44 protein-coding genes and 1 rRNA gene are annotated in these 45,204 nt (G+C 40.0%); 20 read left to right on the plus strand and 25 right to left on the minus strand.

What is annotated here, in order from left to right; translation table 11 throughout:
• The 14 genes from LS48_RS14000 to LS48_RS14065 form a co-directional block, all read right to left on the minus strand.
• On the minus strand, nucleotides 1-2,234 hold a 2,234-nt coding region (locus LS48_RS14000; protein ID WP_062623120.1), incomplete at its 3' end, for a choice-of-anchor J domain-containing protein.
• A gap of 152 nt (nucleotides 2,235-2,386) precedes the next feature.
• Nucleotides 2,387-3,205: an enoyl-ACP reductase FabI gene (locus LS48_RS14005; RefSeq protein ID WP_062623121.1), complete on the minus strand. Its 819-nt coding sequence runs from the start codon at nucleotides 3,203-3,205 to the stop codon at nucleotides 2,387-2,389.
• Between the two features lie 69 nt (nucleotides 3,206-3,274).
• The gene (gene recN, locus LS48_RS14010; protein WP_062623122.1) at nucleotides 3,275-4,927 is read right to left on the minus strand and encodes a DNA repair protein RecN; all 1,653 of its coding nucleotides are present in this window, start codon (nucleotides 4,925-4,927) and stop codon (nucleotides 3,275-3,277) included.
• 111 nt (nucleotides 4,928-5,038) lie between these two features.
• On the minus strand, nucleotides 5,039-5,929 hold the full coding sequence (porD, locus tag LS48_RS14015; protein ID WP_062623123.1) for a type IX secretion system protein PorD: 891 nt from the start codon (nucleotides 5,927-5,929) through the stop codon (nucleotides 5,039-5,041).
• Nucleotides 5,922-7,145 (minus strand): bifunctional phosphopantothenoylcysteine decarboxylase/phosphopantothenate--cysteine ligase CoaBC, encoded by a 1,224-nt coding sequence (gene coaBC / locus LS48_RS14020; protein ID WP_062623124.1) that lies wholly within the window; start codon nucleotides 7,143-7,145, stop codon nucleotides 5,922-5,924. The genes porD and coaBC overlap by 8 nt, the downstream gene beginning before the upstream one ends.
• Before the next feature lie 35 nt (nucleotides 7,146-7,180).
• Nucleotides 7,181-7,510, minus strand: a complete 330-nt coding sequence (locus LS48_RS14025) for a DNA-directed RNA polymerase subunit omega (protein ID WP_193392803.1) — start codon at nucleotides 7,508-7,510, stop codon at nucleotides 7,181-7,183.
• Nucleotides 7,511-7,522: 12 nt separating this feature from the next.
• Nucleotides 7,523-8,332 carry an outer membrane protein assembly factor BamD gene (locus tag LS48_RS14030; RefSeq protein ID WP_078056446.1) on the minus strand — a complete coding sequence of 270 codons (810 nt, stop codon included), beginning with the start codon at nucleotides 8,330-8,332 and terminating at the stop codon, nucleotides 7,523-7,525.
• A gap of 138 nt (nucleotides 8,333-8,470) precedes the next feature.
• Nucleotides 8,471-9,346 carry a 4-hydroxy-tetrahydrodipicolinate synthase gene (gene dapA, locus LS48_RS14035; protein ID WP_062623127.1) on the minus strand — a complete coding sequence of 292 codons (876 nt, stop codon included), beginning with the start codon at nucleotides 9,344-9,346 and terminating at the stop codon, nucleotides 8,471-8,473.
• A gap of 1 nt (nucleotide 9,347) precedes the next feature.
• Nucleotides 9,348-9,866, minus strand: a complete 519-nt coding sequence (locus tag LS48_RS14040; protein ID WP_062623128.1) for a DUF6913 domain-containing protein — start codon at nucleotides 9,864-9,866, stop codon at nucleotides 9,348-9,350.
• A gap of 58 nt (nucleotides 9,867-9,924) precedes the next feature.
• Nucleotides 9,925-11,919, minus strand: coding sequence for an NAD-dependent DNA ligase LigA (gene ligA, locus LS48_RS14045; protein ID WP_062623129.1), 1,995 nt, complete (start codon nucleotides 11,917-11,919; stop codon nucleotides 9,925-9,927).
• A gap of 83 nt (nucleotides 11,920-12,002) precedes the next feature.
• The gene (aqpZ, locus tag LS48_RS14050; protein ID WP_062623130.1) at nucleotides 12,003-12,707 is read right to left on the minus strand and encodes an aquaporin Z; all 705 of its coding nucleotides are present in this window, start codon (nucleotides 12,705-12,707) and stop codon (nucleotides 12,003-12,005) included.
• Nucleotides 12,708-12,803: 96 nt separating this feature from the next.
• The gene (locus LS48_RS14055) at nucleotides 12,804-13,394 is read right to left on the minus strand and encodes an LOG family protein (RefSeq protein WP_062623131.1); all 591 of its coding nucleotides are present in this window, start codon (nucleotides 13,392-13,394) and stop codon (nucleotides 12,804-12,806) included.
• Complete coding sequence (gene prmC / locus LS48_RS14060) at nucleotides 13,378-14,250, minus strand: peptide chain release factor N(5)-glutamine methyltransferase (protein WP_062623132.1); 873 nt, start codon at nucleotides 14,248-14,250, stop codon at nucleotides 13,378-13,380. Before prmC ends, LS48_RS14055 begins: the two co-directional genes overlap by 17 nt.
• Before the next feature lie 2 nt (nucleotides 14,251-14,252).
• Entirely contained in the window at nucleotides 14,253-14,738 is a 486-nt protein-coding gene (locus LS48_RS14065; protein WP_062623133.1) for a GNAT family N-acetyltransferase, read from the minus strand.
• Nucleotides 14,739-14,766: 28 nt separating this feature from the next.
• Between LS48_RS14065 and ribD the strand changes: the two genes are divergently transcribed.
• Genes ribD through LS48_RS14080 form a run of 3 tightly spaced genes read left to right on the plus strand, consistent with a single transcriptional unit; the run spans nucleotide 14,767 to nucleotide 17,342 of the window.
• Nucleotides 14,767-15,816 carry a bifunctional diaminohydroxyphosphoribosylaminopyrimidine deaminase/5-amino-6-(5-phosphoribosylamino)uracil reductase RibD gene (ribD, locus tag LS48_RS14070; protein ID WP_193392804.1) on the plus strand — a complete coding sequence of 350 codons (1,050 nt, stop codon included), beginning with the start codon at nucleotides 14,767-14,769 and terminating at the stop codon, nucleotides 15,814-15,816.
• On the plus strand, nucleotides 15,813-16,685 hold the full coding sequence (locus tag LS48_RS14075) for an EamA family transporter (protein WP_045079728.1): 873 nt from the start codon (nucleotides 15,813-15,815) through the stop codon (nucleotides 16,683-16,685). The genes ribD and LS48_RS14075 overlap by 4 nt, the downstream gene beginning before the upstream one ends.
• Before the next feature lie 39 nt (nucleotides 16,686-16,724).
• On the plus strand, nucleotides 16,725-17,342 hold the full coding sequence (locus tag LS48_RS14080) for an IMPACT family protein (protein WP_062623134.1): 618 nt from the start codon (nucleotides 16,725-16,727) through the stop codon (nucleotides 17,340-17,342).
• Here the strand turns inward: LS48_RS14080 and LS48_RS14085 are convergent, their stop codons facing one another.
• Nucleotides 17,343-17,744 (minus strand): acyl-CoA thioesterase, encoded by a 402-nt coding sequence (locus tag LS48_RS14085; RefSeq protein ID WP_076692488.1) that lies wholly within the window; start codon nucleotides 17,742-17,744, stop codon nucleotides 17,343-17,345.
• Between the two features lie 205 nt (nucleotides 17,745-17,949).
• Here LS48_RS14085 and dnaA point away from each other — a divergent pair, with 205 nt between their 5' ends.
• The 4 genes from dnaA to LS48_RS14105 all read left to right on the plus strand — a co-directional run bounded on the left by dnaA (nucleotide 17,950) and on the right by LS48_RS14105 (nucleotide 22,066).
• Nucleotides 17,950-19,377 carry a chromosomal replication initiator protein DnaA gene (gene dnaA / locus LS48_RS14090; RefSeq protein WP_062623135.1) on the plus strand — a complete coding sequence of 476 codons (1,428 nt, stop codon included), beginning with the start codon at nucleotides 17,950-17,952 and terminating at the stop codon, nucleotides 19,375-19,377.
• A 104-nt stretch (nucleotides 19,378-19,481) separates the two neighbouring features.
• A complete protein-coding gene (locus LS48_RS14095; protein ID WP_062623160.1) occupies nucleotides 19,482-19,916 on the plus strand; it encodes a low molecular weight protein-tyrosine-phosphatase in 435 nt (144 codons plus the stop codon).
• Nucleotides 19,917-19,969: 53 nt separating this feature from the next.
• Nucleotides 19,970-21,349, plus strand: a complete 1,380-nt coding sequence (locus LS48_RS14100) for a PQQ-dependent sugar dehydrogenase (RefSeq protein WP_062623136.1) — start codon at nucleotides 19,970-19,972, stop codon at nucleotides 21,347-21,349.
• A gap of 3 nt (nucleotides 21,350-21,352) precedes the next feature.
• Nucleotides 21,353-22,066, plus strand: a complete 714-nt coding sequence (locus tag LS48_RS14105) for an SAM-dependent methyltransferase (protein ID WP_062623137.1) — start codon at nucleotides 21,353-21,355, stop codon at nucleotides 22,064-22,066.
• 3 nt (nucleotides 22,067-22,069) lie between these two features.
• Here the strand turns inward: LS48_RS14105 and LS48_RS14110 are convergent, their stop codons facing one another.
• The 5 genes from LS48_RS14110 to dapF form a co-directional block, all read right to left on the minus strand.
• Nucleotides 22,070-22,717 carry a hypothetical protein gene (locus tag LS48_RS14110; protein WP_062623138.1) on the minus strand — a complete coding sequence of 216 codons (648 nt, stop codon included), beginning with the start codon at nucleotides 22,715-22,717 and terminating at the stop codon, nucleotides 22,070-22,072.
• A 139-nt stretch (nucleotides 22,718-22,856) separates the two neighbouring features.
• Complete coding sequence (locus LS48_RS14115; protein WP_062623139.1) at nucleotides 22,857-23,498, minus strand: hypothetical protein; 642 nt, start codon at nucleotides 23,496-23,498, stop codon at nucleotides 22,857-22,859.
• A 275-nt stretch (nucleotides 23,499-23,773) separates the two neighbouring features.
• A complete protein-coding gene (mltG, locus tag LS48_RS14120; RefSeq protein WP_062623140.1) occupies nucleotides 23,774-24,817 on the minus strand; it encodes an endolytic transglycosylase MltG in 1,044 nt (347 codons plus the stop codon).
• Nucleotides 24,818-24,833: 16 nt separating this feature from the next.
• Nucleotides 24,834-25,361, minus strand: coding sequence for a GNAT family N-acetyltransferase (locus tag LS48_RS14125; protein ID WP_062623141.1), 528 nt, complete (start codon nucleotides 25,359-25,361; stop codon nucleotides 24,834-24,836).
• Nucleotides 25,358-26,131, minus strand: a complete 774-nt coding sequence (dapF, locus tag LS48_RS14130; RefSeq protein ID WP_062623142.1) for a diaminopimelate epimerase — start codon at nucleotides 26,129-26,131, stop codon at nucleotides 25,358-25,360. Before dapF ends, LS48_RS14125 begins: the two co-directional genes overlap by 4 nt.
• A 258-nt stretch (nucleotides 26,132-26,389) precedes the next feature.
• On the opposite strand from dapF, the gene LS48_RS14135 reads away from it, so the two are divergent.
• Both LS48_RS14135 and LS48_RS14140 read left to right on the plus strand, forming a co-directional pair.
• Nucleotides 26,390-27,778 (plus strand): trypsin-like peptidase domain-containing protein, encoded by a 1,389-nt coding sequence (locus LS48_RS14135; protein ID WP_062623143.1) that lies wholly within the window; start codon nucleotides 26,390-26,392, stop codon nucleotides 27,776-27,778.
• 180 nt (nucleotides 27,779-27,958) lie between these two features.
• Nucleotides 27,959-29,407 carry a glyceraldehyde-3-phosphate dehydrogenase gene (locus LS48_RS14140; RefSeq protein WP_062623144.1) on the plus strand — a complete coding sequence of 483 codons (1,449 nt, stop codon included), beginning with the start codon at nucleotides 27,959-27,961 and terminating at the stop codon, nucleotides 29,405-29,407.
• A gap of 162 nt (nucleotides 29,408-29,569) precedes the next feature.
• Here LS48_RS14140 and LS48_RS14145 read toward each other — a convergent pair whose 3' ends face one another.
• The 4 genes from LS48_RS14145 to LS48_RS14160 all read right to left on the minus strand — a co-directional run bounded on the left by LS48_RS14145 (nucleotide 29,570) and on the right by LS48_RS14160 (nucleotide 32,087).
• Complete coding sequence (locus LS48_RS14145; RefSeq protein ID WP_062623145.1) at nucleotides 29,570-30,037, minus strand: DinB family protein; 468 nt, start codon at nucleotides 30,035-30,037, stop codon at nucleotides 29,570-29,572.
• A 180-nt stretch (nucleotides 30,038-30,217) separates the two neighbouring features.
• Entirely contained in the window at nucleotides 30,218-30,805 is a 588-nt protein-coding gene (locus LS48_RS14150; RefSeq protein WP_062623146.1) for a hypothetical protein, read from the minus strand.
• A 115-nt stretch (nucleotides 30,806-30,920) separates the two neighbouring features.
• The gene (locus LS48_RS14155; RefSeq protein WP_131807736.1) at nucleotides 30,921-31,283 is read right to left on the minus strand and encodes a coiled-coil domain-containing protein; all 363 of its coding nucleotides are present in this window, start codon (nucleotides 31,281-31,283) and stop codon (nucleotides 30,921-30,923) included.
• A 315-nt stretch (nucleotides 31,284-31,598) separates the two neighbouring features.
• Nucleotides 31,599-32,087: a hypothetical protein gene (locus LS48_RS14160; protein ID WP_062623148.1), complete on the minus strand. Its 489-nt coding sequence runs from the start codon at nucleotides 32,085-32,087 to the stop codon at nucleotides 31,599-31,601.
• Between the two features lie 213 nt (nucleotides 32,088-32,300).
• On the opposite strand from LS48_RS14160, the gene LS48_RS14165 reads away from it, so the two are divergent.
• From LS48_RS14165 to LS48_RS14215, 11 genes are all read left to right on the plus strand, one after another.
• A complete protein-coding gene (locus LS48_RS14165; protein WP_062623149.1) occupies nucleotides 32,301-33,476 on the plus strand; it encodes a DUF748 domain-containing protein in 1,176 nt (391 codons plus the stop codon).
• Between the two features lie 45 nt (nucleotides 33,477-33,521).
• Nucleotides 33,522-34,016 carry a tetratricopeptide repeat protein gene (locus tag LS48_RS14170; protein WP_076692489.1) on the plus strand — a complete coding sequence of 165 codons (495 nt, stop codon included), beginning with the start codon at nucleotides 33,522-33,524 and terminating at the stop codon, nucleotides 34,014-34,016.
• A complete protein-coding gene (gene trmD / locus LS48_RS14175) occupies nucleotides 34,016-34,690 on the plus strand; it encodes a tRNA (guanosine(37)-N1)-methyltransferase TrmD (RefSeq protein ID WP_062623151.1) in 675 nt (224 codons plus the stop codon). The genes LS48_RS14170 and trmD overlap by 1 nt, the downstream gene beginning before the upstream one ends.
• Before the next feature lie 151 nt (nucleotides 34,691-34,841).
• Nucleotides 34,842-35,096: an autorepressor SdpR family transcription factor gene (locus LS48_RS14180; protein WP_062623152.1), complete on the plus strand. Its 255-nt coding sequence runs from the start codon at nucleotides 34,842-34,844 to the stop codon at nucleotides 35,094-35,096.
• Between the two features lie 91 nt (nucleotides 35,097-35,187).
• Nucleotides 35,188-36,909: an alpha/beta fold hydrolase gene (locus LS48_RS15135; RefSeq protein ID WP_078056445.1), complete on the plus strand. Its 1,722-nt coding sequence runs from the start codon at nucleotides 35,188-35,190 to the stop codon at nucleotides 36,907-36,909.
• Nucleotides 36,910-37,049: 140 nt separating this feature from the next.
• Nucleotides 37,050-37,400 (plus strand): 50S ribosomal protein L19, encoded by a 351-nt coding sequence (rplS, locus tag LS48_RS14190; RefSeq protein WP_062623153.1) that lies wholly within the window; start codon nucleotides 37,050-37,052, stop codon nucleotides 37,398-37,400.
• Nucleotides 37,401-38,328: 928 nt separating this feature from the next.
• Nucleotides 38,329-40,557 (plus strand): NADP-dependent isocitrate dehydrogenase, encoded by a 2,229-nt coding sequence (locus LS48_RS14195; RefSeq protein ID WP_062623162.1) that lies wholly within the window; start codon nucleotides 38,329-38,331, stop codon nucleotides 40,555-40,557.
• 61 nt (nucleotides 40,558-40,618) lie between these two features.
• The gene (locus LS48_RS14200) at nucleotides 40,619-42,985 is read left to right on the plus strand and encodes a TonB-dependent receptor (RefSeq protein WP_062623154.1); all 2,367 of its coding nucleotides are present in this window, start codon (nucleotides 40,619-40,621) and stop codon (nucleotides 42,983-42,985) included.
• A 3-nt stretch (nucleotides 42,986-42,988) separates the two neighbouring features.
• Nucleotides 42,989-43,789 (plus strand): DUF4249 domain-containing protein, encoded by an 801-nt coding sequence (locus LS48_RS14205; protein WP_062623155.1) that lies wholly within the window; start codon nucleotides 42,989-42,991, stop codon nucleotides 43,787-43,789.
• A 50-nt stretch (nucleotides 43,790-43,839) separates the two neighbouring features.
• Nucleotides 43,840-44,655, plus strand: coding sequence for an N-acetylmuramic acid 6-phosphate etherase (murQ, locus tag LS48_RS14210; protein WP_062623156.1), 816 nt, complete (start codon nucleotides 43,840-43,842; stop codon nucleotides 44,653-44,655).
• Nucleotides 44,648-44,872, plus strand: a complete 225-nt coding sequence (locus tag LS48_RS14215; RefSeq protein ID WP_062623157.1) for a DUF6095 family protein — start codon at nucleotides 44,648-44,650, stop codon at nucleotides 44,870-44,872. Before murQ ends, LS48_RS14215 begins: the two co-directional genes overlap by 8 nt.
• 88 nt (nucleotides 44,873-44,960) lie before the next feature.
• Here the strand turns inward: LS48_RS14215 and rrf are convergent.
• Nucleotides 44,961-45,070, minus strand: a 5S ribosomal RNA gene (gene rrf, locus LS48_RS14220).
• Nucleotides 45,071-45,204: the final 134 nt, after the last annotated feature.

Below are 45,204 nucleotides of genomic sequence, written 5' to 3' on the forward strand. Positions count from 1 at the left end.
GAGGTGATCGCGGGACCGCAGACAGGAGCACCGGAATCTACCGTGGCGCCCACGGTGGTGCCCGTTACCGAATCCCCACAGCTTACCGCTATCGCGCCACCGCAGTCGTCGTTCGGCAATGGCTCGGTACAGGTAACGTCCAAACTGAAGTTACCGGAGTTGCTACCAAAGCCCTCCACCATAATATAATAGGTAGAAGTACCATCGGAGACAAAGGTAACCTCACTCTGAAGACCACAGGAATCATCGTTGAAGGCAAGCTCGTTGGCAAGGTTGCAATCGTCAAAGACGCGAAGCACGGAGTCATAGTCGGTACCCCCACCGCAGAGCGAGATGGTCACCAACTGGGCAGAACCCGTGCCAGTGAACTTGTAGAACACATCAGGGGCTGCGTTCCCGCCAGAATCCGTCGCCGTCAGAGTCTCTCCAACTACACTGTCGCCACAAGCTAAGGCGTATGCATTAGCACAATCATCATTTGTGATAACAGGAGGTACACATATAGACATTGAAAATTGAAGGACTTGCCCGGTGTCTCCACCTGCATCATCACAAACCTTCAAATTCCAGTCACCCATTATTTCTTCACCTGCAAAAGCAGCTGCAAAGGTTCCTCCCATTGGCTCATAAGGCCCCACACCGAATGGAGCAGTAGCCAGGGTAATATCTGCACCGCCATCTTCAAACATAGTTCCATTATAACCATCATCTGTTCCACCGCCAAGATCATTGGCAAGCAATAATTCCGTTCCGTTTGGAGAAACCAAATAAAGATCGAGATCTGCAGTAAAAGTATGTGCAATATCAATTGTTATGTTCTCTAGGATTGCTCCAGAACCAATTGTTCCCATATCCGAAACAGTCACGGGAATTAGGTTAGGGGCATTGGCACAATCTGATGTACTGTTTCCGGCACCATCTATATCAAATGGAACAGCAGTACTGTCATATACTGTACTAGTACAAGCAGGTCCACCACTATCGCAGCTATATGTTCTAAAGGTATAGTCAAAAGTCGGGAATGGGTTATAGCCAGCATTTGCAAATACATTACCATCAGGATAAGGGTCATTTGTAGATCCTGAAATACAAGGCAATGCAGTATCTCCATCAATTACTATATAATATGTATTACCCACGGTAACGTTTACCACCGGATCCCAATAAACATCGGCCCAGTTGGTACCATCAGTTTGGGTAGTTCCGCTTGCCAGCATAGTTCCTCCAGCGTTTGGAAGACCATCCCAAAGCGATAGGTCAACATTCAAGCCCGTGGATGGATCTCTGAACTTAATACCTGCTCCTGCAGATTCAGCCTCTAGCGGAATATAGGATTGCGCCAAACCTGTTTGCGAGATGTTTGCCATACAGGTATCATCCACATCTTGGTTGATTTCCAAAATAGGGCTACCGCAAACTCCGCCGCCGCCGCCAGCTCCTTCTTCTATGGTCAAGGTATCTATTCCTATATAATCTGAATTGTTACCTGCTGGTCCAGCATCGGTCACCCAATATCTAAAGGCTATCCTTGTATTGGTGGCTCCCGAAAGACCGGAAACGGTAACAGTAAATTCTGTCCAAACTTGAGGATACCCCCCTTGAGTCAAGTTAGGGTTTATTTCCAAAAGTAGTTCTGTGTATGAGCCTACATCTGCTGGTCCAGAAGGATCTGTGTTGGCTCCTGTTGGGTCAAGCCGTACTTCCAATCTATCTGGGAAAGTACTTGCATCTGGAGATCTTGTCCAAAAAGTTATAACATCCCCATTCTCTAATTCGAGCACAGGGGTTATCATAAAATTATTGATTACGCTACCGGCAGTGTTGTTGAAATTTGCTCCAATATATGCCGTAGGAGCACCCGAATGGGCTGGAAAAACACCATCGTTTCCTTGAAACCAATCTGTTAATCCTAGTGCGTCGCTAACATTCACAAAACTGTAACCAGCACCTGGCAATGTTGTAATATCATCAAAGCCTTCATCAAGCAAAGTTGCTTGTGGGTTTCTATTATTTACAACAAAACTCTGTGATTGTAAATTTGCAGGTTTGTTTGGATTGTACGTTGCCGAACTCTCTATACTTTTAAGCTGTTCAGTAGGCTCAATTGATTGTGGTTTGTTCTCAACACCTAAGCTTCTAGATCCATAGATCGAAGAATTTGGCTGGAGAAATTGTGCCTCTATGGTACTTACCATAGAAATTAAGGCAAAAATTAGCATTGTAATTCTTTTCATAATTAAATATTAGTTTAGTTAATAAGTGACTAAATGTACCTAAAATTATGTTAATCACAAATATTTACCACAACTAGTTTGCCCGTAAAAATAAAAAAATCCCGTCCTCGTGAGTTAGGACAGGATTCAATAAAATCATTGCAAGAAAAGCCTTACTTACCTTCTACAAAAGCTTCCATCACGGCATCACTAACCCCCATGTTAGAGAACCCGCCATCATTGTATAAATTTTGAAGTGTTACCCGTTTTGTCAAATCGCTAAACATAGCTACTGTGTAATTAGCACAATCTAAGGCAGTTGCGTTGCCCAAAGGAGACATTTTATCTGCGTAACTGATAAAACCATCAAATCCTTTTACACCCTGGCCTGCTGTAGTTGGGGTGGGTGATTGCGAAATAGTATTAACGCGAACCTTTTTATCTCTTCCGAAGAAATATCCAAAACTGCGCGCAATGCTTTCCAAATAGGCCTTGTTGTCTGCCATATCGTTATAATCTGGAAAAACACGCTGTGCGGCCATATAGGTCAATGCTATAATACTCCCCCACTCATTCATGGCGTCTTTTTGGTAAAGTACTTGCATGGTCTTATGAAATGAGCCTGCGGAAATATCCCAACCTTTATGGGTAAAGTCATAGTTCTGGCTGGTATAGTGATTACCTTTGCGTACATTTACAGACATTCCAATAGAGTGCAATACAAAATCCAATTTGCCGCCTAAGATTTCGGTAGCTTTTGTTACTAAATTCTCCAAATCTTCTAAACTTGTAGCATCTGCAGGAATAACTTCAGAATTAGTTTTCTCGGCCAGTGCATTAATTTGTCCCATTCGCAACGCGATGGGCGCATTGGTAAGTACAAACTTTCCGCCTTCTTCGTGAACGCGCTCTGCGGTTTTCCAAGCTATTGAATTCTCGTCCAACGCTCCAAAAATGATTCCACGTTTTCCTTTAAGTAGATTATAAGACATGTTTTAATTTATTTTATGGTTGAATAGATTTTCTCTTTAAAATTTTCCTTTGAAAAGTAAAGATACGTTTTAATTCAATAATTCCTTTGCATTGGCTATAGCCGCTTCAGAAAGATTTTTTCCGCCTAGCATTTTTGCTATCTCTACAATACGATCATCCTCATTCAAATGTTTAAGGTATGTGGCCGTAACCTCATTAGCATCTTCTTTATAAACTTTTATATGGTTCTCGCCCTTGGCGGCAATTTGCGGTAAATGAGTAATGCTCAACAACTGCATTTTTTTGCTCATTTGGTACATAATATCTGCCATTTTATTGGCTATTTCCCCCGAAACCCCTGTGTCTATTTCATCAAAAACGATGGTGGGCAGTTTTTTATACTCGGCCAGAACAGCTTTTATTGCAAGCATAATTCTGCTCATTTCGCCTCCAGAGGCAACTTTTTTTAATGGTCCGAAAGCTAAGCCTTTGTTTGCCGTGAACAATAATTGCAATGTATCGGTTCCATTATTTTTAAATTCTTTCGAAGAGATAAGTTCAAACTGAAATTGCGCATTGGGCAATCCCAAAGGAAATAGCATTTCTTCAAGTTTTTTCTTAAGAATAGGAATTGCCTCCATTCTTTTTTTATGAAGCTCTTCAGCTGTTTTTAAGGTACTTTCCCGCAACTGGGATTTTTGCTTTTCAAAATTGCCAATCTGTTCGTCCAGTCCCAGCGTAATGTTTACCTTTTCCTCCAGTGCTTCTTCTATTTTAATTAATTCTTCCACAGAAGAAACCGCATGTTTTTGTTGCAATTTGTAAAGCATTTGTAGCTTTTCATTAACCTGAAAAAGCATTTCGGGATCGGCTTCAATGTTTTCGGCGTTGATGTTGATTTCCGCAGCAATGTCTTCCATTTCAATAATGGTACTGTTCAAACGTTGCCATAAACCTTCAAATTTTTTTGAAAACTCTTTGATTCTTCCCAATAAAACTCGCGCTTCCTTGGCGGTTTGCAAGCTGCCTATCTGCTCTTCATCCAAAAGCTGGTTTGCATTGGCAAGCGCTTCTTGAATTGCTTCGGCATTATTAAGGGTCTCGTAGGTTTCTTCCAATTCTTGCTGGCTCAGCTTTTTCAAGTTGGCCTGTTGCAGTTCATTATAAAGAAAAGTGTTGTAATCCAGCTCTTTGGAAGCAGTATCTTTTTGTAGTTTTAATTTTGAAAGGGCTTCGGAAGTTTTTTTGAAATCTTCAAATTGCGACTTATATACTTTTAAAAGTTCGCTATTGCCTGCCAAAGCATCAATCACTTCCATCTGAAAAGTTTCAGAAACGATCTCCAAAGTCTCATGCTGGCTATGAACATCTACCAAATAAGGAGCCAATGCCTGTAATTGTGTCAAGGAAACCGGGGTATCATTTACAAAGGCGCGGGATTTACCACCGGGCAGTATTTCGCGACGTATGATGGTATTGTGTTCGTAATCAAGATCATTCTCTTGGAAAATATTTTGAAGATCATAATTCTTGATTGAAAAATGTCCTTCAATAATACATTTTTTCAAAGGGTCTTTCACGCTACTTAAATCTGCGCGCTTTCCCAAAACAAGTGCCAAAGCCCCTAGGATGATTGATTTACCAGCACCTGTTTCACCAGTAATAATCGTAAGGCCTTCATTTAAATCAACACGAATATCTTCGATAAGCGCGTAGTTTTTTATGGCGAGGCTGGTTATCACAATGAAATTTTAGATTATGGATATTCGTATCTTCAAAATTCAAAGCTTGAATTTCGAATCTATAAATTTAAAAGAAAGTAATTAACTGGTCTAAACTTGTTGAAAGAAAAATTAAAACTTGATTTCAGTCCAGTTGCTTCGTTTTGTGGGCGCCAATCTGTTTAGGTTTTCAACCAGTTGTGTAATGTCAACCTGCGGTCCGCCGCTAAAAATAGCCTGTATTTCGTCACTCTTGGCATCAAAGAATGTACGTACCAAATATGAATTGGGGCGACGGTCATTTATACCTTTCAATATATTAATGGCATTGGCTATTTCTTGCTTCGCTTTTTTCTGGTCTGAAGCCATGATATCCAGCCCCTCGCGGTGGTATTGGTACATTACATTGTGAAATTCCTTATACACCGAGGATATTAATGCATCATTATATCGAAATCTGGACTGGTTCCCATCCGTGGCCTTCCATCCCGGAAAATTGCTTGAAGCGGCAGTATTTGTAATCTGTTTAGCAATTTCAAAATAGGGCGCTCCGCCATTAAGTGAAAAGGTATCAGCATCCAAACCAATAACGGTATATACATGGAATGCAATAACCGAGACGAGGTTTGAACCAAACGTATTTATATTGAAGTTTAACGGCTCATATTCCTTATAATTGAATCGCACCTGTTTGTCAAAATAATTATAAACGGGGCTGTCGTACGTTGATTCAAAAACGGGACGTGAGGATTGCACTTGAAGCGTTGCAGTAAACGAATCTCCATCGTACTCGCTTATTATCAAACTCATGTTGCAATCTATCCGCTCCTGGTTTTTGTATTCCTTATCAGTCCATTTTGTATTGTTAACAAATTCCCGCAATTGGGTTTCCAGCGTTCGGAAAATCTGCAAATTGGGTTGTCCGGTCTGTTCGGCATCTATGGAAACGGTGCAATTAAGTTCTTGGGCCTGTGCAGTAAACACAGCAATAGCACATAATAAGAAAAGTAAAATTTTACGCATTTGTCTGTTCTATAATATATTCTAAAATATCTTTTGCTACTTCTTTTTTAGGTTTAACAGGAAAAGGAAGTACTTTATTGTCTTTGGTTATCAAAGTAATTTTGTTGGTGTCGGCTTGGAACCCCGCGCCTTTGTCCCGAAGCGAATTTAACACAATTAAATCTAAATTCTTTTTTTTCAGTTTCAATTTTGCATTTTCTTCTTCGTTTTCGGTTTCCAAAGCAAAGCCAACCAAAAATTGCGACTTCTTTATTTCGCCCAATGAAGCAAGAATATCCTTTGTTTTTGTAAGCTGAAGTATTAAATCATCGGTTTTCTTTTTAATTTTTTCCGAAGCAACTTCTGAAGGACGATAATCGGCAACGGCTGCGCTTAAAATAGCGACATCACATGTATCAAAATATTCGTGCGCGGCATTGTACATTTCTTCTGCAGAAGTAACACGAATAAGTTTCACGAAGTCATTTTCAAGCCTTAATGCTGAAGGTCCCGAAATCAAAACAACCTCAGCACCAAGTGAGGCAGCAGCTTCGGCTATGGCATAACCCATTTTTCCACTGGAGTGGTTCCCGATGAAACGAACGGGGTCAATGGCTTCGTAAGTTGGGCCGGCGGTGATTAAAATCTGTTTGCCGCGAAGGGGAAGTTTTTTCAATAAATCATTTTCTAAAAAGGAAACAATCTCCTCGGGCTCCGCCATCCTGCCCTGCCCCACCAAACCGCTGGCCAATTCGCCAAAAGCGGCAGGGATTTGAATATTTCCGAAGCTTTCAAGCTTTTTAAAGGTTTCTTCCGTCGATGGATGTTGGTACATATCCAGATCCATTGCAGGCGCGTAATACACGGGACATTTCGCCGAAAGGTAGCACGCAAGCAAAAGGTTATCGCAGGCGCCATTTGCCATTTTGGAAAGTGTATTGGCAGTTGCGGGAGCAATCAAAAAGAAATCTGCCCACAAGGCCAATTCTACATGGTTGTTCCATTGGGGCTCTTTAAAGCTGTTCTCATCTTTTTCATCAGTGAAGGATGAAAAAACTTCATTCTTTGAAAGCGTTGCGAGGGTAAGTGGGGTTACAAATTCCTTTGCTGAATTTGTCATAACCACTTTTACGTTAGCTCCCTTTTTCACTAGAAGTCTAACCAAAAAAGCTGTTTTGTACGCGGCAATCCCGCCGGTAACGCCAAGCAAGATATTTTTCCCGTTCAAAACAGCCATTCTGTAAGTTTTTAAAAGTTATAAAATAACTTTTATTATTCTACTACTTCGTCTGCGGTGTTGCGGTAGTAGATTTTGTTTTCCAACCATTCCTGCACTGCCAAAGCGTGCGGTTTTGGAAGCCTTTCGTAAAATTTTGAAACCTCTATTTGCTCCTTGTTTTCGAAAATTTCTTCCAAACTGTCGTTGTAAGTGGCAAACTCGTCAAGTTTTTCCAAAAGTTCTTTTTTAATGTCACCGTTTATTTGTGCGGCACGTTTCGCAATAATGGAAATAGCCTCATAAATGTTGTTTGTAGGCTCGTCAATTTTATTCTTGTCAAGCGTAACGGTATTGATTGGTGCATCTGAATTTTTAATATCCATAATAAAAATTAATTAAATAGTGGGTTCTGTTTCTAAAGGCACAATTCTGCTCTCTATATCCTGATAAAATTCCATTGCTTCAGGAGCTAAATCTGTATCCTTATAATATTTTATAAAATTATTGTAATAAACTTTTGCATCGCGCAGACGTTCCTGCACCAAAACCGGAATACTGTTTATGGCCAATTTATATGCAGCTACAAATCTTCCGTAAAAGGCATCTTTTCTATAAATAGAGCCCGGATTATCTGTAATAAAATTATCAAAGGCGCCAATGGCAGCTTTGTAATCCTCAACGTGCAAATATTGTTTTGCAACCTCAAATTCTTTCTTTTCCAACTTATTTCGCAATTCCGCTACCAATGTATTTGCTTCGGCACGTTTGTCTGAATTTGGATATTGGTTTATAAATTCCTGAAGTTTTTCAAGTCCTTTATCGGTGTCTTTTTGATCCAAAGAATATCTGGGCGAAAGTTGGTAAAAACTTTTTGCAGATTTAAAAGCCGCTATTTCAACACTGTCGCTCTGTGGATAGGCTTGGGTAAACCTTTCAAATTGATACCCAGCCAAATAATAATCTTCAAGATTGTAATAGGTGTTGGCGTATATGAACATCAGCTTTTCGCCTTGTGGCTTCCCTCTGTATGCGGGCACCAACTGCTCCATTAATTTGAGGCCTTTTTTGTATTTCCCAATTCTATAAAGGGAATCGGCAAAAGCGTATTTTTTACCCATATCATCCTTTCGCAAAACCTGTTGGTATTGGCTACAGGACGAAAAAAGAATGGTTAAACAAAGTATTATAAAAAGTGGTAATCGCATGGGCTTAAAAAACATCGTGCAAAAATAGGGAATTAAACGTGATTGGACAAAACTTATTCTTCGGCTAAAATATTGCGCTGAAGTCTATTATTTGCAAGCCTTTTGAAATATTTAACTTCAAATGCAAAAAGGGAGCTTTTAGAATTTTTTGATGAAATCTTCTATTTTGGATCTCAAACCATCGCTAACTCCCACCAAAGGAAGCCTTACGGTATCACCGCAAATTCCCAATGATCTAAAAACTGCCTTTATTCCGGCAGGATTTCCTTCCGCAAAAATATAATCGATTGCCGGGGCAATTTTGTAATGTATTTTATAGGCTTCGTCAGCTTTTTTGTCGAGACCCAGTTTTACCATTTTTGAGAATTCCTTCGGAAATCCTTCGCCGATAACCGAAATCACTCCTGCCCCACCGGCAAGTATCATTGGCAAGGTAATCATATCATCGCCAGAAATAACAAGGAAATCTTTTGGGCAACCGGAAATCAATTTCATCGCTTGCACAATATCACCGGCGGCTTCTTTTATGGCAATAATTTTTTCAAAATCATTCGCCAATCGGATTACGGTTTCAGGAAGCATATTTGAAGCCGTCCTCCCCGGAACGTTGTATAAAATTATGGGTAGCGGAGCAGCCTTCGCAATTGCGGCAAAGTGCTGATAAATACCTTCCTGCGTAGGTTTATTATAAAAAGGTGAAACCGAAAGAATAGCGGTAAATGCAGAAATATCACGGGTTTTCATTTCTGAAATAACCTCCTGCGTATTGTTGCCACCAATGCCCAAAACCAAAGGCAACCGACCATTATTTGCAGAAATCACGGTGTCAATTACCAGCTGTTTTTCTTCTTTTGAAAGCGTGGCGCTTTCGGCAGTGGTTCCCAAAACTACCAAATAGTCAATTCCGTTTTCTATGTTGAAATTCACCACGTTTTTAAGTCCTTCCACATCTACGGAAAAGTCACTTTTAAACGGGGTTATCAATGCTACGCCAGTTCCAACTAATTCTTTCATATCAATCTATTTTCTTTAAGATTTTTAAATATTTTTTCACTTCACTTTTAAAAATTTCCGGTTTTTGCAGATCAACGTTTAAAAGCAAATCGAAAAGTCGCTCATCTGAATAATTAAAACCTATTTTGAATTTTGCTTGGCTCTGCGCCACCATTGCCCCCAAAAACTCATGTGTTCCCTTGTAATAACCTATTAGCACATCAAAAGGAAAATCGAGAAACTCCTGCGCATTTTGGTTGTGTATTTCGCCCCGCCATGTAAATTCCTTATTGGTTATTTGATTTTGTCGAAGCGAAGGAATTTTTCTCCTCGTTTCCACAAAAGTGAAAAGTTTTACGTCCTTACGCTGCAAACCAAGTTCTCTTCCAAATTCATAAAGCATTTCAAAATCGTCAAAAAAAGCTTCGTCAACCACAAAGCCCAAATATTTTAAAGGCTCGTTGCGCTTTGAAAAATCGCGCTCCGTCAGGTTTTTTTCAATGTGCTTTTTTAAGGAATGTCGCTTTACTTTTTTCAACATGGAATGCCCAATTCTTGTGTGGCAAAAATAGCTATTTTCAGCGCTTTTCTGCTTTCAATTAGGAAATCATTTGCAAAAAATCGTCTTCGGAAATGATGGCGACGCCCAAACTTTCGGCCTTGGTTTTCTTGCTCGGCCCCATATTGTCGCCTGCCACCACATAATTGGTTTTGGATGAAATGGAGCTGGAAACCTTGCCGCCGTTGTCCTCAATCAGTTTTTTGAGTTCGTCGCGTGAGACTTTTGTGAAAACGCCGGAAACAACGAATGTATTTCCTTTTAAAGTATCGGTTTGATTGGCAAGCTTTTCTGCGGAAATTTCCAATTGAACGCCATAACTTTTCAACCGTTCAATAATAGCGATATTTTCTTCGGAAGCGAAAAAGGAAACCACGCTTTGGGCGATGCGCCCGCCAATTTCGTCAACGGTCGTAAGCTCTTCTTCGGAGGCATTCCTTAAAGCGTCAATGGTTTTGTAGTGCTTTGCCAGTTTTTTGGCAACGGTTTCGCCCACGTACCGGATTCCCAGCGCGAAAAGCACCCTTTCAAAAGGAATCGCTTTGGAAGCCTCAATCCCTTTTATCATATTTTCGGCACTTTTTTGCGCCATTCTTTCCAAAGGAATAATCTGTTCTTCTTTTAAAAGATACAAATCGGCGTAATTATTAATCAAGCCGTTGTTTACCAAAAGCGCGACGGTCTCGCCACCCAAGCCTTCAATATCCATCGCCTTTCGGGAAATGAAATGCTGGATGCGCCCAATAATCTGTGGCGGGCACCCTTCGGTATTGGGGCAATAGTGCTGTGCTTCGCCATCATTTCGAACCAAGGTCGTTCCGCATTCGGGACAGTCGGTTATGTATTCCGTGGGACTGGAACTGGGGTCGCGCTGTGTAAAATCTACCCCGATTATCTTGGGAATTATTTCGCCGCCCTTTTCCACAAAAACCGTATCGCCCTCGCGGATGTCGAGCTTGGCAATCTGGTCCGCATTGTGCAGGGAAGCGCGTTTTACGATGGTGCCGGCCAATTCCACAGGCTCCAGATTTGCAACTGGTGTTATGGCACCCGTTCTGCCCACTTGATAGGTTATTTGGTTTAAAACCGTGGAAACCTGCTCTGCCTTAAATTTATAGGCCATCGCCCAGCGTGGCGATTTGGCGGTATAGCCCAGCTCTTCCTGCTGTTGCAGATTGTTCACCTTTACCACTACCCCATCGGTTTCGTAGGGCAGTTCGTGGCGGTGCACGTCCCAATAATTCACGAATTCCAAAACCTCATCCAGGTTTTTGGCGAGTTTGGCAGCTTCGGGAACTTTAAAACCCCATTGCCTTGCTTTTTCAAGGCTTTCGAATTGGGTTTTTACGGGAAGTTTTTCGCCTACAATACTGTATAGCAAGCAGTCCAACGGCCGTTTGGCAACTTCGGCGCTGTCCTGCAGTTTTAGGCTGCCGGAGGCTGTGTTTCTCGGGTTTCGGTACGGCTCTTCGCCTGCCTCTACCCTTTCGGCATTCATCTTTGCGAAACCTTCAAAAGGCAAAACTATTTCGCCGCGAATATCAAATAATGGCGGGTAATCGCCTTTCAATTGCAGCGGAATGGAGCGAATGGTTTTTACGTTTGCGGTAACGTCATCGCCCTGAAAACCATCTCCGCGTGTAACGGCTTTTTTCAGCTTGCCGTTTTCATAAGTTAAACTTATTGAAGCGCCGTCATATTTAAGCTCACAGGTGAATTCTACTTTGCCATCAACGGTTTTTTCGATTCGCTTTTCCCAATCCTCCAAATCTTCCTTTGAATAGGAATTGTCCAAGGAATACATTCTATAGGTATGCGGCACGGTCTCAAAATTCTTGGTGATTTCGCCCCCAACCCGAAGCGTGGGCGAATTGGCATCGTAAAACTCGGGATGTGCCTTTTCCAGCTCTTGAAGTTGCTTTAGTTTTTGGTCAAACTCAAAGTCGGAAATGGTGGGATTGTCGAGGACGTAATAGTTATAGTTATGCTCGCGGAGCTCGTTGCGGAGGGTTGTGATTTGCTGGTCAATGTTCATAAAACAAATATAAAATTTTAAACCTCACAGCTTTTTAAAAACTATGAGGTTTGTTACTGAAATTTTCAACAAATTATTAGCAATTAATCATCAATAAAAATTTTACGAACCAGAGCGGCACAAAGTCCGCCAGCAATTGGGGCTACAATAAATAACCATAATTGTTGTAAAGCCATACCGCCTGAAAAAAGCGCAGGGCCCAAACTACGGGCAGGGTTTACGGAGGTTCCCGTAATTGGAATAACAACCATATGTATCAACGCCAAAGAAATACCTATTGCAAGCCCCGCCATCATTGGCGCATTATGTCTTTCTGAAGTTGTACCGAAAATGACCATTAAAAAAAGGAAGGTAAAGACAAACTCAGCGATAAGCGCAGAAGTCATATTGTATTCGCCTCCATAACCAGCGCCCCATCCATTAGAACCTAAGCCCCATTCGGGCATTACAAATCCAGCGCTTCCTGTGGCGAGCAGGTATAAAAGTCCTGCGGCAGCAACAGCACCAATACATTGGGCAATTACATAACCCACCGTATCTTTGGCGGAAAGTTTTCCGGCAGCGAGCATAGCTATTGAAATGGCAGGATTAATATGGCATCCTGAAATTGGTCCTATAGTATAGACCATTACCAAAACAGCAAATCCAAAGGCTAGGGCAATTCCTAAAACACCAATACCAACTGGACCAGATTGGGTTACACTTGCAATTGTGGCGGCACCACAGCCAAATAATACTAAGGCGAATGTACCGAGTGCTTCAGCAAAATACTTTTTTGAGGAACTCATAATCAATTATTTAAGAGGTTAGACAACTTAAATTTAAGAAAATGAATTTACTATTTGGAAATTGTTAAAAAGGATAGCCTAATTGTTAACAAAGCACTATGCCCTGTCGGAATTTAGCCACTTGGGCAACTGTGGCGTCTTAAATTCCTCCATCTTTTTTAGAAGTTGGTCTGGATTGGAAGCAACCAAAAGCAGATTGTAGTTGTCCATGGAAAGGAAACCTTTGCGAACCATGGTTTCAAGCATTTTAATAAGATCGTTGTAAAAGCCATTGATATTTAAGAGGCCGATAGGTTTTTGGTGAAGGCCCAATTGAAGCCAGGTTATTATTTCAAAAAGTTCTTCCAAGGTTCCCATACCACCGGGAAGGGCAATAAAGCCATCGCTTGCTTCCTGCATTTTAAGCTTCCGCTCGTGCATGTTTTCAGTAGTAATTAGCTCGGTGAGGCCCAGATGCACTACTTCTTTTTTCTTCAAAAAATTGGGGATGATGCCAATAACTTTTCCGTTATTGTCCAAAACGCTTTTTGCAATGGTGCCCATAACGCCTATTTTGGCAGCGCCGTAAACCAAAGTAATATTTCGCTCGGCAAAGATTTCACCCAGTCTTTCAGCTGTATCGGTTATCGCGAGATCGTTGCCGTCGCTACTGCCGCAAAAAACGCATATTTTATTTAGCTGGTTCATTTAGGCTACATTTTATCATCCTATCCTTTCCAAAGATGTCCTTTTTTACTTGAATATTTTTAAATCCTTCGCCTTCTAAAAGCACGGTCAATTCATCAGCAAGGTACTCATTAATCTCGAAAAAGAGTTTTCCTTCGGGGTTTAAATGCTTTTTTGCCAAGTGCGAAATAGCACGATAAAACAGCAACGGGTCTTCATTGCTAACGTATAGCGCTGACTCCGGCTCGTGTTTTAAAACGTTCTGCTGCATCTGCTTTTTTTCAAGTTCGCGAACGTAGGGCGGGTTGGAAATTATGACGTCATATTTCTTCGGAAGGGTTTCCGCGGCTAAAATATCCTTTTGAAAAAAATCAATTTTCACCTTATTCATTTCAGCGTTTTGTTGTGCAATTTTTAAGGCTTCTTCTGAAATGTCCAATGCCGAAACTTTTGCATTGGAAAGATTTTTGGCAAGGGAAATGGCGATGCAGCCGGTGCCGGTGCCGATATCGAGAAATTGTTGATTGTTAATTGTTGATTGTTGATTGCTGAATTCAATATATATCCATTCCACCAATTCCTCTGTTTCCGGGCGGGGGATTAGGGTGTGTTCATTTACTTTAAATGGAAGGCCGTAAAATTCGGTTTCACCTATTATATATTGAACGGGTTCGTGGTTTTGTAGGCGAAGGATTGCTTTCTGAAATTTTTCGGCTTCCGTTTCGGAAACGGTTTTTTCAGGGTTTAAAGCAATTTCTATTCGGGAAAGGTTTAAGTATTTTTCAGAAAGAATGTTGAAAAACGATTGAATTTCTTCCGAAGGATATAAACCTTTGAGTGATTCCGCGAAGTGAGTTTTTAATTTTTTTAAAGTCAAAACTATAGTGTTTTCAACATATGCATCGGGCAGGAATAATGGCCCGTATTGCCCATCGCACATTCAATATTTTCAAAACCGGCCTGTTTATACAGCTTTTTGGCGTGGGTCATATATTCCATGGTTTCAAGGTAAATTTTTTCAAAACCGAACTCATGTGCCTTTGCCAAACAGAACTCCATCATCTGCGCGCCAACACCCCTTCCGTGGGCTTCGGGCAGGAAGTACATTTTTTGAAGCTCGCAGACGTTGCCTTCGTAGTTGTCTAGCTTCGCAACCCCTGCTCCGCCGATTATTTTGTTGTTTTCTTCCACCACAAAATAAGCGGCCTTCGGTTTTTGGTAGGTTTCAAACATACAATCCAATGATTTATCGGCATAGGCGGTACCTACTTTTGGCGCGTTGAAATCTTCCAAGACCGTACGTATTACCTTGGCTATTTGTGGATTGTCCTTCTTTTCAATAAGTCGGATTATTGGTGTGTCCATTCTAATTAAATCCTTGTATTTTTACGCGGTGAAGATACACGAAAAATATATGTTGCGCTGCATCCAACTGGCCAAAAACGGGCTGGGAACTACCTATCCAAATCCGTTGGTAGGCAGTGTAATTGTTCACAACGACCGAATTATTGGTGAAGGTTGGCACTACAGAGCCGGACAGCCTCATGCCGAGGTAAATGCCATCGTGAGCGTTAGCGAAGCGAACTTGCTGAAAGAGGCTACCATTTACGTGAGCTTGGAGCCCTGCAGCCATTTTGGGAAAACCCCACCCTGCGCCGATCTGATTATCGAAAGCGGAATAAAGAAAGTGGTGGTGGGCAGTTTAGACCCAAATCCGAAAGTGGCGGGGCGCGGCATCAAACGATTGATGGAGGCCGGTTGCGAAGTGATTGTAGGTGTTTTGCACACTGAATGTGATATTTTGAACAAACGATTTTTTACATTTCACCAAAAGAAAAGGCCGTATATTTTTCTGAAATGGGCGAAGACTGCCGACGGATTTATTGCGCCAAAGGATGAGACCCGTGACGAGACGAAACCCGTTTGGATCACCAATGAATTTTCGCGCCAAATAGTGCATAAAATGCGGGCGGAGGAACAGGCAATTTTAGTGGGCACCCGTACGGTTTTACATGACAACCCATCGCTAACGGTTCGGGAATGGGCGGGTGAAAATCCAACGCGGATTGTGATTGACCGAAATTTAAAGATTCCGGAGAATTTTTCGGTTTTTGATTCTTCTTCCAAAACGATAGTTTTCAATGAAACGGAAAGCAAAACTTCGAAAAACATAGATTTTGAATCGATAGACTTTTCCGAAGAAATTCCCCAGCAAATCTGCGCAGCGCTTTTCCGAAGGGATATTCAGTCGGTCATTATTGAAGGTGGCGCAAAGACCCTGCAAACCTTTATTAACGCAAATTTGTGGGACGAGGCATTTGTATTTCAGGGAAAAAATCGTTTTGATGAAGGTATTGAGGCGCCGGTTTTTAAAGGTGTGCACGTTTCCGAAGAAAAGATAAAAGACGATACCCTGCGAATCTTTAAAAACGAAAACTCTTGATTTCACTGGCGCTCAGCATTCTTTCATCCACCATGATCTTTGTGGTTTTTAAACTTTATTCGAGGTTTAAAATCAACACCATGCAAGCCATCGTAATGAATTACTTTACGGCTTGTTTCTGTGGGATTGTTTTTCAGGAAAGTGCAATAAATATTGCAGAAATACCACACTTTGGCTGGTTTCCCTTTGCACTGGGTTTAGGGGCTATGTTTATAACCGTTTTTAACCTGATGGCAATAACTACGCAGCGCAGCGGGCTTTCGGTTGTTTCGGTAGCTACCAAAATGAGCGTTGCTATTCCTATTCTCTTCGGGCTGTTATATTATAAAGAGAGTCTGGGAGTTTTTAAGATTATAGGAATTATTTTAGCCCTTGCTGCCGTGTACTTGGCTTCGATAAAAAAACAGGACGGCTTAAAAATCAAGCCGACCAACTTCATCTTTCCGGTTTTGGTTTTCTTGGGCAGCGGAATAATAGATACGACCATTAAATATTTGGAAGGCGAGTATATTGCCAAAAATGACACGCCTATTTTCTCGGCAACTATTTTTGCGATGGCAGCGGCCATTGGCGTTTTACATTTGAGCGCTCAGGCACTGCAGGGAAAATTCAAATTCCAGCTAAAAAATGTTTTGGGCGGCATTGCCTTGGGAATCCCCAACTATTTTTCAATTTATTTTTTGGTGCAGGCGCTACGGAGCGGTATCTTGGAAAGCTCGGGTATATTTACGGTAAACAATGTTGCTATTGTTATGATATCAACTTTACTGGGCATTTTGCTATTTAAGGAAAAATTATTGCTGAAGAATTGGATTGGGATTGGGCTGGCGATTCTTGGAATTTTGTTTATTGCTCTGGAAAAATGGTAGTCCCCCTCACCCCCAAAGGGGAAAAATGAAATTGTGAAATTGGAAACTGAAAAAGACACATACAAAACCATTTTAAAGGCTTCCGAAGAGGTGCTTTTTAAGGAAAGGGGCAGTAAATTCTTTGGCTATGCCTTTCCGGTGGTTTCGGAAGAGGAGGTAAAGGAACACATAGAAAATCTTAAAAAAACACATCATACCGCGCGTCATTTTTGCTATGCTTGGCAACTCGGCAAAAGTTATGAACACTATCGGGCCAATGATGACGGCGAACCATCAAACAGTGCGGGAATGCCTATTTACGGACAATTGCAGTCTTTTGATGTAACAAATGTTTTGGTAGTGGTGGTACGCTATTTTGGCGGAACCAAATTGGGCGTGGGCGGATTGATACAGGCCTACAAAACTGCTGCGCAAATGGCCTTGGAAACTTGTAAAATAGTAGAAAGAACCATTGATAAAACTTTCCTCCTAAAATTTGAATATCCTGAAATGAATACTGTAATGCGCATCCTTAAAGATGAAGACATCAATATTGTAGATCAAAAAATGGAGCTCAATTGTGAGTTTAAAATCGCCGTTCGGAAGAAAGATGCGGAACGGATTTTTGAGTTATTTGAAAACACTTACAAAGTGGCAATTAAACACTTGGAAAATTAATTATTCTTCTTTCAACTTTTCCATTAAATAATCCGGTGCTCTCATCAACTTTTTTGTAGTACTGTTCACAAAAACCAAAATTGTGGTTGCTGTAATCAAAAGTTGTTTGGACTCATTATAAATTTCATAGTAAAACTCAATTTTCACATTGGGCATTTGCTTCAAAGTAGTTTTTACGGTCAGCAAATCGTCATAAAAAGCAGGTTGCTTATAATCAATACTAAAATGGATAACAGGCAAGTGTACATTGTTGGCTTCCATCCATTTATAAGAAAAACCGAGTTCGCGTAACCATTCAGTCCTGCCCTGCTCTAAGTATTGTGCGTAATTGCCGTAGTAAACTACCCCCATTTGGTCTGTTTCGCCGTAGCGCACTCTAATATGTGTAAGTGTATTCTTCAAAATTTTGTGTCAATTAAAGAAAGTTTTTTTGTAGTTTTATCGAAAGGGAAGTATGGGAAAAAAAAACTAAAAATTCAACCCTAATGTAGTTTTTTTTATAACTTTTTTGTTCACATATTTGCACTGTTAGGAAATAGCTCGGAAACTCTCCATCCCCTATTTTTTGGCCACACCTTTTAAAAAACAAAAAACAGAATTTTTAACTATGAGCAAAACTGCGGAATCGGTTTGGAACAATTGTTTGGCTTTTATCGAAGATAACATCACTTCGCAGGCATACAAAACTTGGTTCGAACCCATTAAAGCGGTAAAGCTAACCGATAATGCATTAAGCATTCAGGTTCCCAGTAAGTTTTTTTACGAATGGCTTGAGGAACACTACGTTAAGATTTTGAAAGTTGCACTTACCAAGGAATTGGGAGCTACCGCCAAGTTAGTCTACATTATTAGAATGGAAAACACCTACGGCAACAAGCAGCCCTTTACTGAGAAAATTCCGAGTGCCAACCGAAGCAACCTTCAATCGCAAGAGATTGATGTTCCTTTAAAAAACAAAAGCCCGGAGCTTAAAAATCCTTTTGTTATTCCAGGGATTCGCAATGTGAAAATTGAATCGCAGCTTAACCCCAATTATAATTTTGAGAGTTTTCTTGAAGGTGAATCAAACCGTTTGGCCCGTTCCGCTGGTCTCGCGGTTGCAAACAAACCAGGAGGAACATCCTTCAACCCCTTGCTTATTTTTGGCGGTGTCGGGTTGGGAAAAACACACCTGGGCCACGCAATTGGTGTTGACATAAAGGATAAATATCCAGAAAAAACCGTTCTTTATATTTCTGCGGAAAAGTTTACGCAACAATACATTGAATCGGTAAAAAAGAATAACCGCAACGATTTTATTCACTTCTATCAAATTATAGATGTGCTAATTGTGGACGACATTCAATTGCTTTCCGGAAAGGCCGGCACGCAGGACGTTTTCTTCCACATATTCAATCATTTGCACCAAAACGGCAAGCAGGTTATTTTAACCAGCGACAAGGCGCCGGTGGATATGATTGATATAGAGCAACGCCTGCTTTCCCGTTTTAAATGGGGACTTTCAGCTGAGTTGAACCACCCAGATTACGACACGCGTGTTGCAATTATAAAAAACAAACTGTATCGCGATGGCGTGGAAATGCCGGAAGATATTATAGAATTTTTAGCAAACAACATTAAAACGAATATTCGTGAACTTGAAGGCGCCATCATTTCATTGATTGCCCATTCTTCCTTTAACAAAAAGGAAATCACGATTGATCTTGCCCGCAAGATTGTCGATAACTATGTAAAACATACCAAACGTGAAGTTTCCATAGACTACATTCAAAAAGTAGTGAGTGATTATTTCCAAATGGATGTTGACACTTTACAGTCAAAAACCCGAAAGCGACATATTGTGCAAGCTAGGCAATTGGCAATGTTTTTTGCAAAGAAGTTCACCAAAGCATCTTTAGCCTCCATTGGGTCACAGATTGGGCAGCGCGATCACGCAACCGTACTTCACGCCTGCAAAACCGTTGATAATCTTTCTAGCACAGACAAGCAGTTCCGCAAATATGTGGAAGACCTCAGCAAAAAGCTGACGCTTTAATTTAGTCTGCAAAATACCTTAATACTATACAGTAAATAAATCTTATGTATTTTTACTGAACATTTTAACTTACAAAAATCGTTTTGAAAAAATATAAAATTCTTATGGTCTGCCTTGGCAATATTTGTCGTTCGCCCTTAGCAGAAGGTATTTTAAAATCCAAAGTCGATGCTTCAAAAGTCTTTGTGGATTCCGCTGGCACGGGACATTGGCATGTGGGCGATGAACCCGACCAACGAAGCATTGCTGTTGCAAAAAGATATAATATAGACATTACCACTCAACGGGGGAGACAATTCAGCGCAAAGGATTTTGAGGATTTCGATTTGATTTATGTGATGGACAACAGTAATAAGGAAAACGTTTTGGCATTGGCCGAAAATGATTTTCAAAAAGAAAAAGTAAAATTGATTCTTGATGAAATTTTCCCTGGTGAAAACGTTGATGTGCCCGACCCGTATTTTGGCGGAAATGCAGGTTTTGAAAACGTTTTTAAAATGCTCGATGAAGCCTGTGAACAAATTGCACAGCGCCTTTAACGCAAATTAACAGTTGGTTTTCTTACATTTAGTAATTCACTAAATAAAAAACCATGAAAAATTTATTCTACTTCATTCCTTTTCTTCTTTTTTCAACCCTTCTTATTGCACAAGATGTATCCATCGAGTTCTTTAAAGGAAATTTTGATAGCCCTCTAAGTCTTCAACACACTGATGATGACCGTCTTTTTATTGTAGAAAAAGGAGGCGAAATTAAAATAATACAAGGAGATGGAACTGTTAACGCTACACCTTTTTTAAATATTTCAGGCATTATTTCAACAAACGGCGAACGGGGTTTATTGGGCATGGCATTTCATCCCGACTATAGTAATAATGGTTATTTTTATGTGTATTATACCAATACCAGCGGCAATACCCAGGTTTCGAGATTTTCAGTTGATAGCGGCAACCCCGATTTAGCAGATCCTTCTTCAGAATTATTTCTGCTGGATTATAACCAACCTGAAACAAACCACAACGGCGGCAATTTAGCATTTGGTCCCGATGGCTATCTTTACATTGCTTCTGGCGATGGTGGCGGCAGTGGCGATCCGAATGATAGAGGGCAGGATCTTGGTTATCTATTGGGAAAAATATTGCGGATAGATGTTGATAATCCTTCTGGGGGCAACAATTACGGTATCCCCTCAGACAATCCATTTGTGGGAGACCCGAATGCCCTTGATGAAATTTGGGCATACGGCCTGCGAAATCCTTGGCGGTTTTCATTTGATTTTACTGATAATAACATTTGGATAGCCGATGTGGGACAAACCAGCAGGGAAGAAATAAATCGCGCCAATGTGGGAGAAGCTGGATTGAATTATGGTTGGAGATGCTACGAAGGAACCCAACCGTTTAACACTCAGGGTTGCCCACAACAATCAGAGTTAACTTTTCCTTTAACTGAATATACACATGCAGGTGGCAATTGCTCCATTACTGGCGGTTATGTTTATAGAGGTTCAGTATATTCTGATATTCCAGGACTGTACTTTTTTGCAGATTTCTGTAGCGGGCTTATTGGTACGGTTGATAATTCTGGAAATTTGGTAGAGCACGGTAATTTCTCAGGAAGTTGGGTTTCTTTTGGTGAAGATGTCAATAAGGAACTTTACATCATAGATTTTGGCGGAGACATTTATCAAGTTAAAGGTGGTGAACTGGCCAATACAGAAGATTTTTCTTTTGAAAATACGCTTACAATGCTCCCAAATCCCACATCAGAGAATGTTACTTTTAGTTTTAAAAACGGTACCCATCAAACAATTAAGTTTTTTGATATAAGAGGAAGCTTGGTTTCTTTCGAAGAAAATATATCTAGCAATAATAAAATTATTGATGTTTCAAATTTGAACCCAGGAATTTATTTTGCCAAAATCACTTCCGAAAAAGAAAACACAATTGTAAAAAAATTGATCGTACAATAATTAATGAATTCAAAAAAAGGAAATTTATACCTCATCCCCTGCCCTATGGGCGATGTGCCTCCATTGGCAGTGCTTCCCATTTCAGTAAAGAAAGCGATTGAAAAAATAGATCACTACATCGTGGAGCATGAAAAAAATGCACGCCGATTTATAAAAAGTATTGTCCCCGAAAAGAAACAACCCACGCTGAAATTTCAAGAGATAAACAAATTTACCCACGCTGAAGAAATCCCCTCCATGCTCAATCCGTGCCTGGAGGGTTTTGATGTGGGCGTAATAAGCGACGCGGGTTGTCCCGGAATTGCGGACCCCGGGGCAAGAGCGGTACATCACGCACACGAACTGGGCATAAAGGTCGTGCCCCTCGTGGGACCATCGTCCATTTTACTGGCAATGATGGCCAGTGGATTTAACGGTCAAAATTTCGCTTTTAACGGGTATTTACCTATTGATAAAGGCGAAAGGAAAACAGAACTGAAAAGACTTGAAAAAATATCAAAGGATTTTGATCAATCCCAACTATTCATTGAAACTCCGTACCGTAACAATCAAATGCTGCAGAGCCTAATTGAAAATCTCAACCCCCAGACGAGAATTTGTGTGGCTTGCGATATTACTTTGCCATCAGAATACATAAAAACTGCTCCTGTAAGTTTATGGAAAAAAATAAAGGTGGATCTTCATAAAAGACCCACCTTATTTATCATTCAAGGGTAGAATTTAAATTACCCTCGGTTTTTTATTTGGTACAATATGCGAAGTATCATACCCTGAAAACTTTCGCAAATAATAACGAATGGAGGCGCCATTGGCATCCTCAAAACGGTTTTCGCCCGCGCTTCTCAAAAATTTCTTCACATTACCGGCACCTGCCAAATGAGCAGCGGCCAAAATTCCCGATTCGGTAACTTTCACACCGCCAATGGTTTTGCCTACGTAGCGCTTTATATCGTTCCGAAGCACCCACTTATTCAAAGAAGTGTATGCTAGGAAGGCAGCCTCCTGCTGGCGGGTATCGTATAAAAAATTATCGGTGTTCTTAAAACCAATCATTCGTAAAGTGGCGCGGGAAAACTGATATTTCCCCATATATCCATAATCGTTTACGATATGGTAATTTCCTCTGGATTCCTTAAAACCAAGAGCTTCTTTAAAACCCAAATAGGATTTTCCCAAAAACAAATAAAACTTTGGGGTCACAGGAGCAATAAATGGCATAAGCTCTGCTTCTGTGGGAACGGTGTAGTCTAACTCTAATCCTTCTGTACTAAAAGTAGAAAAATCGTAGCTATCTTTTGAAATGAAACCTGTCCCTACTGTTACGGTAACAACAAGTAATACTGCAATGAGATATATTCTTTTTTTCATTAAGGTTTAAAATTCCGATGTTATTACATCGTCGTTTCAGCGCGCAAAGATAAGGCTTTTTTTAAAAATCTGATTTTTAGGCTGTTAAATAAATATTAAATAAAAAAGCTAGGCTTGTCAACCTAGCTTTCTTCAATAATTATAATGTCGCCCTGGCATTGTTGTCTGGGAGTATTTCAGAGACATCGTAATCTACGAAGCGTTTCATATACCTAGTTATAGGCACGTGATTGGCATCTTTGAAAACGACTTCTCCATTGCTGTCCAGAAATTTCATAACATTTCCGGCACCTCCCAGATGCGCCGCGGCCAAAAGGCCCGATTCGGTTATCTTAACACCATTGATGGTTCGGCCATCAAACCTGTCAATATAATCCCGAAGTACCCATTTGTTTTTGGAAATCAAGGCCTCAAAGGCTTTTTCCTGTAACAAAGGGGAATTTAAAAATCGGGAGGTATTATGGATTCCGACCCAGTTAAGGGTGGAACGGCCAAACTGGTATTTGCCCAAATAACCCAATCTGTTCACGGCTCTGTAGTTGCCACTGCTTTCGCTAAAGCCGAGGTCGTAACAGAAACCCAGGAACGACTTCCCAAGAAAGGGAACACTGTCTTGGGAACTCATATTCACTTCATATTCGTAGGGCACATGGGCAACGTCCCCTACAATATTTGTAGCGAATATAGAACTGCTGTAATCTTCTCTTTTTGAAGAGAATGCCGTTGCAACAAATACCGCAACAGCCAGCAGCACAGACAATTTCATAAAACGTTTTGTCATGTTTTACTTAGTTTTTAAAAGTTATAATTATTGCGCCACCGCCTTATGCGGCGCGAAATAAATTCTTAAAAAGTAAACACACGCTATGGCAAACGCATGCTCGCCGCGCTATATGAAAAAATTGTGCCAAAGAACGATTGACAACCAAGTGCATTAGCTGATTATCAATTAATTAACAAAATAAAATTACAATAAACCTATCCGGATCCCGAAGGCTTAACAGACTTTAACCCGGATATTTGAAAGATTTTAACAGAAAAGAATTTCCTGAAGACTTACCTATTCAATCCTTGACTATTCACCCAGCGCACATACTCAATTTTGTTCACGTTGTGCTGTGCCAGGGTTTTTGCAAATTTGTGATACCCAAAATTGGTAACATCTGCTACAAAATAGTAATAATCGTGCTGCTCTGGGTTCAGCACCGCGTCTATGGATGAAATATCGGGCATCGTGATGGGGCCGGGCGGTACGCCGGCATATTTATATGTATTGTACGGAGAGTCCAATTCCAAATCTTTATAAAGCACCCTTTTTATTATTTGATTGTAATCCCCGCTTTCGCGTTTCAGGGCATAAATAACCGTCGGATCGGCTTGCAGCAACATTCCTACTTTTAACCTGTTTAAATAAACTCCCGCTACTCTCGGTCGTTCATCCACTTTAGCGGTTTCTTTTTGAACGATTGCGGCCAACGCCATTACTTGCTCTTTGGAAAGATTTATTTTTTTGGCCTTTTCAGTTCTCGATTCGTTCCAAAAGCGCTCGTATTCCGTTTTCATACGTTCGCGGAAGGTTTCCGCAGAACTGTTCCAATAAAACTCATAGGTATTCGGAATATACAATGAAAGGGCGGTTTCCTCATTCAAACCAACTTCCTTTAAAAATTGCGGATCGCGCATTGCGTTCAAGAGCGAAACACTATCGGCTTCAATCTGTTTTGAAATATGGCCGGCAAGGTCTTCCAAACGCTCTTGATTGTTGAACTTTACATTGATTGGAATATTTCGGCTTCGCAGTGTATTTACAATATCATTATTGCTCATTCCCTTTCTAATGATGAAATGTCCCGGTTTTATATTTGAAGTATACTTTTTTTGTTCCGCAATGGTAACGAATGAACCCGTGTCCCGCAAAAGCGGCTCAAGTTCTTCAACCACATCATTTATGGTTGCGTTGGTAGGAATATAAACGTGGGCCTCCTTATTATTGAAAGCCGTATTGCCCGAAAAAGCGGTGTCGTAAACGTACCAAGCAAAAGCTCCCATCCCAATGGCACCGAGCAAAACGACAGCTATCAATATTTTTTTTATATACATTTTTCTGATTTTGGGATTAGGGGTTTATTAGCTGGTAAAAATATTCACTTTTATAGTTTCCGTCTGAAAAAATCCAGTCCTTTTTTAAACCGCCTCTTTCAAAACCAGCCTTTTCAAATAGTTTGATGCTGCCCTGGTTCTGTTCGGAAATGCCCGCGAAAATTTGATGGACGTTCAGATGTTTAAAGGCATAATTGCAAGTAAGGCCCAATGCTTCGGATGCATACCCTTTTCTTTTATCCGCTTCGGAAAAAATTACGATACCCACCCCTACCCTGCTGTGTTTTGGATCAAAATCGTAAAGATCGATGAAGCCTACCAGCGCCTGGTCTTCCTTTTTGCAAATTGCCAAACGCAGCTGTTGTACATCGTAAATATCGCGGTGGCTGTTTTCAAGATATTGCAGTAAAATATATTTAGAATAGGGCGTCGTGGTGTTGCTCACTTCCCAAAGCGATTCGTCATTTTCCAAGGTATAGAGAAAATCGAGGTCTGAAAGCTCCAAGGCACGTAAAAAAATATGTTCTCCCTTTAACGTTTTCATTGCCAGATTCCTTTAAAGACTTGTGTTGCCGGCCCTTCCAAGTACACATTTCTGTAACCCCAATCGGTTTTTTCAAACCGAACCTGCAATTGGCCGCCCGGTGTTTTTAGCAGCACCTTATTTTCGGAAGTTTTACTAGTTTCAAACATAGCGATGGCAACGGCGGTCACGCCGGTTCCACAGGACAGGGTTTCATCTTCCACGCCGCGCTCGTAGGTTCGCACTGAAAAAATGGCAGGAGCTATTTGCTCCACGAAATTCACGTTAGAACCTTCTTTTCCGTAAATTTCATTTCGAATATTTCTTCCTTTTGTAAATACATCATAATTCTGTAATCCCGAAACCATTTCAACGTGATGTGGCGATCCGGTGTTCAAAAAAGTGAAATTTTCTGCAACATTAATCTTTTCCACATCGTTCATTTTTAGTGAAACCCAATCCTTGTCAACCCTTGCCTCGTGCATTCCGTCCACCGCTTCAAAGTTGGTTTTCTCCGAAATGATTCCCAGAAATTTTGCAAAATGCACAATGCATCTTCCGCCATTACCACACATGGTGCTTAGATTGCCATCACTATTATAATACACCATCTTAAAATCTGCGGTCGGGTGTTTTTCCAGCAAAAGCAGCCCATCAGCACCCACACCAAAGCGGCGGTCACAGATTTGGGCAACGAGTGCCGTATTCTCTTTTGGAAAAAATTCATCACGATTATCGATAATCACAAAATCGTTTCCCGTGCCCTGATATTTATAAAAGGTGAATTCCATACGCGCACAAAGATATAAAAAGCCACCCCAGCTTTCAGGAAAGTTATCACGTTAAATACAAGTTAAATACCCCTTCTTGGCATACTTTTTTCTAGTCATGGTTGTTAAATTTGTGGGAGTATTTAAATAATGTTTCTTCAAAAAAGTGTTTTTTCTTGATTTCTCAAGTATGAAAACACTTATAGCAATCTAAAATGCTAATCTTGAAAAAAGTGTTTTGCAACATAATTTTTTATTAATCATAAAATTCAATATAAAATGAAACAGACATTCCGTTTATTTCTGGTAGCGCTGTTTGCGGGCGCAGTTACACTTGGAGGTTATAAATTTTTTGAAAAAAAGGATTATATATCCTTCGAGCCCCAAAAAACTTCAAACTTTATCCCCACTAGCTTTTCTGCGGCAGCTGCCGAAATGAATACAGATTTTACCGATGCGGCGGAAAAAACAGTACACGCAGTAGTACACGTTAAAAATATGAGTGTGAGCACACAGCCCACCAATATATTTGAATACTTTCAAGGAGGCGGCCAGCCCCGGGCTCGCGTGGGTAGCGGAAGCGGCGTCATCATTTCGCCCGATGGTTATATTGTAACCAACAATCACGTAATAGCGAACGCCACAAACCTGGAGGTTACCTTAAATAACAACAAAACCTATACAGCCAAATTGATCGGTACCGACCCAAATACCGACATCGCCCTTGTAAAGATTGATGGTAATGAAGAGTTTCCTTTTATACCTTTTGGCGATTCAAACAATGTAAAAATTGGCGAATGGGTCTTGGCCGTTGGTAATCCTTTTAACTTAACCTCAACCGTAACCGCTGGAATTATAAGTGCAAAGGCGCGCGACTTAAACCAATTTGACGGCAATCCACAATCATTCATTCAAACCGATGCCGCGGTAAACCGTGGTAATAGTGGCGGCGCCTTGGTAAATACCCGTGGCGAATTGATTGGAATAAACACTGCGATCACCTCGGAAACCGGAAGTTATGTGGGCTACTCCTTCGCCGTTCCTTCCAATAACGCCCGAAAAGTGATTGAGGATATTTTGGAATACGGAAACGTTCAGCGTGGCATTTTAGGTATTCAAGTAGGAAATATAAACCCACAGATTGTGGAAAAATATGGAATTAACGACACCGAAGGCGTTTTTGTAGGCGGAATTGAAAAAGGTAGCGGCGCAGATAAGGCCGGAATAAAGGAGGGCGATATAATCAAGCAATTGGATGGCTATAAGGTTTCAAAATTTGCGGATCTTTCTGGTTATTTAGGCTCCAAAAGACCAAACGATGTGGTGGAAGTAACTATTCTTCGCAACGGCAAGGAAAGAAAAGTATCGGTAACTCTCGTAAAACTGGAAACTTTCTCCATTGACGATTTAGGGCTGGAAGTAAAAAACACCACTCCCGAAGAGCTAAGGGAGCGTGGCCTTAAAAACGGTGTAACTGTTACTCGCGCCCTCACACCAGAAATTGCACAATACAAACTTGAGGGAATTATCATCACCCAGATTAATGACGAAACCGTCAATGACATTGATGATGTTAAGCGAATTATGACACAACGAAACTATCGTTCCCCAATTAAAATGACTTTTATGGACACAGCCGGAAAAATCAATTCCTTTATTTTTAGGTAGTAGCTATGACGGAATCATTTTAAAACATACTTTAAGTTGAAATTTTTAAGCCACGAATCCACGAATTATTATTACCAATATTCGTTGATTCGTGGTTTTATTTTTTAGAATATATTTCATCAAAACGATGAAAAAGAGTACTTTTGCACCAAATTTTAAACCCTTTAAAAATCCTTCCATATGAGTTTTGATGACGTTTATGAAAAAGAACTTTCTTTTCAAACTGACCGCCGAAAAGCTTCAGTAGAGTTTATTAAAATCGTTAGTGATCTTTGGTACGATAAGTCCATTGAACTGGTACTTTTCCGCAACCAGCTTATAGATCGTAACGTAAGTGAAATTTTGAATCTTCACGAATATGCTGGCGAATTTGTTCAAAAGCCAATATCAATCTTTGACTCCGTTGAAATCGCGCAGGCCATCAAAACCTTGGATCTTCCACCCGCAAAATTGGATATCGGAAAACTAACCTATGAGTTCCATTTAGAGGACGATAAATATTCAAACGCCCTGTCATTTGTTTCAGACAAATTAAAGGATGCCAAGGAAAGCAAAAACATTGTTCCTAAAGACGTCGTTCTTTATGGTTTCGGAAGAATTGGTCGCTTGTTGGCTCGTGAGCTTATGACCCGCACCGGTCAAGGAAACCAGCTTCGCCTTCGTGCCATTGTAGTTCGTGGAAAAATGGATCAAACGGTGCTGGATAAAAGAGCAACTTTGCTTCAATATGATTCTGTACACGGCGATTTCCCCGGAACCGTGCGTACCGACCTTGAAAACAGCGCGTTGGTTATTAACGGGACTACCGTTCATATCATTTCAGCAAACAACCCTGAAGATATTGATTACACACAATACGGAATTGAAGACGCCTTGGTGATTGACAATACCGGAGCTTTCCGTGATGATGCAGCACTTAGCCGCCATCTAAAATCTAAAGGAACTTCAAAGGTTTTGCTTACCGCTCCAGGAAAAGGAGTGCCGAACATCGTTCACGGGGTGAACCAAAACGAATATGACCCGAATAAAGTAGATATCTTTTCGGCCGCATCTTGTACCACAAACGCCATCACTCCTATTTTAAAAGCAGTTGAGGATTCTTTTGGAGTGGTTCGTGGGCATTTGGAAACAATTCACGCCTATACAAACGACCAGAATTTGGTAGACAATATGCATAGTAAATACCGTCGTGGCCGTGCTGCGGCGCTGAATATGGTAATTACTGAAACTGGCGCTGGAAGTGCCGTTGCGAAAGCATTGCCTTCACTGGCTGGAAAACTTACCAGCAACGCAATTCGCGTTCCTGTTCCAAATGGTTCATTGGTTGTTTTGAATTTAGAAGTTGCAACCCCTACCACATTGGATGGAATTAATTCCACAATGAAAAAATACGCCCTGGAAGGCGATCTGGTTGAGCAGATAAAATATTCATTGAGCAATGAGCTTGTATCCAGTGATATTGTTGGCTCATCTGCCCCTGCTATTTATGACAGCAACGCAACTATCGTTACCGAAGATGGTAAAAATGTAGTACTTTATATTTGGTATGATAACGAGTATGGCTATAGTCATCAAGTAATCCGCTTGGCCAAGTATATTGCGCAGGTTAGGAGATATACATATTATTAATAGTAATAAGCTATATATAAAATCCCGCTATGTTTGTAGCGGGATTTTTTTTGCCTATTTACTACACATGTAAAAACAAAGCCGCTTAAAGCGGCTTATATTGTTTCAGTATTTAAAGGGGCTATGCAGCGGTTACCATTATTGGCAGTAATGTTTTTATTTTTAATCCCATATTTCAGGTCGATTAATTTTCATCGCTCTTAAATATGATAGAAATTGTCCCGCGTGAACAGATTCGTGATATCCAATTCGCAATAAATATTTTCCGAGGGTTTTCTTTTCTCCATTTCCTGGGTGAACGATTTCGGTTTGGGTTAATTCTATATCTGAAAATTGTCGAACACTTTCCAAAAATTTTTCTCTATATGGTTCGGCAAACTCAAGTTCACTGGCTACGCTAATTAAGGGGCGATTTTTCCAAGGTGTTTGGTAATTTGTCATATCTCCTTGGTTGATAATAATATTCCATCCATAATCGGCTTCTAATACGTGCCTAATCATTTCTATCGCAGACATCGCTTTTTCGTCAGGTTTCCAATTATAATAGTTTTTTGGTAGCCCATTCCATAATTTTATACTCTTTCTCCTTATTTCAATAAAATTTAAAATTATGAGGTCGGATTGGTTCATTTTCTTTGTTTAAAGATGTGGCTGCAGATTACTGCTAACGTTTAGTATAAAAGAAGTAGGCCTGTAAATAAGCAATTTCCTTCCAGATTATCCACAAGCCAAATCTTTTGCATTTATTTTATATTTTTTTTGAAGAACGGGATTAGTGCTTTTCATAGGAGCCATTGTTGTGTGTAGTGTTTATATTCGGTTGGTGTCTTCTCTCATTGCATCTACGAAATCAGTTTCTTTTATTTTCTTTAAAAATCGCTCGTTCATATCTTGATTTAATGTGTAAAATTGAACTTCGCCAGAGTAATGAACATAACCTAAAATATCTTGTTTTTTGTTCAAAAAGTGGTTGTGGAAAAATCCGCTATCACAATTCGTTAATATTACAAAATGTTTAAAAAACTCTTCAAGATCTACTTTGTCAACTTCTATAGCTCCGTTAAATTTTCCTGTCAGCTTGTGCTTATCAAAATATGAGACAGCATTAATTAATGTTTCGTAATCATTTTCTTGAGCGATGTGTTTTGCAATCCACCGCATATTGTGAGCACTTAAGAATATCAGTTGGTTTACTTCAAGTAATCCGAAAAGTTTTGATAATTCAGATGTAAGATTTTGTACAATTCTTTCATCATCTTCGTCTGTCAGTTTTACACAATAATATGAATAGACTTTTGGAAAATGTGAAAATTCAGTTTGAGTTTCGTCATCAACTTCCCATAGTGGAAAATTCCTGTATTTGATTATCGAAATGTCTCTTGGGATTTTCTTTATCATTTTATTTCAGGACGGGTCAACATTACACACAACATGTTTATATACGCATGTTTTTAAAATCTTATTGCTGCTATCCCGCACATGTGCGCCACAGCATGCCCCCCAAATATAAAGTTTATTTCCCAATCACCTGCATCAAGGTTTCCACCTTCGTTTTCAACACTTTGTTCTCCTCCTCCAGCGCGGCAATGCGCTGCTGTAAGGGCAGCGCGGGGTCTGGCGCGTTGGTGGTAAAGTGTGCCGGGAGCTGGGCGGCCAGGTCCATAAAAAAGTTGTGGTTTAACCCTAACGAGAGGTGCCATAGGGTTTTACATAAAGAATTGTCCTGTTTTTGGTACCTCATGATGCTGTTGGGGCTTTTGCCCATAATCTTACTGAGCGTAGCCTTGCGGGTACGATGCGCTTTAAAGTACGCTTTTAGCGCAATACCTAATGGGGGCATTGGGCAGTCTTGTAAGGTGTATTTCTTGTAGGCCATAAATGATGGTTTTTAATAATTAAATGATGGTTTATAGGTATTAAATGATGGTTTATAGATATTAAATGATGCTTTGTAGTAATTAAATGATGATTGATAGGAGTTTAACTTTGACAAATAGCAGTTAAATGACGATTTATAGCAGTTAAACATTTAATTTTATTAATTTAAGTATGGAATGTGGTAGATAAACTATGGTAGTTGCTATTTTAAGTACAGAAAACCATCATTAAACTTGCAAAAAGCATCTCTTTTTTGTTTGCACTATGCACAAAAAATACGGGCAAAGCCCGTACCTTTTCAGGGGTTCAAAAACTACGGGGTTTCCCCATCATCACTGGGCCTGCCTCCCTGCCCTTCAAAACGCACCTTGAGCCTGTTATAACTGTTCTGCGCGCCGGGCACGCCGGTGCGCGCCAAAACTTCTATCATGCCATAGGCTCCCGTGGCCATGCCATAGGTTTCATGCCCCGCCATGCGCTTTAAGTCCCGAACCCGCTGTAGAAGATCCATCAACCGGGTTTCAATGGTTTCTCCCTGTCCAAAAAGTTGCAGGTCGTTGGCCAGATAGTCTCTGTTGTAAGTCGCATTTACGGCGGCAATGGGGTTGGTGTCCATCTCGTTGAGCACCTCTTCGGCAAACACCTTGTTGTTCACGCTTATGGCGTTTAGGCTGCTGCGTTGTTCCGGCGTTAGGGTACTATCCGGCAGGGCGGCCTGTACCGTTGCAAGACTTTCCAGGATCGTTGTCATAACGTTTGCGTCAATTACCTGGTTCAGTAGGTTTTGGTTTGTGTTACTCATAGCTTAAAAATTTTAAAAGATTAATACTTTCAATTTTCGGAAAAAAACAAAAACCAGTCAACGGGGGAAATCCCCCTTTTTTCTGTATGTGTTTTCCTACTTTTTCAACAGCTCGCCGGGGGTTCGGCAAACAGTATGTGTAGTTTTATGAGTTCATTAACTGAAAATCTGCAAGCTTTCAATCAAATTTGTTAAAATCATTTATTCTAAAAAATGTCAAACAATCCTAAAAAAAGCCGTTTCAAAAAGAAACGATATATAGTTCCCATTATCATTTTAATCCTTCTCATAGCCTTTCGGCTTTACCTACCCACCCTTGTAAAAAATTATGTAAACAAAGTGTTGGCAGACATTCCGGGCTATTATGGGCAAGTGGAGGATATAGACATTGCCCTAATTCGCGGGGCATATGTTATTAACGGCATGTACCTTAACAAAGGCACGGCAGAAAGCCAGGTGCCCTTTTTAAACTTTCCAAAAAGTGATATTTCTATTGAATGGAAATCACTCTTTAAAGGCAAAATAGTGAGCGAGATAATTATGACCAGCCCAGAGGTTATCTACGTTTTTGAAGACCAAAAAGACGAAAGCGGAGATGCCAATGTGGACGATTGGACCAAAGCTCTCACAGATCTTGTACCCATAGACATAAACCATTTTGAGGTTTACGATGGCAAGTTGGCGTTTGTACAGCTTTCCGCAGAGCCCAATATCGATTTACAAATCAACAACCTCCAACTCACCGCAGATAACCTGCGTAATGTGGTGGAGAAGGAGCGCATACTCCCCTCACCCATTCGCGCAAGCGGTGTATCTATTGGTAAAGGGAAGGTTTCCCTAGAAGGAAATATGAATCTTGTGAAGGAAATTCCAGATATGGACCTTTCCTTTTCGCTGCAGGATGCCGAAGCCACGGCACTAAATGATTTTACCAGACACTATGCAGGGCTCGATTTTGACAAAGGAACCTTTGGGATTTTCAGTGAAGTAGCCATCGCTGACGGGCACCTCGTGGGCTATATTAAACCGCTTTTAACCGATACCAAACTGATTGGTGAAGACGACGGTTTTCTAGGTGTGTTATGGGAAGGATTTGTCGGGTTTTTTAAATTTATTCTCAAAAACCAAGGCACAGATACCCTAGCCACAAAAGTACCCATAGAAGGAGATTTGAACAATGTAGAGGCAGGTATATGGCCCACTGTTTTCAATATTTTTGAAAATGCCTGGATAAAAGCCTTTACAAGTGAAGTTGATAACGACATTGAGTTTAAGGATGCTTTTCAGGATGAGAATTTAACCCGGGAGCAAAAACGGGAACTTAGAAAAAAAGAGCGCGAAAAACGAAGAGAAGAACGCAAAAAGGAACGCGAGGCACGCAAAGGATAATTTGAATTATTATTGCGTATTTTTGCTTCACTAAATATCTACGCAATGGACCACCTTACCAAACTTGAAGAATTGCTAAACCAAGCAAATACCGACATAAAAAATGGAGCTTATGACGAAGCCACCAATAAACTTGAAAAGATTATTGATATGGATCCAAACTTCGGAAAAGCCTATAACCACTTGGGTTATCTTTATGAAGTAAAATTCCGTGAATTTGAAAAAGGAGAAACGCTATACAAGTTGTGCCTTGAAAAAACACCCTTATACCCTCCTGTGTATTATAATTACGCAGTGCTTCTTTCCACCCTCGGAAAATATGACGAATTAAAAGACTTACTCGATACCGCTTTAAACATCCCCGGCATTACCAAGTCTACAATTTATAATGAATACGGTATTATGCTTGAACAGCAAGGAAAGCTTGATGAAGCTATTGAACATTACAAAAAATGTGCGTTGGATACTCTGGACAAAGGCGTTCTGGAACGAGCAAAAGGCTCCATTGACCGCTGCAAAATGAAAAAAGAATTCCTGTAATGCGTATTGATATAATAACAGTACTCCCCGAATTGCTACAAAGCCCTTTTGAAGTTTCTATTCTTAAGCGCGCCATTGAAAAAGGAATCGTAGAAGTACACACCCACAACCTTCGTGATTATGCTACAAATGCCTACAAACAAATAGACGATTATCAATTTGGCGGCGGTGCGGGCATGGTGATGATGATCGAGCCTATAGATAAATGTATTTCAGAACTGAAGGCCGAAAGGGATTATGACGAAATAATCTACATGACGCCAGACGGCAAAACATTTAATCAGCATACGGCAAACGAGCTTTCGCTAAAGGAAAATATTATTATTCTCTGCGGGCATTATAAAGGTGTGGACCAACGCGTGCGCGACCATTTTATAACCCGCGAAATCTCTGTGGGCGACTTTGTGCTCAGTGGTGGTGAACTTGCAGCCGCAATTGTTTGCGATGCAGTAATTAGATTGATTCCCGGTGTATTGGGTAACGAAACAAGTGCGTTGACAGATTCATTTCAAGATAATTTATTGGCGCCGCCCATTTACACTCGCCCTGCGGAGTATAAAGGTTGGACCGTTCCTGAAATCCTTACAAGCGGTAACACCCCAAAAATTGAAGAATGGCGTGAGGAGCAGGCGTATAAACGTACTAAGAAACGCAGGCCGGATTTGTTGGAGTAACCAATCTCCACAATGCGGAAACTAGAAGCAAATTAGCAGACCAAACACTCAACATTTCACTGACTTGCAGCTCTTTGCAAGCAATTATCAGTCAAAATTATTGCAAATTCAAAAAGTTATTTAGATATTTGTCTAAATACTTAAACAAATCGTGAAAGACATTTTCAAGGCACTGAATGATGATACCCGAAGGGAGATACTGGAACTATTGAAAAAGCAGGATCTTACTGCTGGTGAAATAGCTGATAATTTCAACATTTCAAAACCTAGCATTTCGCACCATTTGGACATTTTGCAACGTGCCGATTTAATTACAGGCGAAAAAAAGGGACAGTTTATTCATTATTCAATAAACACGACCATTCTCGACGATGTTTTTACTTGGCTACTAACCCTTAAAAAATAGATATTATGAAATGCCCGCGAACAAATTATATACAAACCGAAGATATACACGCGGGCATTCCATCTTCCTATTTCTCAAATACTTTATAAAGATGAAATTCAATTTAAAAAAAGAGCTGCCATTGATCTTGATAACCATGATTCCGGCAATATTTCTATGGTACGTATGGAAAGAACTTCCTATGGAAGTGCCCCTACACTGGAACATACAGGGTGAAGTGGACCGATATGGAAGTAAAAATGAACTTATATGGTTAACAACGCTACTACCTATTTTTATGTATCTGCTTTTTTTGTTTGTTCCATTAATCGACCCAAAGAAAAAAATAGCGATGATGGGCGGAAAGTTCTACACAATAAGGTTTTTCTTGACACTTTTCCTCTCAGTGCTTTTTACATTTATAATCTATTCAGTAAAAGAGCAGACATTGACAAATCCAAATTATCTTTTTATGATTATAGGCATTTTCTATGTGGTTCTGGGCAATTATTTCAAAACTATAAAACCTAATTATTTTATCGGTATTCGTACACCCTGGGCTTTGGAGAACGAAACTATTTGGAAAAACACACACCGCCTTGCAGGCAAGTTATGCGTAATTGGCGGATTGCTGATAATTATTTCCTGCTTTGTCTTTAATCAAGAAACCGCTCTCGCTATATTTTTAATAATTACGGCAATTATAACTTTAATTCCGGTGTCTCATTCCTACTTCCAATTTAAAAAATTAGCTTCAGCGGTTATCCTGTTAATGGTATCAACAAGCTTTTTTGCCCAAGAAAGCCTAAAACGTCCCCAAACACCCCAAGCGCCTTTTGAATATAATGTGGAAGAAGTTTCTTTTCAAAACACCCAAGATAGCATTACCTTGGCTGGTACATTTACATATCCAAGGACCGGACGAAATTTTCCTGTAGCCATCTTGATATCCGGCAGTGGTCCTCAAAATAGAAACTCAGAAATTTTTGGACATAAGTCTTTTTGGGTTTTGGCAGATTATTTAACAAATCGAGGTATTGCAGTGCTACGCTATGACGATAGAGGAGTTGGCGAATCTACGGGCAATTTTTCAAAAGCAACTTCAGTTGATTTTGCGGAAGATGTAGTTGCCGCGATTGCATACTTAAAAAGCAGAAAAGAAATTAATCTAAACAAAATAGGATTAATTGGCCACAGTGAAGGTGGCATTATAGCTCCGATGGTAGCTTCAGAAAATAAAAACGTAGCCTTCGTTGTTTCAATGGCTGGGGTAATGCTTCCCGGCAGTGAACTGCTGCTACTCCAAAAAGAACTGCAACTGCAGTCTATGGGTTCTTCCGAAGTTTTCATTACAAAAGAAATTGAATTTGACAAAGGGATAATGAAGCTCATCAATGCGTCTGCCTCAGATTCCTTAAAGAGGAATTTGGAAAAATATACAAGTGAATATTTTAAGAAAAACCCAAAGTTTGCCTCTGACCATGGTATGACAGAAACTTATTACAAAACTTTGATAGTGGAGTCTTATTCCAGTCCTTGGCTCAGTAATTTTATAAAGTATGATCCAAAAAATGCTCTTGAAAGTCTTGAGTGCCCACTATTCGCCTTAAATGGCGAAAAGGATTTACAGGTTCCAGCCAAAGAAAATTTAGAGGTTTTGGAGCACATTTCAACCATTGATAGTTCTAAAAAATTCACTTTAAAATCCTATTCAGGCTTGAATCATTTATTTCAGGAATGCAAAACCGGAACTTTGATGGAATATGGACAAATTGAGCAAACACTTTCGCCCCAAGTCTTACAAGATATTGCCGAATGGATCGATAACTTGTGATTGGTATGATTTTTTAAAACAAACAATCAACATTTTTACTTGTGCAATAATATAAATTTCTTACTTTTGCACCCACTTAATCCAACCTCTGGCGAAAACCGCGAACGTTGTTTTAATCTAAACCTTATCAAATTAACAAAATGGAAGCGTTAATTAAATTTGTACAAGACGAATTTGTTACAAAAAAAGAATTCCCTGAATTCGGAGCTGGTGATACTATTACAGTATATTACGAAATCCGTGAAGGTGAAAAAACAAGAACACAGTTCTTTAGAGGTGTTGTAATACAAGTTAAGGGAACTGGAGTTACCAAAACTTTTACAATCCGTAAAATGAGTGGTACCGTAGGTGTGGAGCGTATTTTTCCACTAAACATGCCAGCTCTTCAAAAAATTGAGATCAACAAAAAAGGTAGCGTGCGCAGAGCTCGTATTTACTACTTTAGAGGTCTTACCGGTAAAAAAGCCCGTATCAAAGAAAAACGCATGTAGTTTATTCTTTGTTGAAAACTATCAAAAGCCCTGTTTTTACAGGGCTTTTTTTATGAACAATTGTTTATAAGTCATGTTTGTAAACCGTGGATTTTTAAAGGTTTACAATTTGTTGCAAATTCAATTTTACGTTCTATATTAGCAATATCAAAAACGGCCTAACAGCCATATTGATAAAACAAAGTAACGTTCTTTTACACTATTTTTTCCAAATTGCTGACGAAGCTAACGCTCGCAAGAATGTTAGTCTCCAGATTTGAAAAAATAAAAAGAAAACACTTTACAAGCTTTTTTCGATTGCTTGAGGTACTCACGATCTTTAGATTATTAGTATTGAGATTGAAAAAAGTTTTTGGGTCAGTTTTTTGAAAATGGCATCAACCTCACGGAAGATGCAAATTGCAAAAACAAACCCGTGTAAGTAAGTCACAGCCGCAAGTCTGTAATAATCTTGCCTTGATCCCGATTCTGTCGGGATGGTTGGTAACGATTTGCTTTACAAGGAGCCATATCACAATGTATTTATACAGTGATATGGCTTTTCTTGTTTTAACCTATTCTTTAAAATATACAATTTAGTATAATCATCTGAAAAGTTGATTCCAATACCATTCATAGTCGAATCAATAATTATTTCACGACGGGTCAGGTCAGGTCAAGGACCGGACAAACTTTAAGGTCACCCGTACACAAGCCATAGTCAAGCCATAGATAAGTCATAAATAGCGTATGAATAGTGTATGAACAAGCGCGAAGTTAAAAATGACAGATACGTTAAATAAACTACCAAGAATTATATTAATATATCCTTAAACCTATTGTCTAACCGATATAATTAAGCCCCTCCTAAGCTTTTAAAAGCACTCGTAAATGTTTATATTTGCACTCCTTAAAATTTCAAAAACCACTATTTCCAAAAAACATTTCAATGACAAAAACTTCCAAAATTATATATACCAAAACCGATGAAGCGCCGGCTTTGGCCACACATTCTTTTTTACCTATTGTTGAAGCATTCACTTTACCGGCAAACATAAAGCTTGAGAGTCGTGATATTTCACTCGCTGCTCGTATCCTGGCAGTTTTTCCAGAGTTTCTAAAAGAAGAACAGCGCGTAAATGATGATTTGGCAGAATTGGGAGAACTTGCAAAAACCCCAGAGGCAAACATCATAAAACTTCCCAATATTAGCGCCTCCCTTCCGCAGTTAAATGAAGCCATTGAAGAACTTCAAAAGAAAGGTTTCAATATTCCCGATTACCCGGAAACCGCCACTACTTCCGAAGAAAAAGAAATAAAAGCGAAATACGATAAAGTAAAAGGAAGTGCTGTAAATCCTGTTCTCCGCGAAGGAAACAGCGACCGTCGCGCCCCAAAAGCCGTAAAAAATTACGCTAAAAAACATCCGCACAGTATGGGCGCTTGGAGCAATGATAGTAAGAGCCATGTTGCAACAATGCAGCACGGCGATTTCTTTCACAATGAAAAATCTTTGACGATGCCCGCAGATGGTACTTTGAGTATTGTTTTGGTTGGTAATGATGGCAATAAAACCGTCTTAAAGGACAACATAAAAATATTAAAAGGTGAAATCATCGACGCTACGGTGATGAGCAAAAAAGCGTTGGTTTCCTTTTTGGAAGAACAGGTAAAGGATGCAAAAGAAAAGAAAGTATTGTTTTCAGTGCATTTGAAAGCTACGATGATGAAAGTGAGCGACCCCATTATTTTTGGGTATGCTGTAAAGGTTTATTTTGAGGATTTATTCAAAAAATATGCTGATACATTTGAAAAACTAGGAGTTGATGCCAATAATGGCTTAGGCGATTTGGAAAACAAACTTTCCGAATTGAACGAAGATGAAAGAGGTGCCATTCTTCAGGACATTAAAAAAATAATGACCGAAAACCCAGATTTGGCAATGGTAAACAGCGATAAAGGCATCACAAACCTTCACGTTCCCAGCGATGTAATCATCGATGCTTCTATGCCAGCGATGATTCGAAATTCTGGACAAATGTGGGGCCCCGATGGAAAAAGCCACGATACAAAAGCCGTAATCCCAGACAGTAGCTATGCAGGCGTTTATGCAACCACAATTGAATTCTGCAAAAAAAACGGAGCCTTTGACCCTGCAACTATGGGTACCGTTCCAAACGTAGGCCTAATGGCACAAAAAGCTGAAGAGTACGGAAGCCACGATAAAACTTTTGAAATTTCTGCAGAGGGAAAAGTTCAGGTTTTGAATGCTTCGGGAAAAGTAATCATTGAGCACAATGTTGCAAAAGGAGATATTTGGAGAATGTGCCAGGTAAAGGATTTACCAATACAGGATTGGGTGAAACTTGCTGTAGAACGTGCCCGTGCCACTGGAAATCCAGCTGTATTTTGGTTAGATGAAAACCGTGCCCACGATGCCGAACTTATTAAAAAAGTGAACAAATATCTTCCAGACCACAATACTGAAGGACTTGAAATTAAAATTCTTTCCCCTGAAAAAGCTACTGAATATACCTTGGAACGCGTAAAAGCTGGAAAAGACACTATTTCGGTTACGGGAAATGTGCTTCGCGATTATTTAACTGACCTCTTCCCTATTTTAGAATTGGGCACAAGTGCAAAAATGCTTTCAATTGTTCCATTGATGAATGGCGGTGGTCTTTTTGAAACTGGAGCTGGCGGGTCTGCCCCAAAACACGTTGATCAACTTTTAGAAGAAAATCATCTTCGTTGGGATTCTTTAGGTGAATTTTTAGCCTTGGCAGTTTCTTTGGAACACTTGGGCACAAAATACGATAATCCAAAAGCAATTGTTTTGGCAGATGCCCTTGATGAAGCCACAGAAAAATATTTGGACAATAGCAAATCGCCTTCACGAAAAGTAAACGAAATTGACAATCGCGGCAGCCATTTCTATCTAGCAATGTATTGGGCCGAAGCACTCGCAAATCAAGAAAAGGATCAAGATTTGAAAAGAATCTTTTCGCCAATTTCCAAACAGTTAAAAGATAATGAAGAAAAAATAAATGAGGAGCTTATAGCAGTACAAGGCCAATCAGTGAACATTGGGGGTTACTATAAACCCACAGAAAAACTGGTTTTTGAGGTTATGCGGCCAAGCAAAACCCTAAATAACATACTTTCAGAAATAAAGTAAAGAACATACCGTTTAATAAACCTTCAGCTTTGCTGGAGGTTTTTTTTACCCCAACAAATCTATGCAGCTGAAAAAATTATTTACTTTTTTGCTTTTCTTGGGAACTGCGCTAGCTTTTTCCCAAGAAAAATTTACAATAAGCGGTACTATTTCCGAGGCAGAAACTGGAGAAACGCTCATTGGCGTAAATGTAATTATACCATCTCTTCAAACGGGAACGGTCACAAATCAATATGGTTATTACTCGATCACTCTTCCGAAAGGAGAATATGAAATAATGTACAGCAGCATTGGCTTTGCGCCTCAAAAAGTACAGATTTCCCTTTCCGGAAATGTAAAAAAAGATTTGGCTCTTACCACAGATACCGAAAGTCTGGATGAAGTAATAATTGAAGCAAACAACGAAAGATTAAACGTACGTAGCTCACAAATGAGTGCCAATACACTTTCCACAACCACTATTAAAAAAATTCCCGTGGTTTTGGGCGAAGTGGATGTTATAAAAGCAATAACGTTACTTCCGGGAGTTACAAGTGCCGGCGAAGGAGCCAGTGGTTTCAATGTTCGTGGCGGTGCAGCAGATCAAAATTTAATTTTGTTGGATGAGGCCACACTTTACAACTCTTCACATTTATTCGGTTTCTTTTCAGTTTTCAATCCAGATGCCATAAAAGATCTAACGCTTTATAAAGGTGGAATTCCCGCACGTTACGGTGGAAGGATTTCTTCGGTTTTAGACATTTACCAAAAAGACGGAAACAAACGCGAACATCATGCCAGCGGCGGGATTGGGCTGGTAGCGAGCCGTTTGCTTTTGGAAGGGCCGATTAAAAAGGATGTCGCCTCATTTTTGGTGGGTGGCCGTAGTAGTTATGCCCACCTCTTTTTACCACTTTTTGATAATGACAACGTGGCTTATTTTTATGATTTGAACGCCAAACTTAGTTACAATCTCAATGATAATAACCGCTTATTTTTATCTGGTTACTTCGGAAGGGATGTTTTTGAAATATCGGACAGTTTCGCGAATAGCTTCGGAAATACAACCTTAAACCTGCGCTGGAATCATCTTTTTTCAAATAAGTTGTTTTCAAACTTATCTTTGATTTATTCAGATTACTATTATGGCTTAGAGCTGAAGTTTGTTGAATTTGATTTTGACAGCGGCATCCGGAATTTTAATTTGAAATATGATTTCACACATTATATTTCAAACAATATTGATTTGCGCTATGGAATCAACAGCATTTATTACAAATTCAATCCTGGCGATGTAACACCAACAACGGAAGATTCTGGAATCAATCCTTTTAAACTTACCGATAAATACGCTTGGGAAAACGCCGCGTATGTTGATGCAGAAATAGATCTCTCAAATAGAATTTCGATACAAACAGGACTTCGATTGTCTACTTTTAACCGTTTGGGACAGGACGAACTATTTCTTTATGAAAATGATAATCCTATAATTTATAATGAAAGCTTGGATATTTATCAGAAAGCAACCCCCATCGATACCGTTTCATTCAGCAGAAGCGAGACCATAAAATCGTTCGCCAATCTGGAGCCGCGTTTTGCCATTTCCTATTTGCTGAATGACGACTCCTCCATCAAAGCCAGTTACAACCGAATGGCGCAGTACATTCACTTAATCAGCAATACCACTTCCCCCACACCTTTTGACATTTATGCGCCCAGCGGAAAGTATATTGATCCACAGTTGGCAGATCAGGTAGCATTGGGGTATTTCAGAAATTTCAATAACTATTCTCTAGAGGTAGAAACTTTTTATAAAGAAGTTAAAAACCGTTTGGATTATGTAGATGATGCAGATTTAATCGCCAATGATGCGGTAGAACAAATTCTTTTAAACGGTGAGGCAAGAGCTTACGGACTGGAAATGCTTTTCAAGAAAAACACAGGAAAATTTCAAGGTTGGGTGGCTTATACCCTCTCAAAAAGCGAACAGAGAACCCCCGGTAGAACGCCCAATGAAAGTGGAATAAATAATGGTGAATGGTATAAATCGCCTTGGGACAAAACACACGATATTTCTATAACCGGACAATACGAATTTACAACTAAATGGTCCTTTGGCGCCAATTTCATCTTCCAAACAGGAATACCAACTACCTACCCGGAAGGACAATATGAATACAACGGTGTAGTTGTTCCCGTTTACGAAGCACGAAATAGCAGCCGTCTTTCAGCGTTCCACCGTATGGACTTTTCTGCCACCTGGACCCCAAAACCCGAAAGTACAAAGCGCTGGAAAGGCGAATGGGTTTTCAGCATTTACAATGTGTATAATCGTAAAAACGCTGCTTCGGTCTCCTTTCGTGAAAACACTGACACAGGCCAAAATGAAGCTGTAAGACTCTCCATTTTTGGGATAATCCCTTCGGTAACCTACAATTTTAAATTTTAAGCTATGAAGAAGTTATTTTTATTGGTGATTTTCTTTGGGATTTTTTCTTCGTGTGAAGATGTAATAGACGTTGAACTTAATGACGCACTTCCAAGGTTGATTGTAGAAGCAAATTTGAATGTTTGGGAAAATGGAGCTTCGCAAGCAAGTGTGCGGTTAACGACCAGTGCTCCTTTTTTTAATAATGGGGTACCATTTATTACAGATGCAATAGTAACCGTTACCGATGAAAACGGAACTGTTTATCCTTTTACATATTCAAACAATGGTTTTTATACGGCCAATCTTGTGCCCCAGTTAAATATTGAATATACGCTTTCTATAATTTACAAAGATGAAACCTACTCTGCCACAGAAACGCTTTACACAGTTTCTCCTTTAGAATTTGTAGAACAGCGGGATGACGGCGGTTTTACGGGGGAAGATATTGAACTGAAAGCATTTTTTACTGATCCCGTAGGGGAAAGAAATTTCTATTTCTTTGAGGGGATTTCAGAAAGAGGTGATGTACTTGACGTATATAATGATGAGTTTTTCGATGGAAACACAATTTTTGGTTACTATTTGGTGGAAGATTTGGCTCCCGGCGACGAGGTGCAATTCAATATATACGGGGTAAGTGAAGCATATTATAATTTTATGTTTATACTTTTACAACAAACCAGTGACCAAGGCGGTGGACCGTTCGAAACTCAACCTGCAACTGTCCGCGGTAACATTGTGAACCAGACAAATCCTGATAATTATCCGTTGGGTTATTTCAGGGTTTCTGAAGTTTCAACTCTTAATTATACAGTCCAGTAAATCACAATTCAAAAATCGTACATCGTCAATCATAAATCGTAAATTTGTTTATGTCTTTTATTAAAACAACGGAGTCCGATTCGAAATACAATCATTTGGAAAAAATGAGCGTTTCCGAATTACTTCAAAACATCAACAAAGAAGATAAAACCGTTGCATTTTCTGTTGAAAAATCACTTCCGCAGATTGAAAAACTTACCGAAAAAGTAGTTGAAAAATTAAAAGCCGGCGGAAGGCTGTTTTACATAGGCGCAGGCACCAGCGGCCGCTTGGGAATTGTTGATGCCAGTGAATGCCCGCCAACTTTCGGTGTACCGCACGATTTGGTTATCGGTTTGATAGCCGGCGGCGATACGGCAATCAGAAAAGCCGTTGAATTTGCAGAAGATTCCGAAAACCAGGGTTGGGAAGATCTTCAAAAGGAAAATATTTCAGAAAAAGATATTGTGATTGGCATTGCGGCTTCCGGTACTACGCCCTATGTAATTGGCGCGTTGAAGAAATGCAATGAGAAAAACATTCCAACGGGCTGTATTACTTGTAATGAAGGCAGTCCATTGGCAAATACCGCAGTATTTCCAGTGTTTGTAACCGTTGGACCCGAGTTTGTTACCGGAAGCTCCCGAATGAAGGCGGGGACCGCACAAAAATTAGTCCTCAATATGATTTCTACTACTGCGATGGTTCAATTGGGAAGGGTAAAAGGAAATAAAATGGTAGATATGCAATTGAGCAACAACAAGCTCGTGGACCGTGGGGTACGGATGATTATGGAAGAATTGAATGTTTCAGAAAAAGAAGCACAAGTACTTTTGAAAAAATATAAAAACGTTCGCAACGTAATAAACAATTTCCGAAATGGGTAAAGAACACACCGATTTTGATTTACTGAAAAAGGGCTTAAAGTTTATGGCCTTTGCATTACCATTGCTCTTTTTGAGCCCATATCTATTAACTCTTTCATTTTTGAATAATGAAACGTTTATGTTTTATGTGTTTCTTTTCTTTGGAATTATAGCCGGTGCAGGTGCTATTTATCTTTGCTTTAAAGGGATAAATACTATTTTGAAGTCCATCTTTTAATTTTCCCGAATACCTCATTTTAAGAGTTTAGTCTATCTCCCTTTACCCCATAAAAAAAGTCCCTCATTTTTCAATGAAGGACTTTAAAGGAAGGCGGCGACCTACTCTCCCACTGGATAGCAGTACCATCGGCGCAAACGGGCTTAACTTCTCTGTTCGGAATGGTAAGAGGTGAGCCCCGTCGCTATAACCACCTTAGTTTTAAGTGTTCAGTGTTCAGTTGCAGTTGGCAGTAAAAAATACTGTTGCTTGCAGTTTTGCACCTTGCACTGTCCGCCATTGGCGGACAAATATCTTGACATATCGAAACAAACAATAGAAGAAAAGTGAAC

The sequence above is a fragment of the Aequorivita aquimaris genome (assembly GCF_001573155.1).
In the GTDB taxonomy this organism is placed as follows: Bacteria; Bacteroidota; Bacteroidia; order Flavobacteriales; family Flavobacteriaceae; genus Aequorivita; species Aequorivita aquimaris.

Coding starts and splice junctions, on each gene's coding strand:
- LS48_RS14005 (WP_062623121.1), bottom strand. CDS start 3,205: ATGTCTTATAATCTACTTAAAGGAAAACGTGGAATCATTTTTGGAGCG.
- porD (WP_062623123.1), bottom strand. CDS start 5,929: ATGCGTAAAATTTTACTTTTCTTATTATGTGCTATTGCTGTGTTTACT.
- coaBC (WP_062623124.1), bottom strand. CDS start 7,145: ATGGCTGTTTTGAACGGGAAAAATATCTTGCTTGGCGTTACCGGCGGG.
- LS48_RS14025 (WP_193392803.1), bottom strand. CDS start 7,510: ATGGATATTAAAAATTCAGATGCACCAATCAATACCGTTACGCTTGAC.
- LS48_RS14030 (WP_078056446.1), bottom strand. CDS start 8,332: ATGCGATTACCACTTTTTATAATACTTTGTTTAACCATTCTTTTTTCG.
- dapA (WP_062623127.1), bottom strand. CDS start 9,346: ATGAAAGAATTAGTTGGAACTGGCGTAGCATTGATAACCCCGTTTAAA.
- LS48_RS14040 (WP_062623128.1), bottom strand. CDS start 9,866: ATGTTGAAAAAAGTAAAGCGACATTCCTTAAAAAAGCACATTGAAAAA.
- ligA (WP_062623129.1), bottom strand. CDS start 11,919: ATGAACATTGACCAGCAAATCACAACCCTCCGCAACGAGCTCCGCGAG.
- aqpZ (WP_062623130.1), bottom strand. CDS start 12,707: ATGAGTTCCTCAAAAAAGTATTTTGCTGAAGCACTCGGTACATTCGCC.
- LS48_RS14055 (WP_062623131.1), bottom strand. CDS start 13,394: ATGAACCAGCTAAATAAAATATGCGTTTTTTGCGGCAGTAGCGACGGC.
- LS48_RS14065 (WP_062623133.1), bottom strand. CDS start 14,738: ATGGACACACCAATAATCCGACTTATTGAAAAGAAGGACAATCCACAA.
- dnaA (WP_062623135.1), top strand. CDS start 17,950: ATGAGCAAAACTGCGGAATCGGTTTGGAACAATTGTTTGGCTTTTATC.
- LS48_RS14095 (WP_062623160.1), top strand. CDS start 19,482: ATGGTCTGCCTTGGCAATATTTGTCGTTCGCCCTTAGCAGAAGGTATT.
- LS48_RS14100 (WP_062623136.1), top strand. CDS start 19,970: ATGAAAAATTTATTCTACTTCATTCCTTTTCTTCTTTTTTCAACCCTT.
- LS48_RS14105 (WP_062623137.1), top strand. CDS start 21,353: ATGAATTCAAAAAAAGGAAATTTATACCTCATCCCCTGCCCTATGGGC.
- LS48_RS14110 (WP_062623138.1), bottom strand. CDS start 22,717: ATGAAAAAAAGAATATATCTCATTGCAGTATTACTTGTTGTTACCGTA.
- LS48_RS14115 (WP_062623139.1), bottom strand. CDS start 23,498: ATGACAAAACGTTTTATGAAATTGTCTGTGCTGCTGGCTGTTGCGGTA.
- mltG (WP_062623140.1), bottom strand. CDS start 24,817: ATGTATATAAAAAAAATATTGATAGCTGTCGTTTTGCTCGGTGCCATT.
- LS48_RS14125 (WP_062623141.1), bottom strand. CDS start 25,361: ATGAAAACGTTAAAGGGAGAACATATTTTTTTACGTGCCTTGGAGCTT.
- dapF (WP_062623142.1), bottom strand. CDS start 26,131: ATGGAATTCACCTTTTATAAATATCAGGGCACGGGAAACGATTTTGTG.
- LS48_RS14135 (WP_062623143.1), top strand. CDS start 26,390: ATGAAACAGACATTCCGTTTATTTCTGGTAGCGCTGTTTGCGGGCGCA.
- LS48_RS14140 (WP_062623144.1), top strand. CDS start 27,959: ATGAGTTTTGATGACGTTTATGAAAAAGAACTTTCTTTTCAAACTGAC.
- LS48_RS14145 (WP_062623145.1), bottom strand. CDS start 30,037: ATGAACCAATCCGACCTCATAATTTTAAATTTTATTGAAATAAGGAGA.
- LS48_RS14150 (WP_062623146.1), bottom strand. CDS start 30,805: ATGATAAAGAAAATCCCAAGAGACATTTCGATAATCAAATACAGGAAT.
- LS48_RS14155 (WP_131807736.1), bottom strand. CDS start 31,283: ATGGCCTACAAGAAATACACCTTACAAGACTGCCCAATGCCCCCATTA.
- LS48_RS14160 (WP_062623148.1), bottom strand. CDS start 32,087: ATGAGTAACACAAACCAAAACCTACTGAACCAGGTAATTGACGCAAAC.
- LS48_RS14165 (WP_062623149.1), top strand. CDS start 32,301: ATGTCAAACAATCCTAAAAAAAGCCGTTTCAAAAAGAAACGATATATA.
- LS48_RS14170 (WP_076692489.1), top strand. CDS start 33,522: ATGGACCACCTTACCAAACTTGAAGAATTGCTAAACCAAGCAAATACC.
- trmD (WP_062623151.1), top strand. CDS start 34,016: ATGCGTATTGATATAATAACAGTACTCCCCGAATTGCTACAAAGCCCT.
- LS48_RS15135 (WP_078056445.1), top strand. CDS start 35,188: ATGAAATTCAATTTAAAAAAAGAGCTGCCATTGATCTTGATAACCATG.
- rplS (WP_062623153.1), top strand. CDS start 37,050: ATGGAAGCGTTAATTAAATTTGTACAAGACGAATTTGTTACAAAAAAA.
- LS48_RS14195 (WP_062623162.1), top strand. CDS start 38,329: ATGACAAAAACTTCCAAAATTATATATACCAAAACCGATGAAGCGCCG.
- LS48_RS14200 (WP_062623154.1), top strand. CDS start 40,619: ATGCAGCTGAAAAAATTATTTACTTTTTTGCTTTTCTTGGGAACTGCG.
- LS48_RS14205 (WP_062623155.1), top strand. CDS start 42,989: ATGAAGAAGTTATTTTTATTGGTGATTTTCTTTGGGATTTTTTCTTCG.
- murQ (WP_062623156.1), top strand. CDS start 43,840: ATGTCTTTTATTAAAACAACGGAGTCCGATTCGAAATACAATCATTTG.
- LS48_RS14215 (WP_062623157.1), top strand. CDS start 44,648: ATGGGTAAAGAACACACCGATTTTGATTTACTGAAAAAGGGCTTAAAG.